The following is a 56,454-nucleotide window of genomic DNA, read 5'->3' on the forward strand; positions in this document are numbered from 1 at the left end:
TCCGACACCTCTGGGTGAAAACATGTTGCTTAACCTGTTGTGGTATATCTTAAAATGTTTAATTTTAATGGTAATATCCATTACCGTTGTGCGTGCCAGTACAGGAAGGGTTCGAATCGACCAGGCCTTTAAATTTTATCTGAAGTATCCTACCGCACTGGCATTAATCAGCCTGGTATTAACGTTGTTACAAAGATGACAGGGAGGTGGCAGGATGAAAGAACTAATGCGAAAAGTTGCCAGAAAATCACCGTGGTTGTACCGCATAAATGCAGGATCCTGTAATGGCTGTGATGTGGAACTGGCAACCACGGCATGCATTCCCCGTTATGATGTTGAGCGCCTGGGCTGTAAGTATTGTGGGAGCCCAAAGCATGCTGACATCGTGTTGATTACCGGACCTCTTACTGCCCGGGTTAAGGAAAAGGTTTTGCGTCTTTACGATGAAATTCCTGACCCTAAAGTGACGGTAGCTATCGGTGTGTGTCCGATATCTGGAGGAGTGTTTAGAGACAGTTATGCTATTGCCGGGCCGATTGACAACTTTATTCCGGTAGATGTAAATGTGCCTGGCTGTCCTCCCAGACCCCAGGCGATTATTGATGGGATAGTTGAAGCCATCAAAATTTGGGAAACCAGGCTGTAAAGGAGAGTCACCCATGGCTTCTTTTTTAAAAATAGCTATTCGCAATTTGTTCAAGAAACCGTCTACTGACCCTTATCCCTTTGGTGAAACTTTTGTTCCCAAGGGACTGAGAGGTAAAGCCCAGTATAATGCCAGGGCCTGTGTGGCCTGTAGAATGTGTGAGTACGTTTGCGCAGGGGGAGCAATCCAAATCAGGGAAGTGGCCGATAAAAGCGGCCTGGAGTTCATACTCTGGCATAATACATGTACCTTTTGCGGCCTTTGCGAACATTACTGCCCTACTAAAGCAATTCGCTTAACTGAAGATTATCATACAACTCACAGGCAAGAGGACAAATACAGATATGTGGAAAAAGGCTTCATTAAATATGTAAATTGTGCCCGGTGTGATACACCGATGGTGCCGATAGCCCCTGAGCTATTTAATGTAGCTTTTGAACAAGTTAACACGGATATTGAAAAATTAAGGCATTTATGCCCCAAATGCCGCCAGGAACGGGCCCTTCGCTGAGAAGAGGAGGAAACAGGATGAAGCGGGATATTCAGGAGGAATTTGCAGAAAAATTAGCCCGGGTAGTGGGTGATGGATTCTCCTTGCGCTGGGAAACAGATTCTAAGGGAGTGGTTACTGGTTGGTGCAGGCTCCGTGACCACCGCCATATTACAAACGTGGCTTTGATAGTGGCAAGCCTGGGCGGCCGGGTAATTACTATTACAGCTTATAAAACTAAAGATGCTCAACAGAGAGATGGGCATGAAATCGCCTACCATTTTGATCTGGATGGTTGTACTTGTACAGTTACGATTGAAATACCCCGTGATAGTGGTAAAGTCAATTCCATTACTCCGATATTAAAAAGTGCTGATTGGACGGAACGCGAATTGCAAGAATTATATGGTATTGAAGTGGTCGGCCATCCCAATCCCAGGAGATTGTTCCTCGATGAAACTATTGATGAAGGAATAATGGATAAATTGATTCCTTTATCAGTTGCTATGAATGGAGCAACCAGTAAAACTTTGTGGGAAAAGGTCCTTGCAGCTATTTCCCAGGAGGGGGATATTAAATGAGCACTTATACAATCCCCGTAGGCCCGCTGCATGTGGCGCTGGAAGAACCGATGTATTTCCGGGTACAGGTTGAAGGAGAGACTATCGTGGGCCTGGATATAACGGCAGGGCATGTGCATCGCGGTATGGAATATTTGGTAATGAAGCGAAATATTTACCAAAATCTAACTTTAATTGAACGTGTTTGTTCCCTCTGTTCCAACAACCATCCCTTTACCTACTGTATGGCCCTTGAAAAAATTGCCGGTATCAAAATTCCGGAAAGAGCTGAATATCTAAGGGTTATTGCTGATGAAATAAAGAGAATAGCTTCTAACTTGTTTAATGCTGCTATGCTGGCTCATATCATAGGCTTTGATTCATTATTTATGCATGTCATGGAGTTACGGGAGATAGTCCAGGATGCTAAAGAGACTGTTTATGGCAATCGGATGGATTTGGCCGCAAATTGCATTGGCGGCGTAAAATATGACCTCTCCGATGAAAAGATTAAATATCTGAAGCAGCAATTAGATAAGTTGAAAAAGCCACTGGAAGAAATTATTGACATCTATATGAACAATAAGTTTGTGCGCGCTCGGACTGAAGGAGTAGGGATTTTACCTAAAGAGGAAGCCATTCGCTATGGCGTGGTTGGTCCTGTAGCCAGAGGGTCCGGGATAGATTATGATGTGCGGGTCAAGAGTCCTTATGCTGCTTATGACAAGATTAAATTTAATGTTGCTGTCGAGAATGGTTGTGATGTTAGAGCAAGAGCCATAGTCAGGTTGAGGGAAATTCAGGAAGCTATCAATATCATGGAACAATGTCTAAAAGAATTGCCTGACGGTCCAACTTGTATAGATTATTTGCCGGAGATACCTGCCGGGGAAGCTGTAGCCAAGTCAGAAGCGCCGCGGGGAGAATTGATTTATTATCTCCGCACAAACGGCTCTGATATGCCGGAACGGATTAAATGGCGGGTGCCTACTTATATGAACTGGGAAGCGCTCAATGTGATGATGCCAGGAAATAAGGTCTCTGACATATCGCTTATTATTTGCAGTATTGATCCCTGTATCTCCTGTACCGAAAGATAATGAAAGGATGCGGCGCCATGCATGAGATGGCGATAGTGGATAGTCTTTTCCAGATTATCAATGTCAAGGTAAAAGAGCATCAAATTAGAAAAGTCTTAAAAGTGAAACTTAAGGTTGGCGAGATGACAGCGGTGGAAGATCTGACTTTAACTGCCTGTTTTGAGGCTTATGCTCAAAACACCGTTGTCGAGGGCGCGGAGCTGGTTATTGAGCGGGTGCCCCTGCAGGGAAAATGTCGGCAGTGTACCAGTGTGTTCCGGGTTTCCAATTACAATTTCCAGTGCCCGCAATGTGAGAGCAGATTTGTAGAGATCGTTGCCGGAAGGGAGTTGTACATTGAGGACCTGGAAGTAGAAAAATAGCTCAAACGGAAAGGAGGTGAACCTCGATGGCGAGAGCTAAAGAGAATTTCTTTATTTACGCCGATCCCCAAAAGTGTCTGGGTTGCAAGAATTGTGAGATTGCCTGTGCTGTGGCTCATGCAGGTTGTGATCTACAAACTGCCGTAACCCAGGGCTTGCAATTACAGCCAAGAAACTCGGTGGTTCAAGTTGAGGACATGGTTATGCCCATTCAATGCAGACAATGTGAAGACGCGCCTTGTGCCCACGCCTGCCCTACCGGAGCAATCTACGAAGAGGATAGGTTTGTTAAAATTAATGAAAGTAATTGTATTGGCTGTAAAGTGTGCACTATGGTTTGCCCCTTTGGAGCTATTATTGTAGCTAAAGACATAACAGATGAAGGTACTCACAGAACCCAAAAAGGTAAAGCCAGGAAATGTGATCTTTGTTTTAGCAGGACGCAGGATAGCGATGAATTTGCCTGCGCCTGTGTAGAGGCCTGTCCTACCAAAGCAATCATGCTGGTAGATTACGAAAGTTATCGTAAGAAACTTATTGAAGACAGAGGAAAGGAACTGGTAAGGGCTCATGCTCATTCAAAGAACCATGGCCTAATGCGGAAATAAGCAGGGGGAGAGATTATGAGTAAGATGAAAAATACCATAGATCCTGCTGTCAACTATTTGCTACCTTTAGCAAAAAAGGCGGGAGTTGAAACTGTTTGGGATCGTTTTGCAGTTATGAAGCCCCAATGTGGTTTCGGAGAGCTGGGCGTCTGCTGCCGCATTTGCTGGAAGGGACCGTGTCGTATCGATCCTTTTGGCAATGGTCCCCAGAGAGGTGTTTGTGGGGCTGATGCCCACACCATAGTGGCACGCAACCTGGCTAGAATGATGGCTGCAGGTGCTGCTTCCCATTCCGATCACGGTCGCCACATCGCCTTAACTTTATTAGAAGTTGGCGAAGGACATGCACCTGCGTACCGGATTAAAGACGAGCAAAAGTTAAGAAATATAGCGGAAAAATTAAACCTGGCACCGGCAGGCAAAGATATACGGCAAATAGCAAAAGAAGTGGCTCAGGCTTCCCTGGATGATTATTCGCGGCAAAAGCGCAGCATACCCTGTAACTGGGCCAAAGTGACCATGACAGCTGAACGGGTGGAAAAACTGGTAGATCTGGAGGTTATGCCCCATAACATTGATGCTGTTATCGCTGAGATTATGGCCCGAACTCATGTGGGTTGTGATGCCGATGCAGCCAACATTTTGCTCGGCGGATTAAAGGGAGCACTGGCTGATTATACCGGTATGTGTTTGTCAACTGAGCTGTCTGATGTCCTGTTTGGTACCCCTGAACCGGTAGTTACTCAGGCCAACCTTGGCGTGCTGAAGGAAGATGCTGTTAACATTGCGGTTCACGGTCATAACCCGTTACTTAGTGAAATTATTTGTGATGTCGCGTTGAAAATGAATGAAGAAGCTAAGAAAGCCGGGGCCAAAGACGGTATTAACATAGTGGGTATTTGTTGTACGGGTAATGAGGTGATGATGCGACGGGGGATTCCGCTGGCTACTAACTATCTATCCCAGGAAATGGCCATAGTTACAGGTGCTGTAGATGCGATGGTCGTAGATGTGCAGTGCATTATGCCTGCTCTTACCAGTGTAGCGGAGTGTTTCCATACTGAAGTAATCACCACTATGCCTGTAAATAAAATCACTGGCGCCACTCACATAGAGTTTCGGGAAGAATCGGCTGTGGAAAGCGCCAGGAAAATCGTAGAAGTGGCAATTGAGGCCTTTAAAAGACGGGATAAGCGCAAGGTCAACATTCCTGACTACAAGCAAACAGCCATTGCCGGTTTCAGTGCCGAGGCAATTCTAGCGGCCTTAAGCAAGCTAGATGCCAAAGACCCGTTAAAGCCATTGATAGATAATATCGTTAACGGTAATATTCAAGGAATTGCGTTGTTTGCAGGATGTAACAATCCTAAGGCGATCCAGGACAATAACTTTATCACCATTGCGAAAGAGCTGGCGAAAAATAACGTCCTGATGCTGGCTACTGGTTGTGGAGCCGGTACCTTTGCTAAAACCGGTTTAATGACTCAGGAGGCAACCGAGGCTTATGCCGGTGAATCCTTGAAAGCTGTACTCACTGCTATTGGCAAGGCAGCCGGATTAAACGGACCTTTGCCTTTAGTACTGCATATGGGATCTTGTGTAGATAATTCCAGGGCCGTTAATGTAGCCGTAGCTATAGCTAACAAGCTGGGAGTGGATTTAGATAAACTGCCTCTTGTCGCCTCTGCTCCTGAGTTTATGTCGGAGAAGGCAGTAGCTATTGGGACCTGGGCAGTTACTCTGGGAATACCAACCCATATTGGAATAGTACCCCAGATTATGGGTTCCCCGGTAGTGGCTGAATTTTTAACTGAAAAAGCAAAAGAGTTGCTGGGTGGCTACTTTATAGTAGAAACCGATCCAGAACAAGCCGCTGCTAAACTGGTTGCCGCTATTAAGGAAAGACGTAAGGGTTTAGGGATTTAAATTTTGTTAATGGGACAGGATTAGGGCTCTTTGGAGCTCTAATCCTGTTCTGATAGAGAGGAAGGTTAACTATGAAAATAGCAGTTACAGGTAAAGGCGGAGTAGGAAAAACTACAATTTCCGGGGTTTTAGCCAGGCTTTTTGCCGATGAAGGTTATCGGGTTTTAGCTGTAGATGCTGACCCGGACGCAAACCTTGCTTCAGCTCTGGGTATACCTGAGTCGCTTTACAAAACAATAACCCCCTTTTCTAAAATGAAAAAGTTAGCGGAAGAACGTACCGGAGCCAATGGGGGCTATGGTTCCTTTTTCATTTTAAACCCCAAAGTGGATGATTTGCCTGAGAAATATTGTCTGGAACATCAGGGTGTTAAATTACTGGTTATGGGCACTGTTGAACAGGGTGGCAGCGGTTGTGTTTGTCCGGAGCATACTTTACTTAAGCGATTAATGAAACATCTTCTGATTGAAAGAGACGAAGTGGTAATTATGGATATGGAAGCCGGAATTGAGCATCTTGGTCGGGGTACGGCTGAGTCGGTAGATGCTTTGTTAGTTGTAGTAGAACCAGGTCGGAGAAGTATTCAGACCGCTAACCAGATCAGGAAATTGGTTGAAGATCTTGGGATCAAAAAGGTCTTTGCTATAGGTAGTAAAATAGCTGATGAGGCGGATATTCGCTTTATTAAAGACAGTTTGGCTGATTTTGAGCTGCTGGGTTTTGTTTCTTTAAGTGAAGATATCAAACAGGCTGATTTGGAAGGAGTTTCTCCTTATGATATCGGTGGCACGATAGTTGAGGAAATCAGGTCAATCAAGGACCAGTTGCTGGCAAGATTGAACAGTTGAAGTCGGCCGTAATACCAGGTGAAAAAATATGACCATTATGTCGAAACTTGCTGGAATTTTTGGCAAGGAATTGCTGTAATCGTGCCGAATAAACTTCCCTGTGAGAAAAAGAGAAAAATATCACAGGGGAGGCGGGAGGGTTGACCGGAAGACTGAAGCAACTGCTGGCAGGCTGGCTGGGGCTATTGCTGACCCTGAACAGTCTGCCTTTGCTTTGGGCGGCAGAAATGCCGCGAGATATCAAGGGCCACTGGTCAGAAGCCGTTCTGCTGCGGCAGTGGGAGCGGGGGATACTCACCGGCGAACGGCAAAAGGAAGGCTTTTATCTCCGGCCCAACCGGCCGGTCAGCCGGGCGGAGCTGGTGGTGGTGCTGCTGCGTAACGGCTATGTGCTGGCGCAGCCATTAGCAAAAGAGCCGGTGTTGCCCGGGGACAGCCGGGGCCACTGGGCAGCCCCTTATCTGGCACAGGCGCAGGCTCAGGGGCTGTTAAAAGGCTATCCCGACGGCAGCTTCAAGCCTGACAGACAGGTAACCAGAGCCGAACTGGCCGTCTTGTTGGCCCGGCTGCCGGGCCTGCCAGCAAAGGGGAGCGGTGACGGTAAGAAGCTGCCACAGGATGTCCGGGGGCACTGGGCAGAGGAGGAAATCAAGCGTCTGGTGACAGCAGGCATAATCCAGGGCTATCCGGACGGCAGTTTTCAGCCGGAGCGGGCGGCCAGTCGGGCCGAAGTGGCGGTGTTGCTGGATCGCCTTTGGCCGGCCCATACACCTCCTGATCAGGATGGCGATGGCCTTAATGACGGGCTGGAGGCCCGGCTGAACACCAATGCTCAGCTTGTGGACAGTGATTTTGATGGGGTAAGGGATGGAGAAGAGGGGCAACTGGGGCTAGATCCGCTGCGACCAGATAGTGATGACGATGGCCTCAGTGACCAGGAGGAAATTCTGCTGCAGACTGATCCGCGGCGGCGGGATAGTAATGGCAATGGACGCAGTGATGGGGAGGAACTCTACCCGCAGACTTATTACAGGGCGGACAAGCCTCTGCAACCGGCTATTTCAGCCTTGCTGCCGGCGCCCGCGATTTACGCGCTGGCGGTCAGGGAGAAAGGGACCAAAGAGAGTTTGGCCCTGCAAAACAATCCTGCTCTGTTAGGATCGGCCCTGGAGGTTATTGCTGCCCCCAGGCGACAGGGAAGCATCACCTTGCAGGCAGATCTGGCACTGGCAGCAGCTGGAGGGGCGGCCAATTTGCTGGTAGCCCATTACCGGCCAGAACGGGGGCAGATGGAGTATTTTTCACCCCGGATACTGGAAGATGGGCGAATCCGGGTGGAAGCTGTGGAGCTGGCAGGCACCTGGTATCTGGTAGATAGGCGGCGTCTGGGACAGGCGGTTTCCCGGGAGGAACTGAAAGAGAGGGATGTGCTGTTACTGGTGGATGCTTCCGGCTCCATGGGTACAGTGGATAAAGAAGGCTACCGGCTGGAACTGGCTGCTGACCTGGTGCAGAGATTGGGGGCTGCTGATCGAGTGGCAATAATGGCCTTTACGAAAAAACTGAATTATTAGTACCACTGACCGTGGATAAGGCCAGGATCCGGACTGCCCTGACCGGGATCGGCAGTGATGGGGATACTGATCTGCAGGGGGCAGTGGCAGCGGGGATAGATTACATGCTCAGGGAAGGCCGCCCGCAAGCGGAAAAATCCATTGTCCTTTTTACAGAGGGACACAATACCCGACCGGAGGTATTATGGGAACTGGGCGAGAAGGCAGGTAGCAGTGGGATCAGGATTCACACCCTGGGCCTGGGCGTTGGGGTGCATGGAGTGCTGCGGGACCTGGCGGAAGCCAGTGGTGGTCAGTATCAGGATGACTGGCATGGGGAGGAACTGCTGGCTTTGTATCCCCCCGCTCCGGCAGAGGACAGGGATGGAGATGGTTTGCCTGATGGGGAAGAAAGGCAGGGCCTGTTGACCCAATACGGCCAGGTTATTTTTACCGATCCGGAGCGAGCAGATACGGATGGGGATGGCTTAACTGATGGAGAGGAAATGGGTATCAGCCAGGCCAAACCTTTCGGGTTGACAGCACAGATGGCAGTTCCAGGGTATAATATTCAGTCCAATCCTTTATTCCCGGATACAGATGGAGATGGCTTGCCGGACAAGGAGGATCCCAGGCCCCAGGTACCGGACTGGCCGATTCTGGTATTATTGCATGGTTTATTTTCTGACCGCACTATCTGGGGAATGTATAAAGACAGGGAGCATATCGCTCCTGACAGTTTCCTGGGTTACTGGCGGGAAATGGGCTATAATCTGGAGCAGGTACTTGCCTATCAGTATCCTTCAACAGAACATGTCAGCAGGGTGGCGGCCAGTCTGGCCGCAGCCTTACCAGTTGAAGAAAAAAAGCGACATCCCTATGGCAAAAGCTATTGTTATCTGCTATTAGGCCATAGTAAAGGAGGGCTGGTGGCCCGTTATGTAGTGGAGCACAGTCTGTTCCGGGGGCGACCGGTGCTGGGGCTTTTCACACTGGGAACCCCGCACTGGGGCTGGTCACTGCTGAGCGGTTTTTACAATGACCTGGCCCCGGATAGTGAATTGTTTGTTGTCCAGGAAAGAGAGCCCCTGAAGCGCATTTGTCAGCCATTGACGGGCAAGCCGCTGGGAGTACCATATATTCCGCTGGCAACTGAGTACAATTCCTGGACGGAAAAACTGGTAATAGCTGACGAGGAGGTAGCAGCTTTGAAAAAAGCCGGAGACTGGGTGGTGGGCAATACCAATGCTCTGGCGCAGGGTATTCCGGCCCGCAAGCGTTACCTCCTGCGCACTCCGGAGAAATATTATCACTGGGAAAGTCACCACAATTCTCTGGTCTGGGCCACTGTCTGGCAGGAAACAGAAAAAATTCTGGGCAGCAATTAGCTTCATGCCTGTGCATGAGGCTTCTTTTTTTGCTCATACTAATGCCAGGAGGTGAAAGGCTGTGGAAAATCGCTATCGCATTGCCTTTTTTACACTGCTGGCGGTTGTAATCATCGGGCTCTTATTGACTATTAATTTTGCCTATGGGGACAGGCCCCGCTTTTGTTCCAATTGTCATCTGATGCAGGGGGAATATCGCACCTGGGCAAGTTCGGTCCATCAAGGAGTAGGGTGTAATGACTGTCATGCTCCCCATGAGTGGCCCCGGAAATGGTGGTTTAAAAGCAAGGCTGGCCTGGGGCATATTTATCGCAATACTACGGGACAGTTTCCGGCGGTGCTGCGGGCTACTCCTCAGAGCCAGGAAGTGATTCAGGCCAATTGTATTCGCTGTCATAAAGGGACATTGCAGAAAATCAATACGGAACAGAAATGCTGGAATTGTCACCGGGGAACCCCGCATGGACAAATGCTGGAAAGGGTGAAAGAAGGATGAATTTTTCAATGCGCACTAAAGGAATAATCTTGCTGGTTTTAGCTGGCCTGGTCCTCTGGGCTGCCGGTTGTGCCGGGCCGGAGGGGCCAAAGGGACCGGAAATCAAGAAAGGTGCCATCAAGGAAGAAACCTATGATCCCTCCGAATGGGGCAAGGTCTATCCCCTGGAATATGAGACCTATCAAAAAAATAAACTGGCGGAGCGCACCAAATATGGCGGATCAGTTAAATACTCAAAATTTACTACAGAGCCGGAAATCAAGGAATTGTTCAAAGGCTATGGTTTCAGTATCGACTATAACGAGGAACGGGGACACGTATATTCACTGGAAGATATTCGTGCCACCAAACGGAAAAAACCCAGTGCCTCTTGCTGGACCTGCAAATCGGCGCAAGTACCCAAGTTAATCCGCGACATGGGGGATAAGTTTTTTACCAGTGATTTTGAGGAAGTAGGGAAGAAGATCAATGTCCCCATCAGCTGTGCTGACTGCCACGACCCGGAAACTATGAACCTGCGCATTACCCGGCCACCATTTGTGGAGGCTATGAAGGAACGGGGGATTGATGTTACCAAAGCCAACCGCCAGGCCATGCGCAATTATGTCTGTGGCCAGTGCCATGTGGAGTATTATTTCCGCAAGGATAACAAGAAAGTGGTATTTCCCTGGAAAAACGGGCTGGAACCGGAGCAAATCGAGAAATATTATGACCAGTATGAGGGGGGCCCTTTCTTCGACTGGGAGCACCCGGATTCCAAAGCCAAATTGCGAAAAGTCCAGCATCCCGAATTCGAAACTCATATGACAGGTATCCACGGTAAAGCGGGAGTGACCTGCGTGGATTGCCACATGCCCTATTTACGGGATAAGAATAAAGTCAAATATTCTTCTCACTGGTGGACCAGTCCCCTGAAAGATGTGGAGCGCTCCTGTGCCGTTTGCCACCGGGCTCAGAAACCGGAATGGTTCAAGGAAATGATTTACCGGATTCAGGACCGGACCTGGGCGTTGCAACAGCGGGCAGCTCAAACCCTGGTGGAGGCTCACCAGGCTGTAGCCGCGGCTGAAAAAGCCGGACGCCCGGCAGCTGACCTGGAAGCCGCCCGGCGCTTGATCGTGCAGGCTCAGTGGCGCTGGGACTGGGTGGCAGCGGAAAACTCCCGCGGTTTCCACAACCCTGACCAGGCGCTAACAGTCCTGGGACAGGCTATTGACCTGGCCAATCAGGCTATCAAAAAAGTTAAGTAAAAGAAGTAGCCCTGACCTGTACAAACATCGGTCAGGGCTTTATAATTTTGATAGCAAGCAAGAGAGAGGTGAAGGGATGTTTAAAGCAGCAATGCTGTTTATTCTGGCCGGTCTGGCGGAAATCGGGGGCGGCTATCTGGTCTGGCTGGCCTTGCGGGAGCAAAAGGGCTGGTTCTATGGAATCGCCGGGGCGACTATCCTCATTCTCTACGGTATTCTCCCCACCCTGCAGGAGTTTCCTTCCTTCGGGCGGGTTTACGCCGCTTACGGTGGTGTATTTATCGCCCTTTCGCTGCTCTGGGGCTGGGGGATTGATGGCAGACAGCCCGATTTCTGGGATGGGCTGGGTGCGGCCATAGCATTGCTAGGAGCTGGTATTATCCTCTATGCACCCCGGGGTTAATCCCCCTTGTCTTTAACTAATTAAAACACTAATATATTGCAGAAGCGATGAGAATGGCGTATAATGGCAGGTGAACAGGCAGTGAAGGAGGGGGACCATGAACTATCGGTCCAAACTGGAACATCCACTGGTTGACCGGCTGTTTGACGCCATTTTGTTATTGCAAAACCGGGAGGAGTGCTATCGGTTTTTTGAGGATATCTGTACGGTGGCGGAAATCCAGGCCCTGGCCCAGCGCCTGGAGGTGGCCAGATTGCTGGAAGCCAATGCCACTTACGGGGAAATTGCGGAACAGACCGGGGCCAGCAGTGCCACTATCAGCCGGGTCAAACGGGCCCTCTATTACGGTGCTGATGGTTATAAGCTGATTTTGCGCCGTCTGGCCGAGGAGAAAGGGGAATAGAGATGGAGAAAGAAAAATTCTGGCGCATACCGGCAGGAGTGCGAGACTGGTTGCCGGGGGAAAGAGCCAGCCGCAGGCAGCTGGAGGAGGTTATGACCCGGACTTTTGCCCTCTGGGGTTATCGGGAGGTGGCCACTCCCACCCTGGAATACTGGGATAGCATCAGCCTGGGCCTAAATGATGAGGGCAGGGAAGTCATCAAGTTAATTGACCGCAATGGCGATATTCTGGCCCTGCGGCCGGACTGGACCACTCCAATTGCGCGGCTGACGGCCAGTCGCCTGGCCCAGTGGCCCTTGCCCCTGCGCCTTTTTTACAGTGGCCAGGTTTTTACCCAGGTAGAACCGCAGGTAGGGCGCTGGCGGGAGTACGGCCAGGCCGGGGTGGAGTTGATCGGCTTGCCGGGAGGCTGGGCTGATGGGGAAGTAGTGGCCCTGGCTGCTGAAAGCCTGCTGGCCGCCGGCTTAAAGGAATTTCAACTGCATCTGGGACACATGGGATTACTGCAGGGTCTGATGGCTGAACAGGGCCTGACTCCTGAACAGGAGAGGGAAGTGAAAGCCGCTGTGTCCAGAAAAGACCTGGTGCGGGCGGAACAGCTGCTGGGTCGGGGAGCGGAACTGCTGACCCTGCGGGGAGGCCGGGAGATGCTGGTGCGGGCAGAGCAACTGACCAGGGGACCGGAAGCGGCTCAGGCTCTGGCCGAGCTGGGGGAAACCATGGACTACCTGGAGGCTTATGGCCTGGCGGAACGGATTGTCCTGGACTTCAGCCTGCTCAGAGGGCTGGATTATTATACCGGTGTAATTTTTGAAGGCTTTGCCCCCGGCCTGGGCTTCTCCCTTTGCGGAGGCGGCCGTTATGATGGGCTGCTGGCCCGCTTCGGGCAGCCGTTACCTGCTACTGGCTTTGCCATAGGCTATGAACGGCTGCTCCTGGCTCTGGAACGGCAGGGAGTAAATAGACAGGGGATGGATACCGAGGTACGGTTACAGCGGAGGGAAAAGAACTGGACAGAAGTGCTGGCTGAGGCCAGAAGGCGCCGGGCAGCAGGGGAGATAGTGATAGTGGAGGGATAAACTATGCTCAAGAAAATGGCAGCCTGGTTGGCCACCAGTCAGGGCCTATCGGCAGAGGACGAGGAAGTACTCCTTTACTCCTTGACCATCCTTACCACTACCCTCGGTAATATTCTGGGCCTGGCCCTGCTGGCCTGGCTGCTGGACACCGGGTGGGAAACCATGGCAGTAACCCTGCCTGCAGTTACCCTGCGCATGTGGGCCGGAGGTGGCCATGCCACTGCCCCCTGGCGCTGCGTTATGGTAGGAACTACCGTAATGGCTCTGCTGGCCTGGCTAACCCGGACGGCCTCCTACTGGTTGGAGCCGGTTGTGCCTGTGCTGGTAATACTGGCTGCCCTAATTACCTGGCGTTATGCTCCGGCGCCGGCCCCCAATAAGCCGCTGAGCAGCCGGCAACAGGCGGATAAACTGCGTCGACGGGCTTTGATTACCCTGACCTTCTGGGCGATTATCATCTTCTTGTTCTGGTTGCTGGCAGTACCGGCCTGGTTGACAGCAGGGATGGCTTTAGGTCTGTTCTGGCAGGGGTTAACGGTAGTGCCTCCTGTTTATCACTGGCTGGGCAAATATTTTTAGATACCAGCAGGATTTTTGCTATATTTTGTCGAAAATGCATCTAGAGAGTATAAATAGCGACAGCCCGGCCCCTGTTTCGAGGAGGCGATGGACCCATGTTGAAGCGGATCTTGAGCGGGTTGGTTAATGTGCTGTTGTTGCTGGCACAGGCTAATGTGGATATAACCAGTAGTCTGTTTGTCTATGAACCCGAAGTGCCGAAAAAATTGAGGAAATAGGGCGGGTTTCTTGGGCTGTCGCTATTTTAAAAATAAACAAGAAGAGGGAGAAAATGCAGTTACAGGTTTTGTTACTATCCTGGTGGCCGGCCATGGCAGCCTATTTGTTATTGTTTACTACCTTGCTGGGCAAGCGGGGAACATTGCTACAGGTACTGGGGTTGGGCCTGGTGCTGGCGCTGGCAGATGGTGTTGTTGCTGCCCTGGTTAAACAGGCGGGCCTTCCTTATGGTTTGCATATTCCTGTTTCTTTGGCCTTGATGGCTTTAGGGGGCAGCATTGTTTGGAGGCGTATCTGGTTTAGCCTGGTTGTGGCAATATTAAGCTATCTAACCATGATAGTTATTGACATTTTTACCGGAATACTGGTTGTAAAAATCTTAAATCAACAAAATTTTTTACAAAAAGCTTTAAATGACTGGCGTTTAATGATTTTAGTTGGCCAGTTACAAATGATTCCTGTTTATCTGGCTGCCTGGTGGACTGGACGCCGACGGATAGTCTGGTTTGACCTGTACCAGCGCAGGATTCGTGGATAAAAGGATGGGGGAGAAATGCCTTCCAGACAAATCAGCCGCAAAGTGGCTTTTTTGATCGCTAATATTCTCTTGCAAGGTTGGCTCTTCTTATTGCTGGTAACTTTACAGCTATTTTGGCGACACGAGACTCGCTGGAGTTTGTTACTGAGAAGTGATAGCTTGCTCATCACCATCGGACTCCTGGGGGTCTTTTGCGCTATTTTGGGGGTATTCATGGTCAGGGAAATCATCCGTATGGCTGATGTGGAAGAAGAAGCCAGACTGCAGGCTCTGCAACTGGAAGAGGCCAAAGAGTTTAATGCTACTTTAAGTGCTTATCGTCACGATTTCCTCAATCACCTCCAGGTCATCGGGGGCTTGATTCAACTGGGCAAGCCTCAGGATGCATACGAATACCTGGCGGAAATCACTGCCCAGTTGATCGGGGCCAATAAAAACCGGCTGGTCAGTCAGCCGGAGGTAGAAGCCCTGTTGTGGAAGAAGAAGGCACTGGCCGAGGAAAAAGGGATACGGTTACAGTTCAATATCCGCTCCAATCTGGGTCAGGCGGAAATCAGCGGTCTGGATCTGGCCCGCATCCTGGGCAATCTGCTGGATAATGCCATTTATGCTGTCAAGGATTTGTTGCCCCGGGACCGGATAGTTACTGTAAGCATCGAGGAACTGGAAGAAGGCTTTCGCCTGGCGGTACATAACTGGGGGCCCCCTATCCCCGTCAAACTGCAAAGACTAATCTTTGAGCGGGGTTTCACTACCAAAGGGGCTGAAGGCAATGGTCTGGGACTGGATATAGTAGCCACTCTGGTTCAGAAGAATCGCGGAAAAATCAACCTGGTCAGCACCGAAGCGGAGGGAACCACTTTTACTGTCTGGTTGCCCCGCCGGGACGGGAATCTGGCGGTTACCATTTGGGCTGGACCGGGCTTATGGCTCTAGCGCCTGATGCAAATCCGGCGCTTATTTTTTTATTGACTTTTTCTCCATTACCATGATAGTATATTAGTAAATCATCACTTTAACTAACTAAAGAGGAGAAGGGCTATGTTCAGTAAAAATAACGATTTCTTAACCGTTGCCCTGCCCAAGGGGGCTTTGTTTGCGGAGGCGGTGGAGTTGCTGGGCCGCTGTGGCTTAAATACAGACCAGTTGCTGGGGGACAGCCGCAAGCTCTTTTTTACTGATGCGGAACAGGAAGTTAATTACCTCATTTGCCGGCCCACGGATATTCCTACCTTTGTGGAATACGGAGCAGCGGATCTGGGGATAGTGGGGAAAGATACCATTGCCGAACAGGGCAAGGATGTTTATGAGTTGCTGGATTTGAAATTCGGTTTTTGCCGTTTTGTGGTAGCGGCTCCTAAGGCGCTCACTCCCATAACCGATTGGTCGCAATGGGCGGCAGCCCGGGTAGCCACCAAGTTTCCCCGGGTGGCGGAACAGTTTTTCCAGAGCAAAGGTTTGCAGATGGAAATTATCAAGCTGCATGGCAATATCGAGCTGGCTCCCCTGGTGGGGCTGGCGGACTTGATTGTGGATCTGGTTTCTACCGGTCGTACTTTGCGGGAAAACAATCTGGCGGAAGTGGAGGAGATTTTTCCGGTTACCGCTCGCCTGATTGCCAACCGGGTCAATCTGCGCATCAAGGATAGGCGGATCGGGCCGTTACTGGAAAAGCTGAAATTCCATACCAGCCAGCGGCACAGTGATTGTTGAGGAGGGACGAAGATGGTGTTCAGGATTTTGCAAGCCGGTTCGGTAGAGGCAGAACGGCTGTTAATGAAGGAATATGGCGATCTGGCCTGTTATGAACAGGCAGTCAGGGAGATCCTGGCGGAAGTCAAATGTCGAGGAGATGAGGCGGTACTGGCCTACACGGCCCGCTTTGACGGGGTAGAGCTAACAGCAGCCACCATGCGCGTATCCGAGGCAGAGGTAGCTGAGGCTTATACCCGGGTGGATGAGGAGTTTCTGGCGGCCCTGCGCCTGGCCCGGGATAATATTAGTGCCTTTCACCAGAAACAGCTGCCCAAATCCTGGGCAGAACCAGACCAAAAGGGGAATGTGCTGGGCCAGCTGGTAAGGCCCCTGGAGCGGGTAGGAATTTATGTCCCGGGGGGGACTGCCGATTATCCCTCCTCAGTGCTAATGAATGCCATTCCTGCCCGGGTAGCAGGGGTAAAGGAGATTGTTATGGTGGCTCCACCCAGGCGGGATGGACGTTTGAGTCCCTATACCCTGGTGGCGGCCCGGGAGGCAGGAGTGACGGAAATCTATAAAATCGGGGGAGCGCAGGCTATCGCTGCCCTGGCCTTTGGCACCGAAACCATCCGGAAGGTGGACCTGATTACCGGTCCGGGCAATATCTATGTTACCCTGGCCAAGAAGGAAGTCTATGGCCGGGTCAATATCGACATGCTGGCCGGGCCCAGTGAAATCCTGATTATCGCTGATGAGACTGCCAATCCTCGTTATCTGGCAGCTGACCTTCTATCCCAGGCTGAACATGATGTGCTGGCTTCCTCAGTGTTGCTCACCCCCAGCCGGGAGCTGGCAGAAGCGGTAGCTGGGGAAGTGGAAAAACAGCTGCAGGCCCTGGAGAGACGGGAAATAGCGGCTAAAAGTCTGGTGTCTTACGGTGGGGCAATTATCACTGCTGATCTGGAGGAAGCGGTAGCACTGGCTAACCGCTATGCTCCTGAACACCTGGAATTGCAAGTGCAGGACCCCTGGCAATGGCTGGGCCGTATTCAGCATGCCGGTGCCATTTTTCTCGGACCCTATACACCGGAACCGGTAGGGGACTATCTGGCCGGGCCCAACCATGTGCTGCCGACTGGTGGTACCGCCCGTTTCTATTCCGCCCTTAATGTGGAGACATTTATGAAGAAAACCAGCCTCCTTTCCTATACCGCCCGGGGTTTGAAAGCAGAAGGAGAGGCCATTGTCAAACTGGCTAATACAGAAGGATTGACCGCCCATGCCAGGGCAGTAGCGGTACGCCTGGAAGACCTGACAGAGGAGGGAGAGCAGTGATTGAGGCGCGCGCCTGGCTACAGGCCCTTAAACCTTATGATCCCCACGAATTACCCTGGCGGGTGAAACTGGATGCCAATGAAAACCCCCATCCGTTTCCGGCACCGGTGCTGGCCGAAATGCTGGCGACTTTGTCGACCGGTCTGTTTCAGCGCTATCCTGACGCTACTGCCAGTCAGCTGCGGGTTGAGCTGGCGGCCTACTGTGGGGTAGAAGCTGACCAGATTCTGCTGGGCAATGGCTCGGATGAAATCCTGCATCTGGTCTGCCAGGCTTATGTTGGACCCGGGCGCCAGGCGGTTTATGGTGGACCCAGTTTTGCCATGTATGCCATCAATACTCTGGCTACTGGTGGTACCCCGGTTGAAGTGCCGCTGGATGAGGAATTCAACCTGGAACTGGCGCCTTTACTGGAACAGGCACAGCAGCCAGCTACCGGGGCAGTCTTTATCTGTACCCCTAATAACCCTACCGGCAACCTGGTGGGAAGAGATGAGATCATTCAGGTGCTGGAAAGGACCGAGGCCCTGGTGGTAGTGGATGAGGCCTACTACGAATTCTGCGGGCAAACGGTAGTGGATTTGCTGCCCCGTTACCCCCAGCTCCTGATTCTCCGTACCTTTTCCAAAGCCTTTGGCCTGGCGGGACTGAGGGTGGGCTATGCCCTGGGTAACCGGGAGCTAATCCGGGAATTGCATAAAGTGCGCCAGCCCTATAATCTCAATGCCTTTAGCCAGCTGGCAGCATTGACGGCATTACGCCACCGGGAGCTGTTTGTCCAGCAAATAGAGACTATCTTAAAGGATAAAGAGGAATTGAGCCGGGAGCTGGCAGAGATAGCGGGGGTGAAAAAAGTTTGGCCCAGTGCCGCCAATTTCCTGCTGGTGGAATTTGACCGGCCAGCGCAAGCAGTAGCTGCTGCTTTGGCTGAACGGGGGATACTGGTGCGTTTTCTGGGCCATCCCCGTTTGACTAATTGTCTGCGAATTACTGTGGGTACAATGGAGGAAAACCGCCTGCTGATGGCGAATGTAAAAGAGGTGCTGGCAAAATGAACCGAACCATAGCGGTGGAGAGGACAACCAGGGAAACCCGGGTGAAGGTGGTACTGGAACTGGACCAGATACGTCCGCCCCGGATCGAGACCGGGGTCGGGTTTTTCGATCATCTTCTGACCCAGATCGGACAGCATGGGCTCTTCGGGCTGACAGTGGAAGCCAGTGGGGACTTGCAGATTGATGCCCATCATACTGTGGAAGATGTGGGCATCACCCTGGGACAGGCCCTGGTACGCGCACTGGGGGATAAAGCGGGAATTAACCGCTTTGGGGAGGCGACAGTGCCGCTGGATGATGCCCTGGTCCAGGTAGTAGTGGACTTGAGTGGCCGGCCTTACCTCAATTTCGACCTGACCTTTCCCCGGGCCCAGGTAGGCAATTTTGACCTGGAACTGGTGGAGGAATTCTGCCGGGCCCTGGTTAACCACGGGGGCTTGAACCTGCATGTGCGCGGTCTGGCGGGGCACAATTGCCACCACCTGGCCGAGGCCTGTTTCAAGGCTCTGGGGAGGGCTCTGGGTCAGGCGACTATGGTAAATCCCCGCATTCCGGGGGTTTTGTCCAGCAAGGGTGTATTATGATGGGGGTAGGAAAATGACCGTCGGTATAATCGATTACGGTGCCGGCAATTTGCGCAGTGTGGTGCGGGCTTGTCAGGCTGCCGGATTGGAAACGAAAATTCTGGCTGAACCGGGAGAGATGGTGGCCGTCAGGGCCCTGATTTTACCCGGGGTTGGCCACTTTGGCTATGGTATGGAACGGCTCAGCGGGGGTGGCTGGGTGGAGCCCTTAAAGGAACTGGTTGCCATGGGCAAGCCGCTTTTAGGGATCTGCCTGGGTATGCAGCTTCTGTTTGAAAGCAGTGAAGAAAGCCCCGAACAGCCGGGACTGGGTTTGTTGCCCGGACGGGTGGTGCGTTTTCGGGGAGAACTGAAGGTGCCCCATATGGGCTGGAATCAGCTGGAGTTTACCGCTAACCCCTGGGGGCAACAGCTGTTTCAGGGGCTGGCGACAGGGACCTATTGTTATTTTGTCCATTCCTATTATGTGGAAGCAGCACAGGCAGAAACGGTAGCTGCCTGGTCTGAGTATGGTCGTCCTTTTGCGGCGGCGGTGGCAGCTCCCGGATTATGGGGGGTACAATTCCATCCGGAAAAGAGCAGCCGGGATGGATTGCGGATACTAAAAAATTTCGGGGAGTTGATTTACGGTGCTGATTATTCCGGCCATTGATTTGCGGGAAGGCAAGTGTGTCAGGCTAGTGGAGGGAAAGGTGGAAAATGAGACCATCTATTCCCATGATCCCGTGGCAGTTGCTCTGGGCTGGCAGGAGCTGGGGGCTAGAATGCTGCATCTGGTCGATCTGGATGGAGCTTTTACCGGCAAACCCTATAACCGGACCTGTATTGAAGCCATTGTCAGGGAAGTGAAAATCCCTGTTCAGCTGGGTGGTGGTATTCGCAGCCTGGAGACCATCGAGGAGCTGCTGAACCTGGGAGTGAATCGGGTGATCCTGGGTACGGTGGCCATTAACCAGCCTGCCCTGGTGCGGGAAGCCATCCAGCGCTTTGGGGAGGAGGCCATTGTGGTGGGAATAGATGCCAAAGATGGCCTGGTTGCCATTGAAGGCTGGGAAGCAACGGTGGAAAAAACGGTCGGTCAACTGGCCCGGGAGATGGTGGAGATCGGGGTCAAACGGGTGGTCTTTACCGATGTGCGGCGGGACGGCACTCTGAAAGGTCCTAATCTGGACAGCATTGCTGCCCTGGCCCGGGAAAGTGGACTGAGGGTGATCGCTTCCGGTGGGGTGGCCACTCTGGCAGACCTGCAGGCTCTGAAGGAACTGGAAAGTCTGGGGGTTGAAGCAGTTATCGTGGGTAAAGCCCTTTATGCGGGAACGGTCAACCTCAGTGAAGCATTGGAGGTTTGTGGCTGATGTTAGCCAAACGCATTATTCCCTGCCTGGATGTGGATGGGGGACGGGTGGTCAAGGGCACCAATTTTATCAATTTGCGGGATGCCGGTGACCCGGTGGAACTGGCCCGCTTTTATGACCAGGCCGGGGCCGATGAACTGGTTTTTCTGGACATATCTGCCTCCCATGAGGGGCGGCAGACCATGCTGGAGGTAGTGCGGCGAACGGCGGAAGAGGTGTTTATTCCCTTTACTGTCGGGGGAGGTATCCGCACCGTTGATGATATGCGCCAGATGCTGCTGGCCGGAGCGGACAAGGTTTCGGTCAATACGGCTGCCATCAAAAATCCGGCGCTGGTAGCAGAAGGAGCGCGGCAGTTTGGCAGCCAGTGCATTGTAGTGGCCATTGACGCCCGGCGTCGTCAGCATGGGGATGGTTGGGAAGTTTTTATTCATGGTGGTCGCACTCCCACCGGGCTGGATGCAGTGGCCTGGGCCCAGGAGGTAGAGCGTCTGGGGGCAGGCGAAATTTTGCTCACCAGTATGGACCGCGATGGCACCAAGGATGGCTATGACCTGGAGCTGACCCGGGCCATTGCCCGGACAGTGCGCATACCGGTGATTGCCTCCGGGGGGGCCGGGACGTTAGCACACCTTCTGGATGGGGTGACAAAAGGTGAAGCTGACGCTGTACTGGCTGCTTCCATTTTCCACTTTGGCACTTATACTATCAGGGAAGTCAAGGAATATCTGCGGCAGCAAGGGGTGAAGGTGAGGATATGAAACAAAAGGGAATCCAGGACTTGCAGTTTGGCCCCGATGGCCTGCTGCCGGCTATTGTTCAGGATGTGCATACCAGGGAAGTGCTGATGCTGGCTTATATGAACCGGCAGGCTCTGGAACGGACCCTGGCCACAGGGCGTACCTGGTTCTGGAGTCGCAGTCGCCAGCAGTTATGGAATAAAGGGGAAACCTCCGGCCACTACCAGCTGGTACGGGAAATCGCTTATGACTGTGATGCCGATGCCCTTCTTATCAAGGTGGAACAGGTGGGGGTAGCCTGTCATACCGGGGAATATTCCTGTTTTCACAATCGCCTCAGTTTTGGGGAGAGAGAAGAGCAAGAAAGCCTGGCGGGCAGTGAAATTCTGGTGGAACTCTGGCGAGTAATCAAGGAGCGGCAAGAGACCAGGCCGGAGGGCTCTTATACTGCCAAACTTTTCAATCAGGGGCTGGATAAGATCCTGAAAAAAGTGGGAGAAGAGGCGGCCGAGGTAATTATCGCTGCCAAAAACCGTCAGCCCGAGGAAGTGGCCTGGGAAGCTGCTGACCTGATTTATCACCTCTGGGTACTGCTGGCGGAACAGGGCATGGAACCGGCCCGGGTCTACCGGGAGCTGGCCAAACGGAGATGAATTTATCAGGGTGTCTATCAATAGTGTATAAATGATAGACACCCTTTTCGATTTGTCTATAATATACTGACTTAAATCTGATGGCAGGAAATAGACAAAAATTGACGAATATTTGTAATCAAAAATTTAATTGCTTATAAGCGGAGGCGAGAAGATGAAGGCCAGGTTCTGGAATTTTCGTGCTAAATTATTGTTTATGTTTGCGGCTCTGATTATCATTCCGCTGGTAGTGGCCGGGGTACATGCCCGGCAAAATGCCCAGGCGGGTATTGAAAACCAGACGCGCAAGGGGATTAACGCTCTGGTGGATTCCCTGGCCCGGGAGACCGATAACCATATCCGGGCTTCGGAGAAAATCGTGGAAACCCTGGCTGTTCTGCCGGCTTTGGAGAGCAAGGATTTTGCCGCCCAGCGAGCGATTTTTTCCCAGGTGATTAAAAATAATCCCCAGTTTATGTTTATTTATGCCGGATACCTGGATCAGCCTGGTTTGCCCAGTATCACTCCGACTACAAATCTGCCGGCAGACTATGATGCCCGGCAACGCCCCTGGTTTCAGCAAGCCATCAAGAGTGATAAAATCGAAATCACCGACGTTTACAATGATGCTTCTACAGGGTTGCCGATTGTAACTGTAGCGAAAGCCATCAAAGATAAAAACGGTAAAGCTATCGGGGTACTGGCTGCTGACATCGATCTGGGCAGCCTCAGTGACATGGTTTCCAAGATGAAACTGGGCAAAAGCGGTTATGGCTATATTGTGGACAGAAAGGGGATTGTAATTGCCCACCCGGACCGGGAACTGGTCAGAAAACAAACCAATTTAGGAGAGCAATTGCCTTTCATTAAAAAGGCTCTGGCCGGGGAAGAGGGCTTTACCACTTATACCTTCCAGGGGGTAGAAAAAGTCGCCGGTTACAAGCCCCTGCAGCGCCTGGGTTGGGGTATATTTGTACAGGAGCCGACAGCAGAGGCTTTTGTTGAGCTGGAACACCTGAATACAGCTATTCTCTGGACGACTGTTATCGCAATTCTGGTTGCGATGCTGGTGGGCACCATCTTTGCCCATGGGGTAGCCAAACAGGTGCGCCATCTGGCGGCTGTGGCTGATCAGGTCGCCAGAGGAGATCTGACGGCTGCAGTACAGGGCAAAGGATCCGATGAGCTGGGGTTACTGGCCCAGGGCTTTAACGCCATGCTGGAAAATATGCGCCAGGTTATTACTGAGGTCTTCAATACTTCCAATGCTGTGAATGGCGCCAGTCAGGAATTGACTGCCAGTGCTCAGCAGGCTGCGGTGACTACTGAGGAAATCATGAATGCCATTAATGAAACCATCCGGGTGGTGGAAGAAGGCGCCAGACTGCAGAGCAGTTCTGTACAGACCGCGGAAACAGCCATGCGGGAGTTGAGTCAGGCAATTGCCCAAATCGCCGCCGGGGCCCAGGAGCAAGCAGTGAACGTAACCAGAGGTGCAGAAATGGTTAACCGTATGGCCACAGGAATTGCTGAAATCGGAGAGCGCATGCAACTGGTGGAGGAGGCGGCTCGTCTTAACCGGGAAAAGGCGGAAGCCGGTGGCCAGGTAGTAGCGGAAACCGTTCAAGGTATGGAAGAAATTCGCCGGGTAGTATTTGCAGCAGCGGAAGATATTAAGCAGCTGGGGGCGCACTCCAAACAGATTGGGGAAATTGTCCAGGTTATCGATGATATTGCTGAACAGACTAACTTGCTGGCTCTTAATGCGGCTATTGAGGCTGCACGGGCCGGGGAACATGGCAAAGGCTTTGCGGTAGTAGCCGATGAAGTGCGCAAACTGGCAGAACGATCCAGCCGTTCCACCCAGGAAATCCGGCAATTGATCCAGACTATCCAGAAAGCCACCGAACAGGCGGTTGCGGCGATGGCAACGGGTACCACTCAGGTAGAACAGGGAGTTAGCAAAGCCCATGCGGCCGGTTCCGCTTTACAGGAAATCGTGGAAATCGCCCGCAAGGCAGGGGACGAGCTCCAGGCCATTGCTGCTGCCATTCAAAATGTGCAGCAGCAAAGCCGGGATGTGGTGCAGGCAATTGACAATATCGCTGCTATCACTGAGGAAAATACTGCCGCTACGGAGGAAATGGCTGCTGGCAGTGACAACGTCCTGCTCACTATTGAAAATATCGCCCGGGCTACTGATGATAGCGCCAATGCGGTCAAGAATGTCAGTCACAGTACTCACGAGCTCAAGGCCATTGCCCAGCAGGTAGCAGCTGCGGCCCAAAATCTCTCCGGACTGGCGCAAAACCTGCAGCAGATGGTTAATCGTTTCAGGGTATAAAAACGAAAAGGGGTTAGCCCCTTTTTCTTTTTGTTTAAAAACTTGCCTTTATACAAACAGCAGTCTCCTCAGATTTTAGATGCCCTCAGGCAGGTTGCGATGATCCAATCTACAGAAGCGTCTAATAGTATTGAAGGCATCAGGATCAAAAGGCGTTATTCAACAACTTCATCGAGATCTTTATAAATTCTCGTCAATCCCGGGTGGAAGATGGAAGGCAACGGATAATTCAATTGTAGAAAACAGGCCAGATGGTAGCAAACTTACCTGTTTTCAACCTGTATCGGCATTCATGACTCCTTTGGCTATGGAGGAACTCTGTCAGGCATTCAATCTGGAAGTAGCGAAAGCAGAAATTGAACCTTTAGTACTTACTGCTTCGTTCATTTTGGACTTCCTATGTATTCATCCATTTAGAGATGGTAATGGCCGTCTTTCAAGACTATTGACTTTACTGCTTTTATACAAGTTTGGCTTTGAAGTGGGTAGATTTATCAGTTTGGAAAAGCTGATTGAGAAAAGCAAAGAGTCATACTATGAAACCCTGTGGGCTTCTTCGCAAGGCTGGCATGAGGGCCAGCATGACCTGTTGCCCTGGCTGGAATATTTTTTGGGGATTATTCTGGCCGCTTACCGTGAGTTTGAGGAAAGGGTTGGTAATATAAGCTCTTATAAAGGGAGTAAGGGTGAAAGAATAAAAGAGGCGATTAACCATTTCAATGCAGAATTTACTATTTCAGATATAGAAAGAGTTTGTCCGGACATCAGTCGCCCTACTGTCTATAGAGTTCTCAAAGAACTAAAGGACCAGGGTTTAATTACTCCTGTAGAAATCGGCCGTAAAGCCAGGTGGAGAAAACTCTAATTTTACGCAGGAAACAAATAGCAGGAAACAAACAGATTTTGTAGAATATATATCAATCTTAGTACAAGCAAAGAAAGGAAGAACAAAATGGCTGATTTGCTGGCCAACCTCAATCCTGTGCAGCGGGAAGCTGTTACCCATATCAATGGCCCCTTGCTAATTCTGGCCGGGGCCGGCAGTGGCAAAACCCGGGTCTTAACCCATCGTATCGCTTATCTGATCAGGCAGGGAGTCAAGCCCTGGCAGATTTTAGCCATCACTTTTACCAACAAAGCGGCCGGTGAGATGAAGGAAAGAGTGGAACAGCTGGTAGGGGAAGCTATCAGCAGAGACATGTGGGTTTCCACTTTCCATTCCGCCTGTCTGCGAATCCTGCGGCGGGAAATCAGCTATCTGGGCTATGATCCCAATTTTGTTATCTACGATACGGCAGACCAGCAGACAGTGCTGAAGGAATGTCTGCGGGAACTGAATCTGGATGAGAAAAAATACTCCCCTCGCCTGATGGCTGCCCTGATCAGTGATGCCAAAAACCGCCTGGAAACCCCGGCCCAAATGCGGCGCCGGGTTTATGGTGACTGGCTGGCGGAAACGGCGTCCCGGGTCTATGAGAGCTATCAGCAAAAACTGATTCGTAACCAGGCCCTGGATTTTGATGACCTGATCATGCTGACTGTGCAGCTGTTTGAGGAGTTTCCGGAAATCCTGGCCTATTATCAGCAGAAATTCCTCTATATCCTGGTGGATGAATACCAGGATACCAACCATGCCCAGTACCGCCTGGTCAATTTGCTGGCTTCGGCCCATCGCAATTTGTGTGTGGTGGGGGATGATGATCAGAGTATTTACCGTTTTCGGGGAGCGGATATTGGCAATATTCTGGATTTTGAACGGGACTATCCTGAGGCGAAAGTAATCAAACTGGAGCAGAATTATCGTTCCACCAGAACTATTCTGGCTGCGGCCAATGCGGTGGTAGCCAATAATGTGGGTCGCAAGGATAAGTCCCTCTGGACGGAAAACCCGGCAGGTGAACCAATCGTCTGTGTGCAGCTGGGGGATGAAAAGGAGGAAGCCCGCTTTATCGTGGGAGAAATCCTGCGTTTAAATAAGAATGGCCGCCCTTACAGCGATTTTGCGGTTTTATACCGCACTAACGCCCAGTCCCGGGCCATTGAAGATGAGCTGATCGGCAATGCCATCCCGTACACAATGGTCGGAGGCCTCAAGTTCTATGAACGCAAGGAAATCAAAGATGTGCTGGCCTACCTGCGGGTACTGGTCAATCCGGCTGATAGTGTCAGTCTGGAGCGCATTATCAATGTGCCCAAACGCAATATCGGGGAAGCTACGGTGAACAAAATCCGCCAGGAAGCGGCCCGGCGCAATCTCAGCCTCTACCAGGCCTTAATGGTAGTGGAGGAAATTCCAGGACTTTCTGCCCGGTCCCAGAAGGCAGTGCGGGACTTCATTAATCTAATGGAGGATTTGCGTCGGCAGGTGGAGATCGCTTCGGTTACGGAAATGCTGGATGCAGTGCTGGAGCGCACCGGCTACCAGGCAGAACTGGAAGCGGAAAAAACGGTGGAGGCCCAGACCCGCCTGGAAAACCTGCGGGAATTCCGGACGGTAACCATGGAATTTGATGCCCGCCAGGAAGAAGAAGGCCTGGAAGGTTTTCTGGCCGGGATTTCCCTCATGAGTGACCTTGATACTTTGGAAAGTGGGGAGCAGGTGACTCTGATGACTCTCCATTCCGCTAAAGGTCTGGAGTTTCCCGTGGTCTTCCTGGCCGGAATGGAAGAGGGGATTTTTCCCCACTCCCGGGCCCTGCTCAGCCTGGAAGAAGCGGAACTGGAAGAAGAGCGTCGCCTTTGCTATGTGGGCATCACCCGGGCCAAAGAGAAGCTCTATCTGACCCATTGCTGGAGCCGCAACCTCTTTGGCCGTATCAGCACTAACCCCCCTTCCCGCTTCCTGAGTGAGATTCCCGCCCATTTGCTGGAACGGGGGACAGGGGCCAGCAGAAGCGGGGTAGACCGCCTGGAGGCGGGAGCTGCCTCCACATCAGCTCAAGGGTCGACAGCAGCTGAACAGGAATGGCAGCTGGGGGACCGGGTAGTGCATAAAAAATATGGACCGGGGGCTATTGTCGGCATTAAGGGCCAGGGAGAAGATACCGAGCTTTCTATTGCTTTTCCGAACCTGGGAATCAAGGTTTTTATAGCAAAATACGCACCAATCAGAAAGGAGCAGTTGTAGAAAAATGTCCAAACCAGTGTATGTAATCGGCCACAAAAACCCTGATACTGATTCCATCTGTTCTGCCATTGCCTATGCCTATCTCAAAAACGCCCTGGGGGGCGGGGAATATCAGGCGGCACGGGCGGGTAAACTCCATCTGGAAACCCAGTTTGTGCTGGACTACTTCGGAGTGGAAGCTCCGCCTCTGCTGACTGATGTCAAAGCCCGGGTGGAGGATATGTTAAACGGGGATACACCGGTAGCAGTGCTGCCGGGCACGCCCCTGCGGGAAGTGGGCATTCTCACCCGCACCCACAACATTAAAACCATTCCCATTGTGGATGAGCAAAACCATTTTCTGGGTCTGGTCACCCTGGGGGATATTGCCCACAAATACATGCAGGAACTGGGGCTGGAAAACCTGGGTAAAATGCATGTTACCCTGGGAAATATTATCCGCACTCTCAATGGTCAACTGCTGAGCGGTCCGGCGGAAAGTACCGAACTGACCGGGAATGTGATTATCGGGGCGATGGCGGCCCAGACCATGGCAGATTACATAAGCCCGGGAGATGTGGTCATCCTGGGCAACCGGGAAGAAGCTCAACTGACGGCGCTGGCCCGGGAAGCGGCCTGCCTGATTATCACCTGTGGCTATACGGTCAGTGACCGGGTTAGGGCGGAGGCGGAAAAGCGGGGAGCAGCCCTGGTTTCCGTACCCCATGATACTTTTGCTGCTGCCCGTTTGATCAATATGAGTGCCCCGGTCAGCAGCTTGATGCGGCCTGCCAGTGACTGCATTGTATTTCAGGCTGATGACCTGGCAGATGAAGCCAAAAAGGTAATGCTGGAAACCCGTTACCGCAATTACCCGGTAGTGGATGAAAATAACCGCTTCCTCGGGGTAGTCTCCCGTTATCATTTGCTGGCCCTGTCCCGCAAGAAAGTGATTTTAGTGGACCATAATGAAAAGAGTCAGGCTGTTGATGGCCTGGAACAGGCGGAAATCCTGGAAGTCATTGACCACCACCGGGTGGGGGATATCCAGACCGGTCAACCCATCTTTTTCCGCAATGAACCGGTGGGCTGTACTGCGACCATTGTCGCTGGCATGTACCGGGAATCAGGAGTGGAAATCCCCCGGACCATGGCGGGGTTGATGCTGGGAGCTATCCTCTCTGATACTGTGCTGTTCAAATCCCCCACCTGCACCAAACGGGATGAGGAAACCGCCCGCTGGCTGGCGGAAATTGCCGGGGTAGATATAGACCAGTTTGGTTTGGAGATGTATAAAGCCGGTACCAGCCTGGTGGGGCGGACCAATGAGGAAATCATTTATCAGGATTTCAAGGAATTCAAGATGGGTCCCCTTACCCTGGGTATCGGCCAGGTGGAAACCATGGACCTCTCTCAGCTGGCTCAGCTGAAAGCAGGACTGCTGGCGGATATGGAGGCCATTCGCAAGGAGAAAGGCCTGGATTTGGTCTTGCTGATGATTACCGATATCCTGCAAGAAGGGACCGAATTGCTGGTCACCGGCCCGGAAAGCCGGGTGGTGGAGGAAACTTTTGGCCAGCCTCTTGTCGACCAGGCCATGTATCTGCCTGGAGTTATGTCCCGCAAGAAACAGGTTGTGCCGCCATTAACGGCTCATTTGAGTAAATAAACCCTTTAAGGAGGCCAGGCCCATGGAAAGCCGCTTATTGGTGGTGATGATTTTTACCGCCCTCTTGCATCTGATTAGCACCTTAGCCTATTCCGTCCGTCTGGCGGGAGTGAAGACCAAACGGCTGGCCATCGCTTTTTCCCTCTGGAATGTGATTTTCTTGCTGGCCTCAACGGCCAATACCATCCAGGGCCCGCTCTTTGCCAGTCTGGTGGATGATGCCATTCATACCATCACTGCTGGAGTGGGCAAACTGGAACAAACCCAGCTGGAACACCTGGCCATCTATCAATCCACCCTGGCCGGACTGACAGTAAAAGTCAGGCTGGTGCTGCTGGCGGCTTTTGCAGGCACAGTGCTGGGAACCTTACTGGTTCCCAGCTTTGTCCGCATCTTCAGCCGTTTGATTCTGCTTTTTGAAAAAGTGGGTTCAGTGCCCAAAATGGTAGTGTTGCTTTTACATCCAGGCAAATTACGTCAGGGTTTGAAGGAAATCAAGCCGCCTTCTTTAAGCCATATTAACAAAGTGCGCCAGGGGGAAAAATTGCCTTTGCCCGGCCAGGTCTTTTTACTGAATGTCCTGGCTACCGGCCTGGCAACTACCGGGGTACTGTCGGCCATGTTTGCCGGAGCCATGAATCCCCGCTTCAGCACGACTGCAGTGACTTTATCTGCCATTGTCAACGGTTTCGCTACCGTGTTCCTGGCCACAGCCGTTGACCCCCAGGTGGCTTCCCTCACTGACCAGGCCTTACGCGGGGTAAGGGAAGAGGAGGAAGTGGCGGTAATGGTAAAATATCTGTCATTCAGCCGGATAGCTGGCACTCTATTCGCCCAGCTGATTACTGTACCGGCGGCCCAGGTAATTGCCTGGACGGCCACCTTGCTGAAGGGATAAGAGGTGAGAGTATGGATATGGAACACGCCCGCCGGCGCATTGAGGAATTGCGGCGGGAGATACGCCGCCATAATTATCTCTATTATGTGCTGGACCAGCCCGTATTGACTGACGCTGAATATGACGCCCTCTACCGGGAATTGCTGGAGCTGGAAGAGCAATATCCGGAGCTGATTACGGCTGATTCGCCTACCCGCCGGGTAGGAGGAGAACCTTTAAAAGCCTTTGGCCAGGTCAGGCATCGCATTCCCCTTTTGAGCCTGGATAATGCCTTTAATGCCGAGGAGCTGCGGGCTTTTGACCGCCGGGTTAAACAAAATCTGGGCGGAGAGGACCCGGAATACATGGTGGAAGCCAAAATCGACGGCCTGGCGGTGGCTCTGACCTATGAGCAGGGCCGGTTTGTGCAGGGAGCAACCCGGGGGGATGGGGAAGTAGGGGAGGATATTACCGAAAACCTCAAAACCATTCAAACTCTGCCCCTGGAACTACCCAAGGCTCCCCCCTTGCTGGAGGTGCGGGGAGAGGCTTTCATGCCGAAAAAAGCGTTTGTCCGGTTAAATGCTGAGCGGGAAGCCAATGGTGAACCGGTTTTTGCCAATCCCCGCAATGCTGCGGCCGGTTCTCTGCGCCAGCTGGATCCCAAAGTGACAGCCAAACGCTCTCTGGCGGTTTTCATTTATGCTCTGGCCCAGACGGAAGGGCTGGAAATTTCCACCCATGCCGCTGCCCTGGACTGGCTGGAACAGCTGGGCCTACCGGTCAATCCCCAGCGCCGCCTTTGCCGCGATATAGAAGAGGTAATCGCTCTGGCAGAGGAATGGGCGGTATTACGCCACCAGCTGCCCTATGATATTGATGGCCTGGTGATCAAGGTCAATAAGCTGAGCCAGCAGCAGCGCCTGGGCTTTACCGCCAAAAGTCCCCGCTGGGCTATTGCCTACAAGTTCCCGGCCGAGCAGGCGGAAACAGTGGTAGAAGATATTGAAATCACAGTGGGGCGTACCGGGGTGCTGACACCGACGGCGGTTTTGCGGCCGGTGTTTGTGGCTGGCAGTACTGTCAGCCGGGCCAGTTTGCATAATCAGGACATCATCCGGGAAAAGGATGTACGCATCGGGGACCATGTGCTGATTCATAAAGCCGGGGATATCATTCCTGAAGTAGTCAGAGTGTTGAAGGAAAAGCGCAGCGGTCTGGAACGGGAATTTGTCATGCCCGAACACTGTCCGGCCTGTGGTAGCAAAGTAGTAAGGCCGGAAGGGGAAGTGGCTGTGCGCTGTCCCAATCGTTTCTGCCCGGCCCAGAACCGGGAGGCCATCAATCACTTCGTCTCCCGGGATGCCATGAATATCGAGGGCTTAGGTCCGGCGGTGGTCAACCAGTTGCTGGAAGCGGGCCTGATCCGGGATGCTGCCGACCTCTATAATTTGCGAGAAGAGGATTTATTGCCACTGGAGCGCATGGGCAAAAAATCCGCCCAAAACCTGCTGCAAGCTATTGCAGCCAGCAAGGAACGGGGCCTGGGGCCATTGCTCTTTGCCCTGGGCATTCGCCATGTGGGGGCCAAAGCGGCTAAAACCCTGGCCCGCCATTTTGGCTCCATGGAGAAGCTGGCAGCGGCTACACAGGAGGAATTGCAGCAGATCCCGGAAGTGGGGCCGAAAATGGCGGAAGCCATTGTCCAGTTTTTTGCCGATGAACATAACCGCAATTTGCTGAATAAGTTAAAAGCAGCCGGGGTGAAGATGGAAGAAGATGCGGATCCGGTTACTGTGGACAATTTGCCTCTGGCCGGCCAGACGGTGGTCATTACCGGTACCTTAAGCCGGATGGGGAGAAAGGAAGCGGAAGCCCTGGTAGAACAGCTGGGCGGCAAGGCCAGCAGCAGTGTCAGCAAAAAAACCTCTTTTGTGGTAGCAGGGGAAAACCCGGGCAGCAAGCTGGAAAAGGCCCGGGCACTGGGTATACCGGTTTTATCGGAAGAAGAGTTCTGGCAGAAAATTTCGAACTAACCTCTTGTCATTTTGCCCGGGTTGTTGTATAATAATTTTGCAAGATACCATGGAGGTATCACTGGACAGAGTTATTTTCAACAAGCATAATATTGACGGAACGATGACCACGGAGGTCTGTCTCTCCAGCAAGGAGAGGGGCTTTGCCGTGGTTTTTATTTTAAAAGAAAGGGTGAGGGAAATGCATATTCCAGATGGTTTTTTAAGCCCTGGCGTTTGGGTGCCGGCGGCGGCCATTAGTACCGGAGCTTTAGGGTATAGCATCAAGCAGGCTCAGGCTAGTCTCAAGGAGCGGCAAATCCCGGTGCTGGGCATCATGTCAGCCTTTATTTTTGCCGGTCAGATGGTCAATTTCCCGGTGGCCGGCGGGACTTCGGGTCACTTGCTGGGGGCGGCTCTGGCTACCTCCTTGCTGGGGCCCTGGAGTGCCAGCTTAATTCTGGCAACAGTCTTAATCATCCAGAGTCTGTTTTTCCAGGATGGTGGCATCACAGCTCTGGGGGCTAATATCCTTAACATGGCGGTGATTGGCGTCGGAGCTGCCTGGTTGATGGAAAACAGCTTGAAAAAATTGCGCTTGCCTGCCGGGGTAAGCAATTTCCTGGCCGGCTGGGTTTCGGTTATGGCAGCAGCGGTGGCGGCTTCTCTGGAGCTGGCTATCTCTGGCACCATTCCTCTGGCCAAGGTTTTACCGGCGATGGCCTTCTGGCATGCCTTGATCGGTATCGGTGAAGGAATGCTCACGGCTGTGGCTGTAAACTTCGTCTTTAAAAATCGTCTGGTCTATGAGGTTGAACAGGAGAAAGCGGGGTGGGAAGCATGAAAGGCAAAATTCTGAGCGGACTGGGCCTGGCCCTGGCGATTGCGGCTTTTCTTTCGCCTTTCGCCTCCTCCAGCCCGGATGGCCTGGAACGGGTAGCCGAAGATCATGGCTTTCTGGAAAAGGGAACCTCATTGCTCTCTTCTCCTATCCCTGACTATCTTTTTCCCGGTATTCAAAATGAAAAAATAGCTACGGCTGTGGCAGGAATTGTGGGGACTTGTCTGGTATTTATATTTATGTACGCAATGGGCAAACTCTTAATTGGTGGCAAGGAAAGGAGGAGCTAGGCTATGTGTGAGGCCAATGCCTATCTACGCCAGGGGGAAAAAGAGGAATTGCTGCTGGAACGGGTAGACAAAATCATCCCCCAGGGTAATGAGTTATATCTGGAGAATATTTTCGGTCAGCGCAAAACCATAAAAGGCCGGATTGTGGAAATGGCCCTGGTGGATCATAAGATCGTTCTGGAAAGGAATGAATAGCTATGTGCCAGGCAGGTTATCACGGGGACTTCCCAACTGTTGCCGCAGGGCGTTCCCCTCTGCTGCAGCTGGAAACTCGCTTGAAAATTCTCTCCCTCATTTCGATGATTATCATTTTCTCCACCATTAAAAATATTTTACTGCTGGCAGTTGCTGCTCTGGTCTTACTGGGAATAGCGCTGCTGGCGCGAATTAGCCCTGTTGCCTTGCTGAAAAGACTAATCTGGTTCTTGCCTTTTGCCGGAGTGATGGTTTTGCTGGTTCCCTTTATCACTCCAGGGCAGCCGCTCTGGACGGGAAATATACTGGCCTTTAAATTGACCGCAACTGTGGAAGGCGGGCAAAAAGCCCTGTTTCTGGCTTTGCGTGTCTTGAATGCTGTCTTGGCTTTGACCATATTGACGGAAACTACTACCCAATCTCAGTTATTACAGGGCTTACGTCAGCTGGGATTGCCTGATTTGCTGGTCAGTTTGATCGCCTTTACCCTCCGCTATTTCAGTCTGCTGGGCAGTGAACTGGAGAGAATGCAAACTGCCCGCCAGGCCCGGGGTTTTCAAAGAGGCAAAGGGCTTTATCACTGGCGCACCATGAAAACCCTGGGGCAGATGGTGGGGATGCTGTTTTTGCGGGCAACTGAACGGGGAGACCGGATTTATATTGCTATGCTGGCCCGGGGTTACCAGGGAGAAGTAGCCTGCAGTACCCAGATGGCACCGCGCTGGCAGGACTGGGTGACCGGCGCTGCCATCGTGTCGATGGGGATTTTGCTTAAAATCGCTGAAATAAGCGGGGTGGAGAAGTGGCTCTAATTGAAGTTCAGGACCTATTTTACCGTTACAAGGATGGGACAGTGGCCCTGCGCGGTCTTTCCCTGACCATTCCCCGGGGCAAAAAGGTAGCCATTTTAGGCCCGAATGGAGCCGGGAAATCCACTTTGATCCTGCATTTGAACGGGATCCATCTGCCTCAACGCGGGCAGGTATTGTTTGATGGCGAACCGGTTACCGCCCGGAATGCGCGGCTTTTGCGCAGCAAGGTAGGACTGGTCTTTCAGGATCCGGATGATCAGGTTTTTTCCGCCACAGTCTGGGAAGATGTAGCCTTTGGGCCGCTGAACATGGGACTAGAACCGGATGAAATCAGCCGGCGGGTAGCGGCTGCCCTGGCGGCTGTGGGGATGACGGCCTATCAGGATAAAGCTCCCTACCATTTGAGCTACGGGCAGAAAAAACGGGTGGCCATTGCCGGCATTCTGGCCATGGATCCGGAAGTGATTATCCTGGATGAACCCGTAGCCTTTCTGGATCCTCAGGGAAAAGATACTCTGTTTCACATTCTGGATGAATTAAATGCCAGAGGCACTACCATCGTGATTGCTACCCATGATGTGGACCTGGCGGCAGAATGGGCAGATCAGTTAATTGTGATTAAGGATGGAACCTGTCTGGCCCAGGGAGGGCCGGAACTGTTAACTGATAAACAGTTAGTAGAGGCTGCTGCCCTGCGTTTTCCCATCATCACCAGGCTCTTTCAGCAGCTGCCGGAATTGCAGCTGGAACAAATGCCGAAAACTATAGCTGAAGGGGCGGCCATTATCAGGAAGCTTTTACAGACAAAATAACGATGAGAATGAAAAGGTCATGGAGACCTGGTCCTCTGATAAGAGAGGGGTTTCCATGGCCTTTTTCATATATATTCCTCCTTCCAAACCTTCCTTTATGGGCGCAAAGGTTTCGCTCGCCTTTGCGCCGCACTTTAAAAAAGAGTTTCACAAATGAAAGGAGAAGATGCAAATGTGCAGAGAATTAACTCCATGGGAAAAGTGTGTAGAATTTCACGGACATATCTGCCCCGGACTTGCGCTGGGTTTTAAGGCGGCGGTCATAGCTCTTAACGAACTTGGTGTTTCCAGGGCTGCCGATGAGGAATTGGTAACAATTGTAGAAAACGATGCCTGCGGCGTTGATGCTATCCAGGTTTTAACGGGCTGCACCATCGGCAAAGGGAACCTGATCTACCGGGATTATGGCAAACAGGTTTATACCTTTGGCAACAGGAAAACCGGCGAGGCGGTGCGGGTTTCGGTGAAACCCGATGTCATGGGACGCGACCCCGAGCACCGGAAATTGATGGACCTGGTCATAAAAGGCGAAGCAACTGATGAGGAATATGACTGTTTTAAGAAAAAGCACCTGGAGAAGTCGCAAAAGATCATGGAACTATCTGTTGAGGAGTTCTGCAAGGTGGAGAAAGTTAAACTCGACTTTCCCAAGAAAGCGCGCATATTTGACACAATCATTTGTGCTGAGTGTGGTGAAGGCGCTATGGAACCCCGCGTGCGGGTTAAAGACGGCAAGATGGTCTGTCTTGTATGTGCCGGGGAAGAGTATACCAGAGGATGGTAAATCGAACTCGGAGGAGGAGGTATAACTTAATGAAGTGGTTTAAGAAGCAGTTTTATAAAAAGAAAATAGCATTTATTATTTCAATCATGTTGATTATGGTTCTAATCTTTACCGGGTGCAGTAGTACAACACAAACCAAACAAGCTCAGGATGTAAATTCTTCAACCAAAATAGATACTTATACCATAGCTGACCCTACTGGAGACTGGGGCTATCCCACTCCTTACAGCCACTACCAGCGGGGGCCTGGTTATGTCAGGATGAGTTTTATCTTTGATACCCTTGTATGGAAAGACGAAAAGGGTTACATACCGGCCCTGGCTAAAAAATGGGAATATATCGAAGGAGAAAATGCTTACTACTTTGAGCTCAATGAAAAAGCGAAGTGGCATGACGGGCAGAAATTCACCGCCAGGGATGTAGCTTTCACCTTTGATTATACCAGGGAACATCCCTATGCCTGGGTTGATACTACCAAAATAGACAGGGTAGAAATCATTGACGACTACAAGGTAAAGATCTATCTCAGGGAAAAATACGCTCCTTTCTTAAATAACGTAGCCGGAACGATGCCGATAATACCGGAGCACATCTGGAAACAGGTCGAAAAACCCGAAGAATTTCAAGGACCTGAAGCGGTAATAGGTACCGGACCTTTTAAACTGGCGGATTACAACAAAGAACAGGGGACTTACCTGTACGAGGCCAACCGGAACTATTATTTGGGCAGTCCGCGAGTGGAAAAACTTAAATTTGTTAAAGTCAGTAATGAAATGGCGGCAGCCGCTTTGGAGAGAGGAGAGGTTAATTTTGCCCAGATTCCACCGGAACTGAAAGACGAAGTGGCCAATAAGGGGCTGTCAGTAATAGAGGCACAATCCGATTGGGCTCTGAAACTGTTATTCAACCATCAGAAGGAACCTTTTTCGGCCAGGGAATTCCGGCAGGCTTTGGCTTATGCCATTGACTGCGAACAAATGGTAAAAACAACCAGGAGAGGGTATGCCCTGGCGGGTAAACCGGGTCTCCTTTCCCCTGATTCAGAATGGTATAACCCCAATGTAAAAAAATATGATTATAACCCGGAAAAAGCGAAGGAGTTATTAAGAGGGCTTGGATATGAATTGAAAAACGGCTATTTTGTCAAAAACGGGCAGGAGTTAACCCTTGAGCTGCTATGCAGCCCCGACTATGAAAGAGACGGGCAGTTTATCAAACAGCAGTTGGAAAAAGTGGGAATCAAGGTTAACCTGAAAAGTCTGGAAGCCAAAACTCTTGACTCCATGGTGCAGGACTGGAAATTCGATATGGCCCTGTCCGGACACGGAGGACTGGGGGGCGATGCCGAGATTTTAAACAAGGTGATCATAGGCAAAGGGGTTACCAGTACAAGATATACTGATAGCAAGATTTTAACCGGTCTGCTGAAGGAACAGGTTGCGTTTATGAATCCCGACGAGCGCAAAGCAAAAGTGGAAAAAATCCAGGAGCTTTATGCAGAGGAAATGCCTGCTCTAACCCTGTATTATCCGGACTGGTATTACGGCTACGACGGAAAAATCAGGCTGTTTAATACAAAGAAAGGAATCGGTTCTGGAGTGCCCCTGCCGTTAAATAAATGGGCTTTTGTGCGCCAGTAGCCGCTGGATGCCGGTAATTGTATGACGATGAAAGGCGGAGGCAAATTAATGATCAAGTTTAACGAAGTCACTAATTACCTGGTAGCCTTTTTCATTATTATTTCACTTAATTTTTTGCTTCCCCGGTTGATGCCTGGAGACCCTTTAACAGCTATTTACGGAGAGGAAGCCATGATTCAGATGACCCCGGAGTTGAAGGCGCGGCTGGTCGAACGGTTTTCCCTCGACCGGCCCCTTGCGGGGCAATTTGGCGCTTATTTGTTGTCGCTGTTGAAAGGAGATTTAGGCTATTCCTATTTTTATAATGCTCCGGTAACCAAAGTTATATTGGGAGCGCTTCCCTGGACTTTCCTTTTGGTAGGAACAGCAATAAGCATTTCGACAATTATCGGTACCCTGCTGGGGATAGAATCGGGTTGGCGGCGCGGCCAAAAGATTGACCGGGCCTTGCTTGCCGGAACTATGTTTTTGGACGGCTTACCCGATTTTTTTCTCGGGATGGTTTTTTTGATTCTGTTCGGGGTGGTTTGGGAAGTTTTCCCCCTTAATGGGGCTATGACTCCCTATGCCGGTTATGCGGGTATAACTCTTGTACTCGATGTATTAAAACACCTTGTATTGCCTGCCGTTTCACTGACTTTGGTAAACCTGACCGGTTCTTATCTCCTGGCCCGAAACAGTATGGTAACCACCCTTGGTGAGGCTTTTATCCTTACCGCCAGGGCCAAAGGCTTAAATGATCAGGTGGTAAGATACCGGCATGCCGGAAGAAATTCATTGCTGCCGGTAATTACCCATACGGGTATGCAGGTCGGCAGGATGCTGACCGGGGCTCTGTTTATCGAAACGGTTTTTTCCTACCCTGGGCTGGGGCTCTTGATTCAAAAAGCCCTGCAAACCAGGGATTATCCCCTTTTACAGGGAGTTTTCCTTGTGGTAACAGTTTTTGTCTTAACAGCCAATTTTTCTGTTGATATGTTATATAAAAAGATTGACCCGAGGTTAAAATCATGCACATTAAATACTGGCAGGAGATTAAATCCAACAATTTAGGTCGCCTTGGTCTGATTTTATTGACGCTAATAGTCGGCGCTGCTGTTTTTGCGCCTGTACTTGCTTCTTTTAACCCTACAGAACAGACAACGGCTTCTTTCCGGCCTCCTTCCAGGGAACATTTGCTAGGCACCAATGATGTTGGGCAGGACATTTTTGCGGGGCTGTTATATGGCGCTCGAACTTCCCTGCTGGTAGCCGTTACCGTAGCTTTATTCTCTACGGCCATAAGTAGTGTTGTCGGGGCGACGGCGGGGTTTCTGGGCGGGTTTTATGAAAAAGTGGCAATGCGGGTGGTAGATGCCCTGCTGGTAATTCCCCCAATGCTAGTGGTTATCATAATAGCCGCTTATATCCAGCCAAGCTCGTGGTGCCTGATACTGTTGCTGTCATTGCTTACCTGGCCCGGCGGCGCCAGGATTATCAGGTCTCAGACCCTGGTTTTAAAAGAAAAAGCCCATGTCCGGGCTGCCCGAACTTTTGGAGCCGGGCCGTTGTATATATTAAGACGCCATATTATTCCTGACCTCGGTCCTATACTTGTGGCTAACCTGGTTCAGGGAGCGCGGCGGGCCGTTTTTATGGAGGCCGGGCTGTCCTTCTTGGGGGTAACGGACCCTACAACCGTAAGTTGGGGGAAAATGCTATATCATGCATTAAAATACGTTTATCTTGATGTATGGCAGTGGTGGCTTATACCGGTAGGTGTATCCCTGTCAGCGACTGTTATGGCTTTTACATTTATCGGTTATGCCCTGGAAGAGGCCATGGACCCGAGGTTGAGGAGGGGAAGGCATGCTTGAAATCAGAAATTTATCGGTAAGTTTTGGCCAGACCAGGGTTTTGAACAACATCAACCTGACCCTGACCAGGGGTGAATCTCTTGCTTTAATAGGGGAATCAGGCACAGGAAAAACCACTTTGGGCCGTAGCATTATTGGTCTTAGCGATGGGGCATGTACCGGTGAAATACTTTATGAGGGGCGTAACCTGCTGGGGCTGGCTGCCGGGGAAATGGCCAAAATCAGGTGGAATCAGGTTGCCATGGTCTTTCAAAACGTAGAAAATGCCCTGAACCCTTTGTACACTATACTCGATCAGGTTATGGAGCCCATGGTGGAACACGGTTTGTTTAACAGGCGGGAAGCCCAAATAAGAGCCGGGGAGTTATTAAAAAGGGTCGGGATTTCCCCTGATTTTCATTTTTTCTACCCGCATCAGTTAAGCGGCGGACAGAAGCAGCGGGCGCTTATTGCCATGGCTTTGGCTAATGAGCCGGAACTGCTGATTCTGGATGAGCCCACTTCGGCGCTTGACCCCATTACGAAGGCAGAGATTATTAAAATGCTGCAGCAAATTGGCCGGCAGCACACGATGCTGGTGATTACCCACGATTTTTCCACAGCAGCCGCTCTAACCCAAAAAACTGCCGTTTTATATGGGGGCAGAATAGTGGAACTGGGGCCCACGGGCGCAATCCTGTTCAGCCCCAAACATCCCTATACCAGAGGGCTGTTGCGCGCCTATCCGAATATGACCACTACCAAGGACCTGCAGGGAATTCCCGGCAGGCTTTCAAGGCCGGCCAGGGGTTGCCCCTTTGCGCCGCGGTGCACCCAGAGTAAGCCCGTTTGCAGTCAGACATGCCCTGAGTTAATAGAAAATGACAGGCGTATGGTGGCCTGCCATTTGGGGGGGATAGTTCCGCTGCTGGAAGTAAAAAATGTAGGCAAGTCTTTTGGCCGTCTGCGCGCAGTGGAAAAAATAAATCTTACCCTGTATGAGGGGGAAACGGTAGCCCTTGTCGGCGAAAGCGGATCGGGAAAAACGACGTTGGCCCGGATTATAATGGGCAGCATTGAACCGTCAGAGGGGCTAATTTTTTTAAACGGCCGGCCGGTTGAGCGGCGTGGTAAAGATTTTTACCGGCAGGTACAGATGATTTACCAGAACCCCTCTGAATCCATAAGTCACCGGCAAACGGTCCTGGAAGCTGTGAGTGAACCATTGGAGATACACAAAATAGGTGACCGTATGGAGCGCAGGGAAAAGGTAAAATGCGTGCTAGAAGAAGTGGAGTTACCCGCTACAGAGGAGTTCCTGCTGACCTACCCGCACCAACTAAGCGGCGGCGAAGCTCAGCGGGTGGCTATTGCCAGGGCATTGATACTGGCTCCCAAATTACTCATAGCCGATGAGCCGACTTCGGCTCTGGATCCCAGTGTCCAGGCCAAGATACTAAAACTGCTCATAAATCTCCAGGAAAAAAAGGGGCTAAGTTTGCTGTTTATTACCCATGATATTGCCCTGGCCCGGAAGGTGAGCGACCGGATTATTGTTCTCAGGGAGGGCAGGGTATTGGAAGAAGGGCCTTCCCACCGTGTCACTTCTAAGCCCAAACACCCGTATACCAGGAGCCTGTTGGCCGCCGCTCCCTCATTGGATGTCAACAGGGAATGGCTTGCTTTACAGGATAATGTTGAGAAATGTTCAACCGCATAGACCTGTTCCGGCAATGAAACTGATTTCCGGGCAGAAGCCTGGGCACAGGCCAAGAATAACCGTCGGAAACAAAACCAACCTGCCTATGACTTGCAAAGAACGGTGGCAATGTGGAATAACCGGGCCGGTCGTTTTGCCAAAATACAGCAAAAAAGGACTCCCAAACCAGGATTGAAGCGGCTCTGGCATTTTTAGATTATTGTGGGGTAAAAACAGCAGGAATGACGGTGTTGGATATCGGTTGCGGTCCCGGGAACTACACCATTCCTTTGGCCAAAAGGGCAGCCCATGTCTGAGCCCTTGATCCGGCATCAAATATGCTGGAGATACTTGAAGAAAGAGCCAAAAAAGAAGGGGTTTTCAATATCACTTACATCAACCGTCCGTGGGAGGAAGTTGGACTGGACAAAGAAGGATGGTCCGGCAAGTTTGATCTGGTGTTTGCTTCCATGACGCCAGGTATAAATGATAAAGAAACACTGGAAAAAATGATTTCGGAAAACCTGGGCAAATAGTGTAAGTTGTGTTATAATCGCCATAGCAAAAATATGAGGAGCGATGGCGATGTGTACAGAACTGACCCCCTGGGAACGAGTGGTACAATTTCATGGTCATGTCTGTCCGGGCATTGCGGCTGGTTATCGGGTGGCCATGCGTATGCTGCAGGAATTAGGACGACAATATCCACCGGGGGATGAGTGCATTATCAGGGCGGGTAAACGTTTTTGCGGTTTGGATGCTCTGCAGCTGTTGCTGGGGGCAACCTATGGCAAAGGAAATTTGCAGGTTGAGGCTGAGGACAGATACCATTTTGAATTATCATTGCCAGGACAGAGTTTAAGGATTGAGCTGGAGCTAACCCCCCGGTTAGCTGTTTATGAGGAACAATGGCAACAATTGTTTCAGGAAAAACTGAGCCCAGTAAAAAATGGAAGAAAGTCAGAAATTATTGCTGAAATGGTGGAACTGGCCCAGCAAGTCATGGATCTGGAGGATGAGGAGTTTTTCCTCAAAGTGGAAACCAGGCAGGAATAACTGCCTGGCTTATTTTTTGTCCGTGAACAGAAGACATGTAAAGAATAGGCACAAAATGAATATCCATTCAATAATTAATATAGACCGTTCAGGGGGAAAATCCGGCCTTTAGGCAAAAGTTGGTGAGAAAAATGGTGGAATTGTTTAGATTTATTGACAGGAAGACAAAGATAGGGGGAGGTTTCAAAATGGGAGAGAAAAAAGTCTATTATGCTCCACTAACTCCACTTAGTTTTTTAAAACGCAGTCTCTATGTATTTCCGGAAAAAACGGCGGTAGTATACAATGACCGGCGCTATACTTACCGGGAATTTGCCGCCAGGGTCAATCGCCTGGCCAGTGCCTTGAAAGGCCTGGGAATTGAGAAAGGGGACCGGGTGGCCTTTCTTTGCCCTAATATTCCGCCCATGCTGGAAGCCCATTATGGTGTACCGCTGGCGGGAGGGGCGTTGCTCAGCCTCAATATCCGTCTGGTTGCCCATGAAATTAAATATATCCTCAATCACTCGGAAGCGAAAGTGCTGTTCTTTGATGCCGGTTTGGCCCATGTGGTTGAGCCGATTATGAAGGAACTGCCGGCAGTACAGCATTTTATCAAAATCTATGATGGCGAAGAAACTGCACAGATTGATGTCATAGAATACGAGGAATTCCTGGCCCGGGGCAGTGAGGAAGAAATCCCCATTCCCGTCGAAGATGAATTGGAAATGATCGCTCTTAATTACACCAGCGGTACTACCGGTTTGCCTAAAGGGGTAATGTATTCCCATCGGGGCGCTTACTTGAATGCCCTGGGAGAAGCGCTGGAGGCCGGGATGAATTCCCGTTCCGTCTATCTCTGGACCCTGCCCATGTTCCACTGCAATGGCTGGTGCTTTACCTGGGCGGTAACAGCGGTAGGTGGTACCCATGTCTGCTTGCGCAAGGTGGAACCGGAGCGCATTTTCGAATTGCTGGTTCAGGAAAGGGTAACCCATCTCTGTGCTGCACCTACCGTGCTGGTGATGATGACCAACCATCCCAAAGCACAGGAGCTGAAGCTTGAGCAACATCTGCGCATCCTGACTGCGGGAGCACCACCTTCTCCTACGGTGATCAAGAATGCTGAGGCTATGGGAGCGGAAGTCATCCATGTTTATGGCATGACCGAGACTTATGGTCCTCATACCCTGTGTGAATGGAAAGCGGAATGGGATGAACTGCCGGCAGAGGAAAGGGCCAGATTGAAAGCACGGCAGGGAGTGCCTTATATCACCTCTGTGGAAATGATGGTAGTCAACAAGGATATGCAGCCTGTGCCCAGAGATGGCCAGACCATGGGGGAAATCGTCTTCCGGGGCAATAATGTCAACTGTGGCTATTTTAAAGACCCGCAAGCCACCGCTCTGTCTTCCCTGGGCGGCTGGTTCCACAGCGGCGACCTGGCTGTGGTCCATCCCGATGGTTATATCGAGATCAAGGACCGGGGCAAGGATATTATCATTTCCGGTGGGGAAAACATTTCTACAGTGGAAGTAGAAAATGTCATCTACCAGCATCCGGCGGTGATGGAAGTGGCAGTAGTGGCCATTCCGGATGAGAAATGGGGTGAAGTCCCCAAGGCCTTTGTCACCCTGAAGCCCGGGATGACAGCAACAGAGGAAGAGATTATCGAGTTCTGCCGGGAACGGATGGCCCGCTTCAAGTGTCCGAAAAAGGTGGAGTTTGGCGAATTGCCCAAAACCGGTACCGGCAAGATCCTGAAATACATCCTGCGGGAAAAAGAGTGGGCTGGCCGGGAACGCCGGGTAAATTAATCTTTTTAGACAGGCACCGGACAAAAAGCATCTCCATATCCTAGTATTACCCTTGTTGTGGTAAGCGGGATAGGAGGTGCTTTTCTATGTCTGGCTGGCTGGTGCTTTCGGTCTTATCCCTGATTAATGGTATTCTCCTGCTGGTATCCTATATTACCAGTAACACTTTTCCTCAGCCTTTAACCCCGGAAGAAGAGGCTTATTATCTGGAGCGGCTGGAAAAAGGGGACCGGGAAGCTCGAAATATTTTAGCGGAGAGGAACTTGCGGCTGGTAGCCCATATTGTGAAAAAGTTTGAGGGTACTGGAGAAGATAATGATGACCTGATTTCCATTGGCACCATTGGTCTGATCAAGGCGATCAATACCTACAGCCGGGATAAGGGGACCAAACTGGCTACTTACGCTGCCCGCTGCATAGAAAATGAAATTTTAATGCATTTACGGGCCACCAAAAACCGGCGCCAGGAAGTTTTTCTGGATGACCCCATTGGCCAGGATAAAGAAGGCAATGAAATTACCCTCAATGATATCCTGGGTACCGATCCGGATGAAATCAGCCTGATGGTGGAAAGGGAGTTTGATAATAAACAGCTGCTTCAGAAGGTGAAAGGCCTGTCCAAGCGGGAACTGGCGGTGCTGGATATGCGTTTTGGCCTCTTCGGCGGGGAGGAACGGACCCAGAAATATATTGCCCGTTTGCTGGGAATCAGCCGCTCCTATGTCTCCCGAATAGAAAAGAGAGCCATCAACAAGCTGCTAAAGGAATATCAGCAGGAGCGCAAGTTGAAACATTGACTCTGGAATTTGTGCCTCCGTTATTTTTTTGTTATCATAAAAAGAAAAAAAGAAAAAACAACGGAGGCGGAGTATGGGACACTGGTTAGTTCCGGATGCGGTTTTTGGCAAGTTGACGGAGATCAGTCCGGAATTTTTTTACGAAAAAGGGATTAAAGCAGTTTTGCTGGATTTGGATAATACCCTGCTGCCCTGGGCAGAGGGGATTTTTCCGGAGGAGAGCTTGCGCTGGATTGAGGAAATGAAGGCGGCAGGGCTTTTGCTCTGCCTGGTTTCCAATAACAAACCGGAACGGGTAGCTCAGCTGGCCGGGGAGCTGGGGATCCCGGGGATTTCTCAGGCGGTTAAACCGCGGCGTAAAGGGTTCCGGCAGGCCCTGCGGCTGCTGGCAGTGAAGCCAGAGGAGACGGCTGTGGTGGGGGACCAGATCATGACTGATGTGCTGGGGGGGAATCGGGCCGGTCTCTTTACGGTGCTGGTCAATCCCCTCAGCCCTGTAGAACATAAGGGGACCTACTTTTTGCGCTGGCTGGAAAGGGTTTTGACTGGCCGGCGGGTTTAAACCTGAATTGAAGCGGGCATAATGGCAAAAGGGAGGTTATGGCAATGGAGACCTTTAGCTGTTATGTCCCTTACCAGGAAATTGATAATGGCTGGGCCCTGCTGGCCCGCATCCGCGCTGAGGTGGCGGAAATACGTCAGCAACACCCGGAACTGGAAGCTTACCAGCTGGTGGACATGGGCATTGTTGACAGGAATACGGGAATTGAAGTAAAATTATATTTTTCTCCGGAAAAGCAGGAATTTTTTATCTAAAGAGCGAAAAAAGGAAGGAGTACCTTCCTTTTTTCTTTTCTGGCCAAAGGGGAGAAGATTATGTGGATTGATGGCAAGACCCGTCTGGTAGGTATAATTGGACAACCGGTGGAACACTCCAGATCGCCCTTGATGCATAATACTGCTTTTCAAGCTTTGGGCCTGAACTGGTGTTATGTTCCACTACCAGTGGCTTCGGACCAGGTGGCAGCGGCGGTAAGGGGATTAGTGGCCCTGGGCTTTGCCGGAGCCAATGTCACTATTCCCCACAAGGAAGCAGTTCTGACTCTGGTGGACGAGCTGGACCAGGCGGCGGCTACAATTGGAGCAGTGAATACACTGGTGATCAAAGAAGGACGAATTTGGGGTTATAACACCGACTGGCTGGGGGTAAAGGCTACTCTGGACCATATCAAGGCTATACCCGCTGGTAGGCGGGTGCTGGTTTTAGGAGCAGGGGGCTCGGCCCGGGCGGTGGTTTATGCCCTTGCACAGGAGGGGGCCGGGGAAATCCTGGTGGCAGCCCGACGGCCGGAGGCAGTAGGGAGTTTACAGACCATCGCGGCAGTAACTTACATACCGTGGCAGGAGCGGGCTTTAGCCCGGGTTGCGGCAGAGGTGGAGATTATTATTAACACCACGCCTTTAGGTATGAGTCCGGAACCCCATTTATGCCCACCTTTGCCGCCAGAGGTTTTTGGCAGACAGCACAAGGTTTTCGACCTGATTTATAATCCGCAGGAGACCCGCTTACTGGCCAGGGCCAGGAGTCGGGGGGCTACTACAGTAAATGGTATCTTGATGCTGGTGGAACAGGGACGGGAGGCTTTCCGGCTCTGGACGGGAATGGAGCCTCCGCTGGAGGTGATGTTGACAGCTCTGGGTATCAGTGAACAAAATTAACAAATTTGTCACATTTGCCATTACAATTATGTGATATAATCTATTTGTATCGGTTTACCTGGAATGGGAGGGGTGTTCCGGTGGCGAAAAGAAACGGCCAATCCCGTTTTGCCTTTCAGCTTTGTCCCCAGTGTGGCAGTAAAAACATTGGCCGCATTGCCAAACAAACCTATTTTTGCCGGGATTGTTTTACGGAAATCGTGGAAAAGAAACAGGGCCAGTTGTCAGAACGGCTGACCCTGCTGGAAATACTGGAAGATGGTTCGGTGCAGGCCATTGGTGAGATTTAAGAGGGCGGGAGCTCTCTTTTTTGTTTATGGCGAAAAATGCTGAATCGAGACGGAAAGTTTTCTGGCACAGGCGCAAGAAATGGCAAATTTTACTGGGCTTAATCTGTTAAAATATTGCAGTAAATAAAGGGTCGGAGGTGAAAATCGGTGGAGGCAGAACTGGAGAAAGAATGGGATGATGCGGAATTATTAGCGGGAGAGGGACAGGCCCTGGAAGCTGAAGGAGAACAGCTATTGACTTTAAAGCAGGTAGCCACCATTTTGCAAGTGGAGTGCAGTACGGTCAGGCACTGGGAAAAGGAATTTGCCGAGTATATGGGGAAGGCGGTGCTGATTAACCAGAAAAAGCATTATACTACCAGACAGCTGGAGGTTCTGACCAAAATCAAGGAGTTGTTGCAAACAGAACAGTATACCATCAAGGGAGCTAAACGCCGACTGGAACTGGATAATGTACTGGCAGCTTCTCTGGGGGTGGAGCATAATTTTAAGACAACGGTATTTATTATGTTCAGTGCCATCATGCAGGAATTGCAGGCTGCCCGCCAGGAGAGCCGGGAACTGGCCCGGGAGGTGGCCCGCTTGCGGGAGGAAAAGAACAGGGTAGAAGAACAGCTGGCCGCAGCGGAAAATCGCGGTCTCCTGGATTATCTCTGGCGACGCTGGCCAAAGGCAAGGACAGCGGAAGAACAGGGACGGGCATAATGCCCTATTTTTTTACGCTATTTCCAGAAAATAATCTGAAATAAAGCAGGATTTTGCCGAAGGTATGTCTAATATAGCATTTAATTGTGACAAATTGTGCAGTTCAGGGAAGTAGGGGTGAAAAATGTATTTTCCTACCCGCAAACGTCTGGGCGATATTTTAAAAGATGCCCATCTTATAAATGAACAACAATTGCAGCTGGCTTTGCAGAAACAAAAGGAAAGCGGAGAAAGGCTGGGGACCTTGCTGGTCAAGATGGGGATGGTCAAGGAGGAGGAATTGATTCAGGCCCTGGAGCAGCAACTGGGAATTCCGGCCATCCGGCTCAGCCGCATGCCACTGGAAGCAGAAGTGGTAAGACTGATTCCGGAAGCCCTGGCCCAGCGCTACAAAGCCATTCCTATCCGCAAGCAAAACAACCGGCTGACCGTTGCCATGGCTGACCCCTTGAATGTTTTTGCCATTGATGATATTCGGCTTTCCACCGGCCTGGAAGTAGAACCGGTGATCGCCCGGGAAAGTGAGATCAATGCGGCGATTAACCAGTATTATGGTTTGACCGATTCCCTGGAAAAAATTATCGAAAACCTGGATGAAGAGGAATTTACCGAAGAGGAACTGGGGCTGGACCAGCTCAAGGAACTGGTGGAGGATGCGCCGGTAGTCAGGCTGGTCAATACCGTCATCCAGCAGGCAGTGCGCAACCGGGCCAGTGATATTCACATAGAGCCCCAGGAGAAACAGCTGCGCATCCGCCAGCGGGTGGATGGAGTTTTGCAGGAAATGATGACCTTACCCAGAAAAATGCAGGCTCCTGTCATCTCCCGGGTCAAGATCATGGCCAACCTGGATATTGCCGAACGGCGCATACCCCAGGATGGTCGGATTCAGCTGACGGTAGAACATAAAGAGATTGACCTTCGCGTTTCCACTTTGCCCACAATTTACGGGGAAAAAGTGGTGCTGCGGATTCTGGACAAATCCCGGGGACTGCTTGGCCTGTCCGATCTGGGTTTGGCCCCGGAAAACCTGCAGCGATTCGAACAAATCCTCAAACATCCCAATGGCATTTTTCTGGTTACAGGGCCTACGGGCAGCGGCAAGACTACGACCCTTTATTCTCTGTTAAAACAAATCAACAGTCCGGAGCGCAATATCGTGACCCTGGAGGACCCGGTGGAATACACCCTGGAAGGGATAAACCAGGTCCAGGTCAATCCTAAAACTGGCTTAACTTTTGCCGGTGGGTTGCGTTCTATTTTGCGCCAGGACCCGGACGTGGTGCTGGTGGGGGAGATTCGGGATACGGAAACCGCCCAGATCGCCATACAGGCAGCCATGACCGGGCATCTGGTTTTCTCTACCTTGCACACCAACAGTGCGGCGGCCACCATCAGCCGCTTGCTGGATATGGGAATCGAGCCCTTTCTGGTAGCCACTGCCTTAACAGGAGTGGCGGCCCAGCGCTTGGTGCGTTCCCTTTGCCCGGAATGCCGCCAGGAACACTGGTTGCCGGTGAAATGGCTGGAAAATCTGGGCCTGTCGGAGGATGTCTGGCAATATGCCCGGCGGGAAGGAGATCGGGTACTGGTCTATAAACCGGGACGCTGTACCCTATGCAACAATACCGGTTACATTGGCCGGATCGGTATCCATGAGGTGCTAATTATGTCTGATAAACTGCGGGAACTGGTGGTGCAGAAAGCGGCCGCCAGCAAGATTGAGCAGCAGGCTGTAGCGGAAGGAATGATCACCCTGCGCCATGATGGGGTAAGAAAGGTCTTAAGTGGCCTTACCAGTCTGGAAGAAGTGATGCGGACAGTATTTGTGGACTAGTCAGGGGGGCAGAAGATGGAGCGAATCGAAGGCAGAGACTGGCAGACAGCCAGCGAACTTTTGCAATTGGCGGTGGAGCTGGGAGCATCGGATGTCCATATCTCCGTTGATGTCCCGCCGGTTTTCCGCATCAATGGCAAACTGGCCGCTATAGGGGAAAGACGCCTGAGCAGGGAGGATACCCTGCGCCTGGTCAAGGAAGTGATGACCGAAGAACAGTTTACCCGCTTCAAGGAGAGCGGTGAACTGGACTTTTCCTATAGTGTTCCCGGCTTTGGCCGCTTTCGGGTCAATACCTATTTCCAGCGGGGTTCGGCCGGGATGGCGGTGCGCGCTATTCCCTTTCAGATCCCCAGCCTGGAACAACTGGGCCTACCCTCAGTGGTAAAGGAACTGGCCATGCGGGAACGGGGACTGGTGATTGTAACTGGTCCTACGGGCAGCGGCAAATCCACTACCCTGGCTTCCATGATTGATTTAATCAATAATACCCGGGACTGCCATATCATGACACTGGAAGACCCCATTGAATATCTGCATCGCCATAAAAAGAGTATTGTTAACCAGCGGGAAGTTGGTTTTGATACCAAATCCTTTGCCAATGGCCTGCGGGCAGCCCTGCGCCAGGACCCGGATGTGATCCTGGTAGGGGAGATGCGGGATCTGGAGACCATATCCACGGCGGTTACAGCGGCTGAAACCGGGCATCTGGTGCTGGCTACCCTGCATACCTCTGATGCTCCTGGCACCATTGACCGGATCATCGATGTCTTTCCGCCTTACCAGCAACAGCAGATTCGCATTCAGCTGGCAGCCACCCTGCAGGGAGTAATTGCCCAGCAACTGGTACCTACCGCTGATGGCCGGGGCCGGGTGGCGGCAGTGGAAGTGCTGATTGTAAACAGCGCCGTGCGCAACCTAATCCGGGAACAGAAAACCCATCAAATTTATTCCATTATGCAGACTAATGCCCGTTTGGGAATGCAAACCATGGACTTTTCCCTGCGGGAGTTGTATTATCAGGGTAAGATCACTCTGGAGGAAGCCATAAAACGGGCCCTGGATCCCGATAACTTCCTTCGGCTGGTGAACGGGATGTGAGGCTAGATGAATTTGCAGTTTGAATACCAGGTACGGGACCGGCAGGGCCGGGTATTAACAGGAGTGGTAGAAGCCGATAGCCGGGAGACGGTGATTCAGCGCCTGCGCCGGGAAGGATATATCGTTACCTCTGTGAAACAAAAAGAGGTTGCTCCTTCGGTGGGGGAACTGCTGGCCAGTTTGCGCCCGTTGCCCATTAAAGAGCTGGCCCTGTTTAGCCGCCAGTTTGCCACCATGATGGCTGCCGGTTTGAGTTTGCTCAAGTGCCTCAGCATCCTGCAGCAGCAAACCAGCAATAAACGGCTGGCGGAAGCGGTGGCCGAAATTCGGCGGGATGTGGAGGGAGGTTCCACCCTCTATGGGGCCATGCAGCGCCATCCCCGGGTTTTTCCCGAGCTTTATGTCACCATGCTGCGGGCCGGGGAGATCGGCGGGGTGCTGGACAAGGTGCTGGAGCGCCTGGCTGATCATTATGAAAAGGAATATGAACTGCGGGAAAAAATCAAGACCGCTACCCGCTATCCCCTGGTGATCATGCTCTTTGCCATTGGAGTAGTCATCCTCTTGCTCACTACCGTGGTACCCACTTTTGTGGCCATGTTCAACAGCTTCAAGGCAGAACTGCCTCTGGCTACCCGGATTTTGCTGGGCATAAGTTCAGCCCTGACCGGTTACTGGTATCTCTGGCTGTTATTACTGGCCGGGGGAGGTCTTCTCCTCAGCCGTTTTCTGGCTACGGAAGAGGGTAAAAACTGGCGGGATGCCCTTGTTCTCCGCTTGCCCGTATTCGGGGAACTGAGCAAAAAGGTGGCTTTGGCCCGGGTTTGCCGTACTCTGGGGACGCTGCTGGCTACCGGGGTGCCCATCCTGCAGGCGGTGGAGGTGGTGGCTGAAGTAGCCGGTAACCGGGTAATTGGCCGGGCCCTGCTCAGCACCAGGGACAATATCCGGGAAGGGGAAGGAATTGCCGCTCCCCTGGAGCAAACCGGGGTGTTCCCGCCCCTGGTGACCCAGATGGTGGCAGTGGGCGAGGAAACGGGGAACCTGGATGGCATGCTGAGTAAAGTGGCGGATTTCTATGACCGGGAGGTAAAGAACACCACCGAGAGCCTGGCCTCCCTGCTGGAGCCTTTCCTGATCGGCTTTCTGGCCATTGTGGTGGGGGCCATTATCGTTAGCACCATACTGCCCATCTTTGATTTATATGGACATATCGGGGGGCAGTAGGGATAGAGAGAAAGCTTTGAAAGGGGGTGAAAGGAATGTTGATCAAAATCGGGGAGCGCATGAAGCGCATCCGTGAGAGAGAACAGGGCTTTACTCTGATAGAGCTGCTGGTGGTTATCGTTATTCTGGGGGTAATTGCTGCTCTGGTGGTTCCGAAAGTAGTAGGTAATGTTGATGATGCAAAGATGAAGGCTGATGAATTAACAGCCAAACAACTAACAAATGCTGTTAACCAATACAAAGCAGTTAATGGCAATTATCCAAATTCATTATCGGATTTAGTTCCTAAGTATATCGATGGAGTTCCTAAACAACAATCGAATGGCAAAGATTTTACCTATAATAAAACCGATGGTGTAGTAACTGTAACTCAATAGTCTTCCCGCCCCAGCCGGGGCGGGCCTACCTTTACAAAGGAGTTGACTCCATGTCCGTACTAACCTTGCTTCTCGGCCTCATTATCGGCAGTTTTCTCAATGTCGTCATCTACCGTCTCCCCCGGGACCAATCCCTGCTCTGGCCGGGTTCGAGCTGCCCCCATTGTGAACAACCTCTCAAATGGTGGCACCTGGTGCCCGTCTTCAGTTTTTTCTGGCAGCGGGGTAAATGTGCCTATTGCGGTCAACCCATCAGCTGGCAATATCCCCTGGTGGAAATGACCAATGCCCTACTCTGGTGGCAGGCGTACAGCTTTTACGGGCTTAGCAGTCAGGCTCTGTTTTCGGCTCTACTGGGCAGCTGGCTGCTGGTGCATACCGTTATTGACTGGCAGCAGCGCTTACTGTTGAATAAAGTCAATCTGGCCGGTGCGGTTCTGGCAGTAGCCCATATTTTCCTGAATGGAGAACCGTCCTGGACATCGGCATTAATTGGAGCATTCCTGGGAGGAGGAGTCCTCTTCCTTATTGCTTTCCTCTACCCGGCAGGGATGGGTCTGGGGGATGGGAAAATGGCCCTGGTCATGGGGCTGTGGCTGGGCTGGCCCCAGGTTTTCCTGGCCCTTTTCCTGGCGTCCCTGCTGGGAGCCACAGCTGGCATTCTCCTGGGGCTGAAAAAAGACCAGATCCGGGGGATGTCCCTGCCCTTTGGGCCTTTTCTGGCTATGGGGACTTATGTAGTCTGGTACTGGAGTGATCGGCTCCTGAACTGGTACTGGCAGGTGATGTTATGATTAAAAAGCAGGCGCAGGAAGGATTTACCCTGGTGGAAGTGCTGGCCGGGCTGGCCATAATAGCTATTTTGCTGGTGGCTGCTTTGCCGCTCTTTACCTCCAATTTGCGCCAGACTGTGCAGGATAAACAGCGGGAACAGGCACTAAGGCTGGCCCAGGAGCGGTTGGAGTATTATATTCATCAGGATGTCAGAGAAAATGAGCAGCAATCGGGGCGAATAACTATAGATGGTACTGATTTTAACTGGAGTCTGCAGGTTAAGAGACCGGCGAGCAGCTCCCCTGCAAACCTTAAGCTCTTGAACCTGACCGTTACAGTCACTTATCTGGAACGCGGGTCTAATGCCAGCAGGGATTTAAGCCTGTCCGTGCTCAAAACCGAATGAATGGGGCGGTGCTTATGAACGGAAGGCGACAAGCAGGCTATACTCTGGTAGAATTGCTGGTGGTGCTGGTGCTTATGGGTATAGTCCTGATGGCTATAAACAGTTTCCTTTTAACAACTTACAGGAGCTATACGGAAACAAGCAGTGAGTTACAGCTTCAGGACGCACTGGCTGTGCTCAATGAACAGATTGCCGCAGATATTCGTAGAGCTGAACTGGTAGAAATCAACGGACAGGAAATGCGGGTGATCCTTTCCGCCAACGAAGTGGTCCGTTATGTGTTTGATAGCAGCGGTCAGGCTCTTTTCCGGGAAGCCGGTGGTATAAATAAAAAAATTTCCGGGGATGAAATAAAAATCGAAAATTTAGACTGGCTAAGTCAAGGGGGAGGCCAGGGGTATGTAATCTCCTGGCGGATTACGGCAAGGCTTAAAAACAGCGTTATGACAGTAACGATGGCAGAAAGTCCCCGGCGGGTCAAGATTTAGGGGGGATGGATTATGCTCAAGAACAAGGATGGGCAAAAAGGTTCTACACTGGTAACGGCCCTGGTGGTTTTCATGGTGTTCATGGTTCTGGCCTCAACCATCCTCTATCTTACTTATGGTCGCACATACACCCTGACCGGAAATATCGCTCAAACCAAAGCCCGCTATGCGGCCCAGTCCGGGGTAGCGGCCGGGCTGGCGGCCTTGAAAAAGGATAAAGATAAAGTGCAAAGTCAGGTACAGGTTACCCTTGGCAATGAAACGATTGTTGCTAATATTATTAAACCCGGCTCAAATGATGTTGCCTATGAAATCAGCAGTACCGCTACCGGTCGGGAAGGGAGCCGGGAGTTTCAGGCTACTGCAACGGCCAGGGTGAAACTGGGATTTGACTGGAGCAACTGGCCCTATGCTCTGGTGGTAGGCGGTGATTTTACTGGAGGTACTGGCACTGAACCGGCTAAGATCAAGGTACACAAAGGCAAGGTACAGGTGAATGGTGACTGGAATTTTGCCGGGGAAAGCAGATTTGAAGAGTCCCCAGCGGTTGCCGGGGAAATAAAAGAAAGCTTCACGTCCCACTGGAAAAATCGGGGCCCTCAAAAAGGAACGCCGATTTACTTGCCGGAAATTATTGTTGAGGATCTCGATAAATATTTACAGAGGCCGGAAATAAGGGAAATCAAGTTAACTAACTGGAACCCTGAGTCAGGTAACCCGATTGCCTACTTTAAGAATGCAGACACCCAGCCATTAATTATATATAATGGTAATCCCAAATCCCCGTGTATTATTGTAGCGGATAAAGATATTGAAATTTACGCTCCCGCCAAAAAGGGGGATGATAAGCGTAAAAAAGAGGATACCAATCCAGTGGTGATTATCTCCCTTTCCGGTTCGGTAACTATTAAGGAAGCAGTGAACTTTGATGGCTTTATCTATGCAGCCAGGGATATTAATATTGAAGCAGTGAAAAATGATGGCAAACATGATAATGACAAGAAATGGGGCAAGGTCAATATCAATGGCGGAATCATGGCCAGGGGTAATTTTAACTTGAATAAAGGGGACGTCAAAATCCGTCTCTGGGAAAAAGGGCACAACAAATGGTGGAAGGATGAAGAAGATGATGATGATAGATTCAAGTCTATATTAAACAAAATCAATAGTTCATTAGGCCAGTACATGTCTTCATTTCAGATCGTTGACTGGCAGGAGTCTTATCGGTGAGAGAAAGGCAGGATAGGGCATGAATTGGTTTGCGAAAAAACAGAGTACAGAAGTAGTGGGGATAGATATCGGGGAGCATTCCCTCAAATTGCTGCAGGTGCGCCGCCAGGGGACCAAAAAGGAAATCGTCCGCTTTAAGCGCTTACCCACTCCTCAGGGGGCCATGGAAGGGGAATGGATAAGGGATTTTCCCCTGCTGGCTGATGCCCTGCGCCAGCTGGCCGAAGGGGTACCGCCCCAGCTACCGGTAGCAACGGCGGTAGCAGGTCAGAGTGTATTTATCCGTCATTTTACCCTGCCGGTCATGAAGGAACGGGAACTGGCCATGGCGGTGCCCCTGGAAGCGGAAGCCCATCTGCCCATTCCGGTGCGGGAGGTTATGCTGGACTATCTGCCTCTGGGGAAAGTGGTGGAAGATGGGGTGCAAAAACAGGAAATCATGGTGGTGGCTGCCCGGACTGCAGTAGTGGAACAGCTGCAACAACTGTTCCGGGAAGCAGGCCTGAACTTAAAAGTAATGGATGTGGAGTCCCTGGCCCTGGCCCGCACTGCCGCTCTCTTTGATTCCAGCTGGCAGGCGCCGGAACGGGCAGTGGCCCTGGCTGATATCGGGGCTACCACTACCACCTTTTCCGTCCATGCCGGAGGAGTACTGCGCTTTACCCGTACTCTGCCCATAGGCGGGGAGAGATTGACCCGGGCCCTGGTGGATTTCTTCCAGATGCCCTGGGAGGAAGCGGAAAATACCAAAACTATTCTCAACCTGACCGGTGACCTGGGGACTACCGGGTTGACGGTTTTGCTGCACCGCAAGACGGAAGTGGTGCAACAGGTAATCGATCAGCTGGTGATGGAACTGAGACGCTCTCTGGAGTTTTATCAGACTCGTTATCGTCAGCTAAAAGTGGACAAACTCTATCTTTCCGGGGGTACAGCCCAGATGCAAGGCCTGGCTGCCTATCTGGCCGAGGGCCTGGAACTGCCAGTGGAAACCCTGAACCCGCTGTTGAAGCTGGATATCAGTCAGGAGGCCCGCAGTAAACAGAAGGAAATGGAAGCAACGGGAGCGGCCCTGGCAGTTGTAGCTGGATTGGCCCTAAGTGAGGTGGAATAAATGCAGGTTAACCTTTTAGCACCGCGAACCCATCTGGCCCAGCAGCCGGAGCGCAAAGGCCCTGCCCTGCAGGAACGCTGGTTAATAACGGGGGCGGGCATCCTGTTGCTGGGCTGGCTGGGGATAGTTGGCTGGCAGGTATATAGCCTGGGCCAGGCTGTGGAACAGGAAAAAGCGGCATTACAGCAGTTGAAGAGCCAGGTAGAGAAGCAGAACCAGGTGCTGCGCCTGGCCAAAAGGATTGAGGTGCAGCAGCGGGTCTGGCGGGAACTGGAGGGAAACCCTACCAACTGGCAGGGCGCCATTGCTAAAGTGGAGGGCTATGCCGGAACGGAACTGACACTAAGCCGGATCAAATTTGGACCGGCACCGGCAGACTGGCTTTTTCAGGGGGAGAGCCGGAATACAGCGGCAATAGAGGCTTTCCAGGCCAAACTGGAACAGGATAAATACTGGCAGGCTGCTGTAGTCAGGGAACTGGTGCGTCAGGCTGAACAGGGTAGCTATGCCTTTACCATCAGTCAGGGAGGGGAAGGACAATGAAACTGCCGGGATTGAGTTTTACCCTGACTGAGCGGGAAAAAAAGTTGATTAAACTGGCAGCAGTATTGCTTGTTTTTACCCTGGCCTATTACTATGGGATTGAGCCCTTGCAGGTAAAAAAGGCTCTGCGGGAACAGGAACTGCTGCTTCTGCAGCAACAAAAACAGCAGCTACAGGCGCAAGCAGCCGTGGTCCAGAAAAGCCTGGCCTTAGAACAACAGGGCCGGG

At 51.5% G+C, this 56,454-nt stretch carries 64 protein-coding genes (2 of these 64 running past the window's edge); all 64 read left to right on the plus strand.

The window, feature by feature from the left end; translation table 11 throughout:
* On the plus strand, positions 1–199 hold the 3' portion of the coding sequence (locus tag CTH_RS00830; RefSeq protein ID WP_078665964.1) for a respiratory chain complex I subunit 1 family protein. The gene continues 767 nt to the left of window position 1, outside the view; 199 of the gene's 966 nt are visible here — the last part of the coding sequence; its start codon lies beyond the left edge, outside the window; its stop codon occupies positions 197–199.
* 15 nt (positions 200–214) lie between these two features.
* The gene (locus CTH_RS00835) at positions 215–646 is read left to right on the plus strand and encodes an NADH-quinone oxidoreductase subunit B family protein (RefSeq protein ID WP_078665965.1); all 432 of its coding nucleotides are present in this window, start codon (positions 215–217) and stop codon (positions 644–646) included.
* A 13-nt stretch (positions 647–659) separates the two neighbouring features.
* Positions 660–1,157, plus strand: a complete 498-nt coding sequence (locus CTH_RS00840; RefSeq protein WP_078665966.1) for a 4Fe-4S dicluster domain-containing protein — start codon at positions 660–662, stop codon at positions 1,155–1,157.
* Positions 1,158–1,174: 17 nt separating this feature from the next.
* A complete protein-coding gene (locus CTH_RS00845) occupies positions 1,175–1,717 on the plus strand; it encodes an NADH-quinone oxidoreductase subunit C (RefSeq protein ID WP_078665967.1) in 543 nt (180 codons plus the stop codon).
* The gene (locus CTH_RS00850) at positions 1,714–2,796 is read left to right on the plus strand and encodes a hydrogenase large subunit (protein ID WP_078665968.1); all 1,083 of its coding nucleotides are present in this window, start codon (positions 1,714–1,716) and stop codon (positions 2,794–2,796) included. Before CTH_RS00845 ends, CTH_RS00850 begins: the two co-directional genes overlap by 4 nt.
* A gap of 17 nt (positions 2,797–2,813) precedes the next feature.
* On the plus strand, positions 2,814–3,158 hold the full coding sequence (gene hypA / locus CTH_RS00855) for a hydrogenase maturation nickel metallochaperone HypA (protein WP_078665969.1): 345 nt from the start codon (positions 2,814–2,816) through the stop codon (positions 3,156–3,158).
* 26 nt (positions 3,159–3,184) lie between these two features.
* Positions 3,185–3,766 (plus strand): 4Fe-4S dicluster domain-containing protein, encoded by a 582-nt coding sequence (locus tag CTH_RS00860; RefSeq protein WP_078665970.1) that lies wholly within the window; start codon positions 3,185–3,187, stop codon positions 3,764–3,766.
* A 15-nt stretch (positions 3,767–3,781) separates the two neighbouring features.
* Positions 3,782–5,692, plus strand: coding sequence for an anaerobic carbon-monoxide dehydrogenase catalytic subunit (gene cooS / locus CTH_RS00865; protein WP_078665971.1), 1,911 nt, complete (start codon positions 3,782–3,784; stop codon positions 5,690–5,692).
* Positions 5,693–5,763: 71 nt separating this feature from the next.
* Positions 5,764–6,540, plus strand: a complete 777-nt coding sequence (locus tag CTH_RS00870) for an ATP-binding protein (protein WP_078665972.1) — start codon at positions 5,764–5,766, stop codon at positions 6,538–6,540.
* 140 nt (positions 6,541–6,680) lie between these two features.
* Complete coding sequence (locus tag CTH_RS00875; RefSeq protein ID WP_107752731.1) at positions 6,681–8,114, plus strand: S-layer homology domain-containing protein; 1,434 nt, start codon at positions 6,681–6,683, stop codon at positions 8,112–8,114.
* Between the two features lie 11 nt (positions 8,115–8,125).
* Positions 8,126–9,481 carry a hypothetical protein gene (locus tag CTH_RS00880; protein ID WP_159073786.1) on the plus strand — a complete coding sequence of 452 codons (1,356 nt, stop codon included), beginning with the start codon at positions 8,126–8,128 and terminating at the stop codon, positions 9,479–9,481.
* Positions 9,482–9,542: 61 nt separating this feature from the next.
* On the plus strand, positions 9,543–9,977 hold the full coding sequence (locus tag CTH_RS00885) for a NapC/NirT family cytochrome c (RefSeq protein ID WP_078665974.1): 435 nt from the start codon (positions 9,543–9,545) through the stop codon (positions 9,975–9,977).
* An 8-nt stretch (positions 9,978–9,985) separates the two neighbouring features.
* Positions 9,986–11,227, plus strand: a complete 1,242-nt coding sequence (locus tag CTH_RS00890; protein ID WP_242946642.1) for an ammonia-forming cytochrome c nitrite reductase subunit c552 — start codon at positions 9,986–9,988, stop codon at positions 11,225–11,227.
* Between the two features lie 76 nt (positions 11,228–11,303).
* Positions 11,304–11,630 (plus strand): YnfA family protein, encoded by a 327-nt coding sequence (locus tag CTH_RS00895; RefSeq protein WP_078665976.1) that lies wholly within the window; start codon positions 11,304–11,306, stop codon positions 11,628–11,630.
* A 97-nt stretch (positions 11,631–11,727) separates the two neighbouring features.
* Positions 11,728–12,033, plus strand: a complete 306-nt coding sequence (locus tag CTH_RS00900; protein WP_078665977.1) for a YerC/YecD family TrpR-related protein — start codon at positions 11,728–11,730, stop codon at positions 12,031–12,033.
* A gap of 2 nt (positions 12,034–12,035) precedes the next feature.
* Positions 12,036–13,112, plus strand: a complete 1,077-nt coding sequence (hisZ, locus tag CTH_RS00905; RefSeq protein ID WP_078665978.1) for an ATP phosphoribosyltransferase regulatory subunit — start codon at positions 12,036–12,038, stop codon at positions 13,110–13,112.
* A 3-nt stretch (positions 13,113–13,115) separates the two neighbouring features.
* Positions 13,116–13,691: an accessory gene regulator ArgB-like protein gene (locus CTH_RS00910; RefSeq protein ID WP_078665979.1), complete on the plus strand. Its 576-nt coding sequence runs from the start codon at positions 13,116–13,118 to the stop codon at positions 13,689–13,691.
* Positions 13,692–13,786: 95 nt separating this feature from the next.
* Positions 13,787–13,909, plus strand: a complete 123-nt coding sequence (locus CTH_RS00915; RefSeq protein ID WP_078665980.1) for a cyclic lactone autoinducer peptide — start codon at positions 13,787–13,789, stop codon at positions 13,907–13,909.
* Between the two features lie 53 nt (positions 13,910–13,962).
* On the plus strand, positions 13,963–14,448 hold the full coding sequence (locus tag CTH_RS00920; RefSeq protein ID WP_078665981.1) for a hypothetical protein: 486 nt from the start codon (positions 13,963–13,965) through the stop codon (positions 14,446–14,448).
* Between the two features lie 15 nt (positions 14,449–14,463).
* Positions 14,464–15,384, plus strand: a complete 921-nt coding sequence (locus CTH_RS00925; RefSeq protein ID WP_107752735.1) for a sensor histidine kinase — start codon at positions 14,464–14,466, stop codon at positions 15,382–15,384.
* A gap of 105 nt (positions 15,385–15,489) precedes the next feature.
* Positions 15,490–16,161 (plus strand): ATP phosphoribosyltransferase, encoded by a 672-nt coding sequence (gene hisG, locus CTH_RS00930; RefSeq protein WP_078665983.1) that lies wholly within the window; start codon positions 15,490–15,492, stop codon positions 16,159–16,161.
* A 12-nt stretch (positions 16,162–16,173) separates the two neighbouring features.
* The gene (hisD, locus tag CTH_RS00935) at positions 16,174–17,481 is read left to right on the plus strand and encodes a histidinol dehydrogenase (RefSeq protein WP_107752737.1); all 1,308 of its coding nucleotides are present in this window, start codon (positions 16,174–16,176) and stop codon (positions 17,479–17,481) included.
* Positions 17,478–18,536 (plus strand): histidinol-phosphate transaminase, encoded by a 1,059-nt coding sequence (gene hisC, locus CTH_RS00940; RefSeq protein WP_159071769.1) that lies wholly within the window; start codon positions 17,478–17,480, stop codon positions 18,534–18,536. The genes hisD and hisC overlap by 4 nt, the downstream gene beginning before the upstream one ends.
* On the plus strand, positions 18,533–19,120 hold the full coding sequence (gene hisB / locus CTH_RS00945) for an imidazoleglycerol-phosphate dehydratase HisB (RefSeq protein ID WP_078665986.1): 588 nt from the start codon (positions 18,533–18,535) through the stop codon (positions 19,118–19,120). The genes hisC and hisB overlap by 4 nt, the downstream gene beginning before the upstream one ends.
* 13 nt (positions 19,121–19,133) lie before the next feature.
* A complete protein-coding gene (gene hisH / locus CTH_RS00950; RefSeq protein ID WP_107754226.1) occupies positions 19,134–19,772 on the plus strand; it encodes an imidazole glycerol phosphate synthase subunit HisH in 639 nt (212 codons plus the stop codon).
* Positions 19,750–20,475 (plus strand): 1-(5-phosphoribosyl)-5-[(5-phosphoribosylamino)methylideneamino]imidazole-4-carboxamide isomerase, encoded by a 726-nt coding sequence (gene hisA, locus CTH_RS00955; protein ID WP_078665987.1) that lies wholly within the window; start codon positions 19,750–19,752, stop codon positions 20,473–20,475. Before hisH ends, hisA begins: the two co-directional genes overlap by 23 nt.
* Positions 20,475–21,236, plus strand: a complete 762-nt coding sequence (hisF, locus tag CTH_RS00960) for an imidazole glycerol phosphate synthase subunit HisF (RefSeq protein WP_079907310.1) — start codon at positions 20,475–20,477, stop codon at positions 21,234–21,236. Before hisA ends, hisF begins: the two co-directional genes overlap by 1 nt.
* On the plus strand, positions 21,233–21,868 hold the full coding sequence (gene hisIE, locus CTH_RS00965) for a bifunctional phosphoribosyl-AMP cyclohydrolase/phosphoribosyl-ATP diphosphatase HisIE (RefSeq protein WP_078665989.1): 636 nt from the start codon (positions 21,233–21,235) through the stop codon (positions 21,866–21,868). The genes hisF and hisIE overlap by 4 nt, the downstream gene beginning before the upstream one ends.
* A 154-nt stretch (positions 21,869–22,022) precedes the next feature.
* Positions 22,023–24,191, plus strand: a complete 2,169-nt coding sequence (locus tag CTH_RS00970) for a methyl-accepting chemotaxis protein (RefSeq protein ID WP_078665990.1) — start codon at positions 22,023–22,025, stop codon at positions 24,189–24,191.
* A gap of 130 nt (positions 24,192–24,321) precedes the next feature.
* Positions 24,322–25,056: a Fic family protein gene (locus CTH_RS00975; RefSeq protein WP_318262716.1), complete on the plus strand. Its 735-nt coding sequence runs from the start codon at positions 24,322–24,324 to the stop codon at positions 25,054–25,056.
* 87 nt (positions 25,057–25,143) lie between these two features.
* Complete coding sequence (pcrA, locus tag CTH_RS00980) at positions 25,144–27,318, plus strand: DNA helicase PcrA (RefSeq protein WP_078666054.1); 2,175 nt, start codon at positions 25,144–25,146, stop codon at positions 27,316–27,318.
* Between the two features lie 4 nt (positions 27,319–27,322).
* A complete protein-coding gene (locus CTH_RS00985) occupies positions 27,323–28,966 on the plus strand; it encodes a putative manganese-dependent inorganic diphosphatase (RefSeq protein ID WP_078666053.1) in 1,644 nt (547 codons plus the stop codon).
* 22 nt (positions 28,967–28,988) lie between these two features.
* The gene (locus CTH_RS00990) at positions 28,989–29,864 is read left to right on the plus strand and encodes a lipid II flippase Amj family protein (protein ID WP_107752739.1); all 876 of its coding nucleotides are present in this window, start codon (positions 28,989–28,991) and stop codon (positions 29,862–29,864) included.
* Between the two features lie 17 nt (positions 29,865–29,881).
* A complete protein-coding gene (ligA, locus tag CTH_RS00995; protein ID WP_207656834.1) occupies positions 29,882–31,879 on the plus strand; it encodes an NAD-dependent DNA ligase LigA in 1,998 nt (665 codons plus the stop codon).
* 181 nt (positions 31,880–32,060) lie between these two features.
* Complete coding sequence (locus CTH_RS01000) at positions 32,061–32,702, plus strand: energy-coupling factor ABC transporter permease (protein WP_079907343.1); 642 nt, start codon at positions 32,061–32,063, stop codon at positions 32,700–32,702.
* Positions 32,699–32,989, plus strand: coding sequence for a PDGLE domain-containing protein (locus CTH_RS01005; RefSeq protein WP_079907341.1), 291 nt, complete (start codon positions 32,699–32,701; stop codon positions 32,987–32,989). Before CTH_RS01000 ends, CTH_RS01005 begins: the two co-directional genes overlap by 4 nt.
* Positions 32,990–32,992: 3 nt before the next feature.
* Positions 32,993–33,184, plus strand: coding sequence for a CooT family nickel-binding protein (locus CTH_RS01010; RefSeq protein ID WP_078666050.1), 192 nt, complete (start codon positions 32,993–32,995; stop codon positions 33,182–33,184).
* 2 nt (positions 33,185–33,186) lie between these two features.
* On the plus strand, positions 33,187–33,996 hold the full coding sequence (gene cbiQ / locus CTH_RS01015; protein ID WP_078666049.1) for a cobalt ECF transporter T component CbiQ: 810 nt from the start codon (positions 33,187–33,189) through the stop codon (positions 33,994–33,996).
* Positions 33,987–34,808 (plus strand): ATP-binding cassette domain-containing protein, encoded by an 822-nt coding sequence (locus CTH_RS01020; protein WP_107752743.1) that lies wholly within the window; start codon positions 33,987–33,989, stop codon positions 34,806–34,808. Before cbiQ ends, CTH_RS01020 begins: the two co-directional genes overlap by 10 nt.
* 172 nt (positions 34,809–34,980) lie before the next feature.
* Complete coding sequence (locus CTH_RS01025; RefSeq protein WP_107752745.1) at positions 34,981–35,592, plus strand: FmdE family protein; 612 nt, start codon at positions 34,981–34,983, stop codon at positions 35,590–35,592.
* Between the two features lie 29 nt (positions 35,593–35,621).
* Positions 35,622–37,232, plus strand: coding sequence for an ABC transporter substrate-binding protein (locus CTH_RS01030; protein ID WP_107752747.1), 1,611 nt, complete (start codon positions 35,622–35,624; stop codon positions 37,230–37,232).
* A 48-nt stretch (positions 37,233–37,280) separates the two neighbouring features.
* Positions 37,281–38,285: an ABC transporter permease gene (locus CTH_RS01035; RefSeq protein ID WP_107752749.1), complete on the plus strand. Its 1,005-nt coding sequence runs from the start codon at positions 37,281–37,283 to the stop codon at positions 38,283–38,285.
* On the plus strand, positions 38,243–39,088 hold the full coding sequence (locus CTH_RS01040; RefSeq protein ID WP_079906547.1) for an ABC transporter permease: 846 nt from the start codon (positions 38,243–38,245) through the stop codon (positions 39,086–39,088). The genes CTH_RS01035 and CTH_RS01040 overlap by 43 nt, the downstream gene beginning before the upstream one ends.
* Positions 39,081–40,787 (plus strand): ABC transporter ATP-binding protein, encoded by a 1,707-nt coding sequence (locus tag CTH_RS01045; protein ID WP_107752751.1) that lies wholly within the window; start codon positions 39,081–39,083, stop codon positions 40,785–40,787. The genes CTH_RS01040 and CTH_RS01045 overlap by 8 nt, the downstream gene beginning before the upstream one ends.
* A gap of 317 nt (positions 40,788–41,104) precedes the next feature.
* On the plus strand, positions 41,105–41,302 hold the full coding sequence (locus CTH_RS01050; protein ID WP_107752753.1) for a class I SAM-dependent methyltransferase: 198 nt from the start codon (positions 41,105–41,107) through the stop codon (positions 41,300–41,302).
* A gap of 49 nt (positions 41,303–41,351) precedes the next feature.
* Positions 41,352–41,822, plus strand: coding sequence for a formylmethanofuran dehydrogenase subunit E family protein (locus tag CTH_RS01055; RefSeq protein ID WP_159071770.1), 471 nt, complete (start codon positions 41,352–41,354; stop codon positions 41,820–41,822).
* Positions 41,823–42,010: 188 nt separating this feature from the next.
* Positions 42,011–43,618: an acyl--CoA ligase family protein gene (locus tag CTH_RS01060; RefSeq protein ID WP_078666046.1), complete on the plus strand. Its 1,608-nt coding sequence runs from the start codon at positions 42,011–42,013 to the stop codon at positions 43,616–43,618.
* Between the two features lie 86 nt (positions 43,619–43,704).
* Positions 43,705–44,415: an RNA polymerase sporulation sigma factor SigK gene (sigK, locus tag CTH_RS01065; RefSeq protein ID WP_078666045.1), complete on the plus strand. Its 711-nt coding sequence runs from the start codon at positions 43,705–43,707 to the stop codon at positions 44,413–44,415.
* A 73-nt stretch (positions 44,416–44,488) separates the two neighbouring features.
* Positions 44,489–44,977 (plus strand): YqeG family HAD IIIA-type phosphatase, encoded by a 489-nt coding sequence (locus CTH_RS01070; RefSeq protein WP_078666044.1) that lies wholly within the window; start codon positions 44,489–44,491, stop codon positions 44,975–44,977.
* A gap of 44 nt (positions 44,978–45,021) precedes the next feature.
* The gene (locus CTH_RS01075; RefSeq protein ID WP_078666043.1) at positions 45,022–45,231 is read left to right on the plus strand and encodes a hypothetical protein; all 210 of its coding nucleotides are present in this window, start codon (positions 45,022–45,024) and stop codon (positions 45,229–45,231) included.
* Positions 45,232–45,291: 60 nt separating this feature from the next.
* Positions 45,292–46,134 carry a shikimate dehydrogenase gene (locus tag CTH_RS01080; RefSeq protein ID WP_079906544.1) on the plus strand — a complete coding sequence of 281 codons (843 nt, stop codon included), beginning with the start codon at positions 45,292–45,294 and terminating at the stop codon, positions 46,132–46,134.
* Between the two features lie 80 nt (positions 46,135–46,214).
* Positions 46,215–46,424, plus strand: coding sequence for a C1 domain-containing protein (locus CTH_RS01085; RefSeq protein WP_078666041.1), 210 nt, complete (start codon positions 46,215–46,217; stop codon positions 46,422–46,424).
* 147 nt (positions 46,425–46,571) lie between these two features.
* Positions 46,572–47,129, plus strand: coding sequence for a MerR family transcriptional regulator (locus CTH_RS01090; RefSeq protein WP_078666040.1), 558 nt, complete (start codon positions 46,572–46,574; stop codon positions 47,127–47,129).
* A gap of 124 nt (positions 47,130–47,253) precedes the next feature.
* On the plus strand, positions 47,254–48,966 hold the full coding sequence (gene gspE / locus CTH_RS01095; protein ID WP_078666039.1) for a type II secretion system ATPase GspE: 1,713 nt from the start codon (positions 47,254–47,256) through the stop codon (positions 48,964–48,966).
* Positions 48,967–48,981: 15 nt separating this feature from the next.
* Complete coding sequence (locus CTH_RS01100) at positions 48,982–50,067, plus strand: type IV pilus twitching motility protein PilT (RefSeq protein WP_078666038.1); 1,086 nt, start codon at positions 48,982–48,984, stop codon at positions 50,065–50,067.
* A gap of 6 nt (positions 50,068–50,073) precedes the next feature.
* Entirely contained in the window at positions 50,074–51,294 is a 1,221-nt protein-coding gene (locus tag CTH_RS01105) for a type II secretion system F family protein (RefSeq protein ID WP_078666037.1), read from the plus strand.
* Positions 51,295–51,329: 35 nt separating this feature from the next.
* Complete coding sequence (locus tag CTH_RS01110; RefSeq protein WP_200803495.1) at positions 51,330–51,671, plus strand: type II secretion system protein; 342 nt, start codon at positions 51,330–51,332, stop codon at positions 51,669–51,671.
* A 50-nt stretch (positions 51,672–51,721) separates the two neighbouring features.
* Positions 51,722–52,465: a prepilin peptidase gene (locus tag CTH_RS01115; RefSeq protein ID WP_107752755.1), complete on the plus strand. Its 744-nt coding sequence runs from the start codon at positions 51,722–51,724 to the stop codon at positions 52,463–52,465.
* On the plus strand, positions 52,462–52,851 hold the full coding sequence (locus CTH_RS01120) for a type II secretion system protein (RefSeq protein WP_078666035.1): 390 nt from the start codon (positions 52,462–52,464) through the stop codon (positions 52,849–52,851). Before CTH_RS01115 ends, CTH_RS01120 begins: the two co-directional genes overlap by 4 nt.
* A 14-nt stretch (positions 52,852–52,865) precedes the next feature.
* Positions 52,866–53,339 carry a prepilin-type N-terminal cleavage/methylation domain-containing protein gene (locus CTH_RS01125; RefSeq protein ID WP_159071771.1) on the plus strand — a complete coding sequence of 158 codons (474 nt, stop codon included), beginning with the start codon at positions 52,866–52,868 and terminating at the stop codon, positions 53,337–53,339.
* A 12-nt stretch (positions 53,340–53,351) separates the two neighbouring features.
* On the plus strand, positions 53,352–54,569 hold the full coding sequence (locus CTH_RS01130) for a hypothetical protein (protein ID WP_107752757.1): 1,218 nt from the start codon (positions 53,352–53,354) through the stop codon (positions 54,567–54,569).
* A 19-nt stretch (positions 54,570–54,588) separates the two neighbouring features.
* The gene (gene pilM / locus CTH_RS01135) at positions 54,589–55,683 is read left to right on the plus strand and encodes a type IV pilus assembly protein PilM (protein ID WP_078666032.1); all 1,095 of its coding nucleotides are present in this window, start codon (positions 54,589–54,591) and stop codon (positions 55,681–55,683) included.
* Positions 55,684–56,226: a hypothetical protein gene (locus CTH_RS01140; RefSeq protein ID WP_078666031.1), complete on the plus strand. Its 543-nt coding sequence runs from the start codon at positions 55,684–55,686 to the stop codon at positions 56,224–56,226. It abuts the gene before it with no gap.
* Positions 56,223–56,454, plus strand: the beginning of a protein-coding gene (gene gspM / locus CTH_RS01145; RefSeq protein ID WP_079906939.1) for a type II secretion system protein GspM. It continues 326 nt past the right edge of the window; 232 of the gene's 558 nt are visible here — the first part of the coding sequence; its start codon is at positions 56,223–56,225; its stop codon lies beyond the right edge, outside the window. The genes CTH_RS01140 and gspM overlap by 4 nt, the downstream gene beginning before the upstream one ends.

The organism is Carboxydocella thermautotrophica (genome assembly GCA_003054495.1).
In the GTDB taxonomy this organism is placed as follows: domain Bacteria; phylum Bacillota.

Excerpts from the sequence above, each read along its gene's own strand:
- CTH_RS01125 (WP_159071771.1), top strand. The coding sequence starts at position 52,866 with ATGAACGGAAGGCGACAAGCAGGCTATACTCTGGTAGAATTGCTGGTG.
- gspE (WP_078666039.1), top strand. The coding sequence starts at position 47,254 with ATGTATTTTCCTACCCGCAAACGTCTGGGCGATATTTTAAAAGATGCC.
- hisG (WP_078665983.1), top strand. The coding sequence starts at position 15,490 with ATGTTCAGTAAAAATAACGATTTCTTAACCGTTGCCCTGCCCAAGGGG.
- CTH_RS00900 (WP_078665977.1), top strand. The coding sequence starts at position 11,728 with ATGAACTATCGGTCCAAACTGGAACATCCACTGGTTGACCGGCTGTTT.
- sigK (WP_078666045.1), top strand. The coding sequence starts at position 43,705 with ATGTCTGGCTGGCTGGTGCTTTCGGTCTTATCCCTGATTAATGGTATT.
- CTH_RS00870 (WP_078665972.1), top strand. The coding sequence starts at position 5,764 with ATGAAAATAGCAGTTACAGGTAAAGGCGGAGTAGGAAAAACTACAATT.
- CTH_RS01070 (WP_078666044.1), top strand. The coding sequence starts at position 44,489 with ATGGGACACTGGTTAGTTCCGGATGCGGTTTTTGGCAAGTTGACGGAG.
- CTH_RS01025 (WP_107752745.1), top strand. The coding sequence starts at position 34,981 with ATGTGCAGAGAATTAACTCCATGGGAAAAGTGTGTAGAATTTCACGGA.
- CTH_RS01010 (WP_078666050.1), top strand. The coding sequence starts at position 32,993 with ATGTGTGAGGCCAATGCCTATCTACGCCAGGGGGAAAAAGAGGAATTG.
- pilM (WP_078666032.1), top strand. The coding sequence starts at position 54,589 with ATGAATTGGTTTGCGAAAAAACAGAGTACAGAAGTAGTGGGGATAGAT.
- cbiQ (WP_078666049.1), top strand. The coding sequence starts at position 33,187 with ATGTGCCAGGCAGGTTATCACGGGGACTTCCCAACTGTTGCCGCAGGG.
- CTH_RS01005 (WP_079907341.1), top strand. The coding sequence starts at position 32,699 with ATGAAAGGCAAAATTCTGAGCGGACTGGGCCTGGCCCTGGCGATTGCG.
- CTH_RS00850 (WP_078665968.1), top strand. The coding sequence starts at position 1,714 with ATGAGCACTTATACAATCCCCGTAGGCCCGCTGCATGTGGCGCTGGAA.
- CTH_RS01030 (WP_107752747.1), top strand. The coding sequence starts at position 35,622 with ATGAAGTGGTTTAAGAAGCAGTTTTATAAAAAGAAAATAGCATTTATT.
- CTH_RS01115 (WP_107752755.1), top strand. The coding sequence starts at position 51,722 with ATGTCCGTACTAACCTTGCTTCTCGGCCTCATTATCGGCAGTTTTCTC.
- CTH_RS01050 (WP_107752753.1), top strand. The coding sequence starts at position 41,105 with ATGCTGGAGATACTTGAAGAAAGAGCCAAAAAAGAAGGGGTTTTCAAT.
- CTH_RS00910 (WP_078665979.1), top strand. The coding sequence starts at position 13,116 with ATGCTCAAGAAAATGGCAGCCTGGTTGGCCACCAGTCAGGGCCTATCG.
- CTH_RS01040 (WP_079906547.1), top strand. The coding sequence starts at position 38,243 with ATGCACATTAAATACTGGCAGGAGATTAAATCCAACAATTTAGGTCGC.
- CTH_RS01110 (WP_200803495.1), top strand. The coding sequence starts at position 51,330 with ATGTTGATCAAAATCGGGGAGCGCATGAAGCGCATCCGTGAGAGAGAA.
- ligA (WP_207656834.1), top strand. The coding sequence starts at position 29,882 with ATGGAACACGCCCGCCGGCGCATTGAGGAATTGCGGCGGGAGATACGC.
- CTH_RS00835 (WP_078665965.1), top strand. The coding sequence starts at position 215 with ATGAAAGAACTAATGCGAAAAGTTGCCAGAAAATCACCGTGGTTGTAC.
- CTH_RS01075 (WP_078666043.1), top strand. The coding sequence starts at position 45,022 with ATGGAGACCTTTAGCTGTTATGTCCCTTACCAGGAAATTGATAATGGC.
- CTH_RS01120 (WP_078666035.1), top strand. The coding sequence starts at position 52,462 with ATGATTAAAAAGCAGGCGCAGGAAGGATTTACCCTGGTGGAAGTGCTG.
- CTH_RS01140 (WP_078666031.1), top strand. The coding sequence starts at position 55,684 with ATGCAGGTTAACCTTTTAGCACCGCGAACCCATCTGGCCCAGCAGCCG.
- CTH_RS00890 (WP_242946642.1), top strand. The coding sequence starts at position 9,986 with ATGCGCACTAAAGGAATAATCTTGCTGGTTTTAGCTGGCCTGGTCCTC.
- CTH_RS01035 (WP_107752749.1), top strand. The coding sequence starts at position 37,281 with ATGATCAAGTTTAACGAAGTCACTAATTACCTGGTAGCCTTTTTCATT.
- CTH_RS00920 (WP_078665981.1), top strand. The coding sequence starts at position 13,963 with ATGCAGTTACAGGTTTTGTTACTATCCTGGTGGCCGGCCATGGCAGCC.
- CTH_RS00845 (WP_078665967.1), top strand. The coding sequence starts at position 1,175 with ATGAAGCGGGATATTCAGGAGGAATTTGCAGAAAAATTAGCCCGGGTA.
- CTH_RS00860 (WP_078665970.1), top strand. The coding sequence starts at position 3,185 with ATGGCGAGAGCTAAAGAGAATTTCTTTATTTACGCCGATCCCCAAAAG.
- CTH_RS00840 (WP_078665966.1), top strand. The coding sequence starts at position 660 with ATGGCTTCTTTTTTAAAAATAGCTATTCGCAATTTGTTCAAGAAACCG.
- hisH (WP_107754226.1), top strand. The coding sequence starts at position 19,134 with ATGACCGTCGGTATAATCGATTACGGTGCCGGCAATTTGCGCAGTGTG.
- hisZ (WP_078665978.1), top strand. The coding sequence starts at position 12,036 with ATGGAGAAAGAAAAATTCTGGCGCATACCGGCAGGAGTGCGAGACTGG.
- cooS (WP_078665971.1), top strand. The coding sequence starts at position 3,782 with ATGAGTAAGATGAAAAATACCATAGATCCTGCTGTCAACTATTTGCTA.
- hisIE (WP_078665989.1), top strand. The coding sequence starts at position 21,233 with ATGAAACAAAAGGGAATCCAGGACTTGCAGTTTGGCCCCGATGGCCTG.
- CTH_RS01130 (WP_107752757.1), top strand. The coding sequence starts at position 53,352 with ATGCTCAAGAACAAGGATGGGCAAAAAGGTTCTACACTGGTAACGGCC.
- pcrA (WP_078666054.1), top strand. The coding sequence starts at position 25,144 with ATGGCTGATTTGCTGGCCAACCTCAATCCTGTGCAGCGGGAAGCTGTT.
- CTH_RS00925 (WP_107752735.1), top strand. The coding sequence starts at position 14,464 with ATGCCTTCCAGACAAATCAGCCGCAAAGTGGCTTTTTTGATCGCTAAT.
- CTH_RS01045 (WP_107752751.1), top strand. The coding sequence starts at position 39,081 with ATGCTTGAAATCAGAAATTTATCGGTAAGTTTTGGCCAGACCAGGGTT.
- CTH_RS00895 (WP_078665976.1), top strand. The coding sequence starts at position 11,304 with ATGTTTAAAGCAGCAATGCTGTTTATTCTGGCCGGTCTGGCGGAAATC.
- CTH_RS01055 (WP_159071770.1), top strand. The coding sequence starts at position 41,352 with ATGTGTACAGAACTGACCCCCTGGGAACGAGTGGTACAATTTCATGGT.
- CTH_RS01100 (WP_078666038.1), top strand. The coding sequence starts at position 48,982 with ATGGAGCGAATCGAAGGCAGAGACTGGCAGACAGCCAGCGAACTTTTG.
- CTH_RS00990 (WP_107752739.1), top strand. The coding sequence starts at position 28,989 with ATGGAAAGCCGCTTATTGGTGGTGATGATTTTTACCGCCCTCTTGCAT.
- hypA (WP_078665969.1), top strand. The coding sequence starts at position 2,814 with ATGCATGAGATGGCGATAGTGGATAGTCTTTTCCAGATTATCAATGTC.
- CTH_RS00985 (WP_078666053.1), top strand. The coding sequence starts at position 27,323 with ATGTCCAAACCAGTGTATGTAATCGGCCACAAAAACCCTGATACTGAT.
- CTH_RS01060 (WP_078666046.1), top strand. The coding sequence starts at position 42,011 with ATGGGAGAGAAAAAAGTCTATTATGCTCCACTAACTCCACTTAGTTTT.
- CTH_RS00970 (WP_078665990.1), top strand. The coding sequence starts at position 22,023 with ATGAAGGCCAGGTTCTGGAATTTTCGTGCTAAATTATTGTTTATGTTT.
- hisD (WP_107752737.1), top strand. The coding sequence starts at position 16,174 with ATGGTGTTCAGGATTTTGCAAGCCGGTTCGGTAGAGGCAGAACGGCTG.
- CTH_RS00915 (WP_078665980.1), top strand. The coding sequence starts at position 13,787 with ATGTTGAAGCGGATCTTGAGCGGGTTGGTTAATGTGCTGTTGTTGCTG.
- CTH_RS01000 (WP_079907343.1), top strand. The coding sequence starts at position 32,061 with ATGCATATTCCAGATGGTTTTTTAAGCCCTGGCGTTTGGGTGCCGGCG.
- hisB (WP_078665986.1), top strand. The coding sequence starts at position 18,533 with ATGAACCGAACCATAGCGGTGGAGAGGACAACCAGGGAAACCCGGGTG.
- CTH_RS01080 (WP_079906544.1), top strand. The coding sequence starts at position 45,292 with ATGTGGATTGATGGCAAGACCCGTCTGGTAGGTATAATTGGACAACCG.
- CTH_RS01105 (WP_078666037.1), top strand. The coding sequence starts at position 50,074 with ATGAATTTGCAGTTTGAATACCAGGTACGGGACCGGCAGGGCCGGGTA.
- hisF (WP_079907310.1), top strand. The coding sequence starts at position 20,475 with ATGTTAGCCAAACGCATTATTCCCTGCCTGGATGTGGATGGGGGACGG.